Consider the following 56,316-nt stretch of genomic DNA (forward strand, 5'->3'; position numbering starts at 1 on the left):
CACTTCGATCGCTATCGCCCCGAAGTGCGCCAGCGCTGGCGCGAAGCGGGTGGCCCGGGTTCCGGCCTCTGGTTCGATCTCGGCCCTCACGTGCTGGATCAGGCATTGCAGCTGTTCGGCCAACCGGACTGGTTGCAGGCCGATCTGGCCGAGCAGCGCCCCGGCGCACTGGCGGACGACTACTTCCATGTGGTGCTGGGTTACGGTGCTCTGCGGGTTATTCTGCATGGCAGCTGTCTGGTCTCGGCCACCATGCCGCGCTTTGTCATTCACGGCAGCCAGGGTTCGTTCGTGAAATTCGGTATGGATGTGCAGGAAGATCAGCTCAAGCAGGGCTTGCGGCCACCGGCGGCGGATTGGGGCATGGATAGCGAACCCGGTCAGCTCAGCCGTATTGTCGATGGTCAGTTACAGCAGCAGAGCGTGGTGGGTGAGGCGGGGGATTATGGCGCCTACTATCGCGGTGTCTGCGCCGCCATCAAGGGGGAAGGGAGCAACCCGGTGCCAGCAAGTGAAGCGCTGGCGGTGATGGCGCTGCTGGATCTGGCCCGTCAGAGCCACCTTGAGGGAAAACGGCTGCCCTGTCAGAAGCTGTCTGACTAAGGTACGGGTCATCGGCCGCGCTTGAGCAACCTTGACCTTGTTAAACCGCCGCAAGATGACAGCAAAGTGGTGTTTTATTGTGCAATTAGCGCCATTTAACGGCATCTTGTATTGATATCAGTCGTTGCAGTGGAGCTTTTTATCCACGGCACGAAAAAATGTCATTGTGATATCCGTTTTCATCGGTAACTAATGGGGCTATATTGCGCCCGCCTGCTGCCTCCCGGCTTCTTGTTTCAATACCGGGCAACGGTGGGCGCTGTGATGGTTGCACAGACCATCTCTCCATCTTTTTTTGAGGGAATGCACATGAACAAAGTACTGGTAGCCGGTATCCTGGGTCTGATGTTGACTGCTTGCGGTCAGAAAGAAGAAAAAGCTGCCGCTCCTGCTGCTGCTCCGGCCGCCGAAGTTGCTGCCACTGTAGAAAAAGCCGCTAGCGAAGCCACCTCTACCGTAGAGAAGGCCACCTCCGAAGCGACTGCAACTGTAGAAAAAGCTGCTGACGAAGCCGCTACCAAGGTTGAAGCTGCAGTGAGCGATGCCAAGGCCAACTAAGCCTGCACCTCATTCGAAGACGGGTCCGAAGGCAACTTCGGGCCCGTTTTTTTATCTGTCGCTCAGGGGGCCGGATTAATCAGCGAGGTGAGGATGTGATCCTCCCAGCGGCCATTGATCATCAGATACGCCCGCGCGAATCCCTCACGCTCGAAGCCGAGCCGCTCCAGCAAGGCGCCACTGCGCTGATTGGCTGGCATATAGCAAGCCATGATGCGATGCAGATCGTGCTCCCGAAACAGGTAGTCGATGGCGGCTGACAGCACCTCTCCCATCACCCCCTGTCCCTGATGCTGCTGGTCGATGGCGTAGCCCAGATGACACGCCTTGAAGACCCCCATCAGGATATTGCTGAAGTTGCAGGTAGCGATCACCCGCTCGCCAGCCGGATCGAGGGCCACCAGATTGACGCCGGTGCCGTTGAAGAACTGGCTGTAGCTGTCCTGCAGCCGGGCATGCCAGTACGAGAGGGTGTAAAAGTGCTCGTCGCGCAGCGGCTCCCATGGGGTAAGGTGGTCGCGATTGCGCCGGTAGAAATCGAGCATCATGGGGGCCCGATCCGGCGACAGTATGGTCAGGTGGGTGCGGGCCGTCTTGATATGTGGCAGCGCCATCAGGACTCCCGCTGTCTTAGCCACTCATCGCGCAGCAAGCTGTAGTGGGTGTGATCCACAATCCGGTTGCCCAGCCGCTCTGCGCGCCGGGTCACCCCCTCAAGCTGCATCCCGAGCCGTTCACAGACCGCTCTGCTGGGCTCGTTATCGGTGGCGGCGCTGATCTCCACCTTCTCCATCCCCATCTCCTCGAAGGCGTGGTGGATCAGGGCCTGGCAGGCCCGGGTGATGATGCCGTTACCCTGCCAGCGCTCCGCCAGCCAGTAACCGATGACCACCTTGCCAAGGTCGTGATCGATGCTGTTGTAACCTATAACCCCCACCACCTCCCCCTGATACTCGATGGCGGTGGTGAGCCCCTCACCCCGGGCGAACTTCTCGATGGCACTGCGAATGAAGAGGGCGATGTCGACGGGGCGCTGGATCAGTGGCGGCCAGGGTAGCCACTGGGAGAGGTACTCCCGGTTGTCATTGCAGAGGGCAAACAGTTCGCTCGCCATATCGGGCTGCAAGAAGAGCAGCGCAAGCTCGTCGTCCAACTGCCATGAAAACATGGGATTCTCCTTTCAAATCAGTGATCAAATAGCGAACCAGCCACCCAATGTAGCCAATCGCCACTGGCCGCGCCAGCCACTTTTACGGCCCTCCTCCGGCAGGCTTCGCAGAGGGTGACTGCGCACGTACTCTCCTCCCTCAAAAGAGGAGGGTGGGTGTCTGAAACCGGATAATGCTCTCCACATGGCGCCGACGAATACCCACAAACGGCACTTTGGCAGATCCTGCTACCCCTTTGTGCTGCGCTGTCACTTTTGACAGGGGGCACTTTCCCCCACCGGCACTAGCTTCAAAACGCCCGACCTTCGGTCGGTTTATCAACCTCACCGATTTAAGGAAAGAAGAGATGAATAAAATTTATCTGGCCGTTGCGCTGGCCTGCTGGGGAAGCGCCGCACTGGCGGCGCAAGAGGTAGAGATCAACGTAACGGCAAACGGCATCCGGGCCATGACAGGCCTCAGTGCCGCGAGTGGTACCTTGCAGCTGGAAGATGGCGAGTTTCGTCAGGTGCGGGTGGTCAAGCTGCCCAACGGCCAGCAGCGGATCCGCTACGAGCAGGTCTGGAACGGCATCCCGGTAATGGGTCAGGTCGTCGTGGTTGACAAGAGCCTGAGCGGCCAGCTGCATCAGGCCAGCGGGCGCATGCTGCGCCAGATCGATCAGGATGTGGCAAGTCCGGTCGCCACCCTCTCGCCACAGGATGCCGCCAGCAAGGCCAAGGCGGGCAGCAAGGGGAGCAACGAGCAGGTCAAACTCTACGTGATGCAGGATGAGAACGGGCTGGCCCGGCTGGTTTATCAGGTCTCCTTCATCGCCGAAGGTGACAAGCCAAGCCGCCCCTTCGTCATTCTTGATGCCCAGAGCGGTGAGGAGCTCAAACGCTGGGAGGGGATCAACCACAAGGACGCCACTGGCCCGGGGGGCAACATCAAGACCGGCAAATACGTCTACGGCACCGACTTTGGCCCGCTCATCGTGGATGACAACTGCCGGATGACCAGCCCCAACGTCGATACCATCAACCTCAACCACGCCACCTCAGGCGGTGCCATCCACCAGTTCACCTGCCCGGAGAACCGGGTCAAGGAGATCAACGGCGCCTACTCGCCCCTCAACGACGCCCACTACTTCGGCAACGTGGTGTTCGACATGTACCGCAACTGGTACAACACGGCGCCCCTCACCTTCAAACTGAAGATGCGGGTTCACTACAGCAAGAATTACGAAAATGCCTTCTGGGATGGCAGCCAGATGACCTTCGGTGACGGCGCTACCACCTTCCACCCGCTGGTGAGCCTTGATGTGGCGGCCCACGAGGTGAGCCACGGCTTTACCGAGCAGAACTCCGGGCTGATCTATTCAGGACAATCCGGTGGCATCAACGAGGCCTTCTCCGATATGGCGGGGGAAGCGGCCGAGTTCTACATGAAAGGGAGCAACGACTGGCTGGTTGGCGCCCAGATCTTCAAGGGCAACGGCTCACTGCGCTACTTCGAGGATCCGACCCGGGATGGCAGATCCATCGGCCATGCGAGCGACTACTACGACGGCATCGACGTGCACCACAGTTCGGGGGTCTATAACCGCGCCTTCTACCTGCTCGCCACCAGCAGCGGCTGGAACACCCGCAAGGCATTTGAAGTCTTCTTGCTGGCCAACCGCCTCTACTGGGGCGCCAACCCCAACTACCAGCAAGGGGCCTGCGGCGTCATCCGGGCGACCGCCGATCTGGGTTACAGTCAGGCGGATGTAGCACGGGCCTTCCAGACCGTCGGGGTTGATGCCAGCTGCGGCACCACGCCGCCACCGAGCGATAACGTACTGCAAAACGGCGTGCCGGTAAGCAACCTCGCCGCCAGCAAGGGTGGCAAGCTCAACTACACCCTGAACGTACCGGCGGGCACCAGGTCGCTGCAGATCAGCAGCAGCGGCGGCACCGGTGATGCCGACCTCTACGTCCGCTTTGGCAGCGCCCCCACCAGCAGCAGTTACGACTGCCGTCCCTACAAGGGGGGCAATAACGAAAGCTGCTCGTTCACCAATCCCAAGGCGGGCACCTGGCATGTGCAGCTGTCAGGGTTTTCCGCGTTCAGTGGCGTAACCCTCAAGGCCAGCTACTGATCCACCCGATGCGGGCCTTGTCCCGCATCGTTCTACTCATTGCGCCACCGTTTCGCCAGCGTGCGGGCGGTGGCCAACACGGTTTCCCGGGCCGGGTTGGGCCGCTTGCCACCGCGCCACGCCATCATCACATCCCAATGTTCCTGCGGCAGATTGCGCACATCGAGCCTGACCAGCCGCCCCACCTCCAGATCCCGCTTGATGGCCAGCTCCGGCATCAGGGTGATAAACCCGTGTTCCAGCGCCAGATCCCGCGCCGCACTGGCGGGTTGCACCGCATGCAGGGGGCTGGCGGCCCGTCGCAGCCGCCGCAACTGCTGGATAAAGACGTCACACCCCGGCCCCCATACCTGAGGCGCCAGCCGCTGGTCGGCAATATCCTCCAGGGTGAGGCCGTGACAACCGGCCAGCGGATGCAATGGCGAGGCGATAGCAATAATGGGGGAGCAACAGAGCAGTTCCATCTGCAGGCCCGCAACCGGCGGGCGCTTGAGCACAAAGCCGATATCGGCCTCGCCGGTCAGCAGCGACTGCATGATCTCGCCGGAGTGATCCGTGGTGCAGCGGATCTCGAACGGCTCGTCCACCAGCTCCATCAATAGCGAGCCAAACACCACCGAAGTAAGAGATGGTAGGCTGGAGAGACGGATACAAGGCAGCGCAGGCGCCCCCTGCAGTGCCAGCCGCCCTTCGCTCAGGATCGCCAGCGCAGAGCGGGCCGATGGCAGAAACTCCTCGCAGGCACGGGTCGGCGTCACCCCGCGTCGATGACGCTGAAACAGCGGCACCCCGAGGCTCTCCTCCAGCTGGGCAATCCGCTGGCTCACCAGCGGCTGTGACCAGCCACGAATGGCCGCCGCCTGACTGAAGCTGCCCAGCTCGGCCACATCCAGCAGCAGTTGCAGATCGTCCAGATCCATAGACATAAATAATCCTGATATGAAATATAGGTAGTTGTCGTCTACCACTATATCTAAACCCTCTCCAGAATGAAGGTATCTGTGAATGAGAGGGCGTTATGGTCGATAGGGCGAGGTTTTGGGGGCGCTGGTTTCTGGCGCTGGATACCACACTGGTGATCCTGGGTTTCTTTGTGGTGATGCCGATGATCAGCCTGCGCTTCGTCGATCAACTCGGCTGGGCGGCCGGTCTGGTGGGGCTGGCGCTCGGCCTGCGCCAGCTGACCCAACAGGGGCTGGGGATCTTTGGCGGCTCCCTCGCTGACCGTTTCGGCGCCCGCCCGCTAATCGTCACCGGCATGCTGTTGCGCGCCGTCGGCTTTGCCACCCTGGCCTGGGCCGACAGTGGCGCCATGCTGATCTTCTCCTGCTTCCTCTCCGGACTGGGCGGTTGCCTGTTCGACCCGCCCCGGGCGGCACTGGTGATCAAATTTACCCGTCCCCATGAGCGGGGCCGCTTTATCTCCCTGCTGATGATGCTGGAGAGCGCAGGGGCCGTCACCGGTGCCCTGCTCGGCAGCTGGCTGCTGCGCTTTGACTTCACCTATGTCTGCCTGCTGGGCGCCGGGCTCTTCACCCTGGCGGCCCTGTGCAACTGGACCCTTCTGCCTGCCTACCGCCTCTCGGTCAAACCGACTCCGATGCGGGAAGGGTTGGGACAGGTGCTGGCGGATCGCGCCTTCTGCCGACTGGTACTGATCCTGAGCGGCTACTACATGCTGTGGGTACAGGTGATGCTGATTTTCCCTATTCTGGTCAAGCAGCTCTCCGGCACCACCACGGCAGTGGGCTGGATGTACAGCCTGGAAACGGCGCTGTCACTGGCGCTGCTCTACCCCATCGCCCGTTTCAGCGAACGGCGCTATCGGCTGGAGACCCGACTGATGGCAGGTATCCTGCTGATGACGGTGGGGATCGGGCTGGTCGCTTTCGTCAGCACCCTCTCCGGCATCTTCGTACTGCTGGCCTGCTTCTATCTGGGGATCATCATCTGCGAACCGGCCCGGGAGACCCTGATGACCCGGCTGGCCAACCCCACAGCCCGCGGCAGCTACATGGGCTTCAGCCGCCTCGGACTGGCGCTTGGAGGCATGACCGGCTATGTGGGCGGAGGCTCCCTCTATGACTTCTCGCTGCAACAGGGACAACCGGCCCTCCCTTGGCTGGTGCTGGGCACCATAGGCGTCGCCACCATGTTGCTGCTCGCCCGCTGCTTCTCCCGCCGCCCGGAGCTGGCTATCAGAGCCGCCGCCTGACGACCGCCCCACCTGCGGCAGCCCAATCAACGGGGCTGCCGCTCACCCCAAATTCTGCAAGTCATCACAGCAAAAGGTTGCGAATTACAACTTTTACGCTATTTTAGTTGTCATGCACAACTAAATAGGAAACCACGATATGGATCCCCGTCCCCTGCGCGCCCTGTCACGCGATCTGGTTCGCGAACTCGGCATGCTCTCCCAGCAGTGCGGCAATCTGGCCCTCACCCCCATCGAGGCTCACCTGCTGATCGAGCTGGAAAACGCCCCGGCCACCAACCAGCAACTGGCAGAAAAGCTGCACATCGACAAATCCAACGCCAGCCGCCCGCTGGCCCGCCTCGCCGAGCGGGAGCTCATCAGCTGGCACCCGCACCCCTCCGACGGCCGCAGCAAGGAGGCCCGCCTCACCGTCAACGGTCAGGGGATGCTGCTGGAGTTGCACCGGGAGATGGACGGGGCGATGGAAGAGATGCTGGCGCAGTTGAGCCTGCCTGAGCGGGAGCAGCTGTGGCAAGGGCTGCGGCTCTATCGCAGCGCCCTCTCCCGCGCCCGTCGCCAGCGGGGCTACCAGATCCGCCCCATCACAGCGGCAGACAATCCCCAGATCGCCTTGGTGATCCGCGCCGTCTCGGCCGAATATGGCCTCACCGCCGACAAGGGGTATGGGGTATCCGATCCCAATCTCGACACCCTCTCCCAAAGCTATCAGGGGGAAAAGAGCCGCTATTGGGTTATCAAAGGGCCGGACGGTTCCATCCTCGGCGGTGGTGGTATCGCGCCATTGGCGGGAGAAGAGGGAGTCTGCGAGCTGCAGAAGATGTACTTTATGCCCGCCCTGCGCGGACTGGGCCTTGGCAAGCGGCTGGTGTTGCAGGCACTGGACGAGGCGCGCGCACTTGGTTATCAGCGCTGCTATCTGGAAACGACCGAGGTCTTGCGCGAAGCCACCAGCCTCTATGAATCATTGGGCTTTGAACACCTGCCCGGCCCCCTTGGCTGCACCGGCCACGGGGATTGCGAGATCTGCATGGTGCTGACACTGGGGTAGCCCCCTCATCCCCAACCCTTCTACCGCAAGGGGAGAAGGGGGCAAAAACACTTCCGCGACCTTTCAGGCAGACCTCTGATGGTTCCCTCTCCCTCCGGGAGAGGGCTAGGGTGAGGGCTGCTTGCGACTGGTATATGCTGAACCATTACCCCCTGCATCCCTCCTTAAACAGGCAAACGGCACAAAACAAGAGACCCCGCCGAAGCGGGGTCTCTTTGATTATCTGCCAATAAGCAAACCAGCGGTGATCAGTGCTCGCGAGTCTGGCGGAACTCCACGTCGGGGTGGCGCTCCTGAGCCAGGCGCAGGTTGACCATGGTCGGCGCGATATAGGTGAGGTTGTCACCGCCATCGAGAGCCAGGTTGACCTCGTTCTTGCGCTTGAACTCTTCGAACTTCTTGACGTCGGTCCCTTCCACCCAGCGGGCGGTGGAGACGTTGACCGCCTCGTAGATGGCCTCGACGTTGTACTCGCTCTTGAGGCGCGAAACCACCACGTCAAACTGCAGCACACCGACCGCACCCACGATGAGATCGTTGCTGATCAGCGGACGAAACACCTGTACCGCGCCCTCTTCGGAGAGCTGGACCAGCCCCTTGAGCAGCTGCTTCTGCTTGAGCGGGTCGCGCAGGCGGATGCGGCGGAACAGTTCCGGTGCAAAGTTCGGGATACCGGTGAACTTGAGATCTTCACCCTGGGTGAAGGTGTCACCGATCTGGATGGTGCCGTGGTTGTGCAGACCGATGATGTCACCGGCGAAGGCGTCTTCCGCCTGCTCACGGTCACCGGCCATAAAGGTCACGGCGTCGGAGATGTTCACATCCTTGCCGATGCGCACATGGCGCATCTTCATGCCCTTGCTGTAAGTACCTGACACAATACGCATAAAGGCGATACGGTCGCGGTGTTTCGGATCCATGTTTGCCTGGATCTTGAACACGAAGCCGGAGAACTTCTCCTCGGTCGCTACCACTTCGCGGCTCTCGGCCTTGCGCGGCATGGGAGACGGCGCCCAGTCGGTCAGGCCATCCAGCATGTGGTCAACACCGAAGTTACCCAGTGCAGTACCGAAGAAGACCGGGGTCATCTCGCCAGCGATAAAGGCATCGTGATCGAACTCGGGGGAGGCGCCCTGCACCAGCTCCAGCTCGTCGCGCAGTTGCTGGGCCAGATCTTCGCCGACGGCGGCATCCAGATCCGGGTTGTTCAGCCCCTTGACCACCCGCTTCTCCTGGATGGTGTGGCCCTGACCGCTCTGATAGAGATAGGTCTCATCCTTGTAGAGGTGATAGACCCCCTTGAAGGATTTACCGCAGCCGATGGGCCAGGTGATGGGGGCGCACATGATCTTCAGCTCGCGCTCCACCTCATCCATCACTTCCATCGGGTCACGCACTTCACGGTCCAGCTTGTTCATGAAGGTGAGGATGGGAGTATCACGCAGGCGGGTCACTTCCATCAGCTTGCGGGTCCGGTCTTCAACACCCTTGGCGGCGTCGATGACCATCAGGCAGCAGTCGACCGCCGTCAGGGTACGGTAGGTATCTTCGGAGAAGTCCTCGTGACCCGGGGTGTCGAGCAGGTTGACCAGACAATCGGCATAGGGGAACTGCATCACCGAGGTGGTGATGGAGATACCACGCTGCTTCTCCATCTCCATCCAGTCGGATTTGGCGTGCTGACCCGAGCCACGGCCCTTGACGGTACCGGCGCGCTGAATGGCCTGTCCGAACAGCAGGACTTTTTCGGTGATGGTGGTTTTACCCGCATCCGGGTGCGAAATGATCGCAAAAGTGCGTCTCTTGGAGACTTCACTCAGAAATTCAGCTGACATAATTCAACGTTCTTCTATTGAGCGGTGGCATCAGCCACCGTGGGAATAAATCCGGAATGCCGCTCACGGCACATGTATACGCAACGAAAGCCACGCCAGCTGGCGTATTGCCAACCTGGTGGAGAGAGGGAGGAGGGTTGCGTTACATGGGTCTTCTCGCCTGAGTCAAAGCAAAATTGCGCGACATTATACCCGCGCGAGTGAAAAATACCCAGCCTGACAAGAGATGATAATTTGGCCGCTCAGCCGTTCCACAGGTTCCAACTGAACAGAAAATCAAACACTCCGAATCGGATGGCAGCATCCGGACCACGTGGACTTGGCCCCCTCCCCATGCCAGCAACAACCACTCTTGATAAATTTTCATACTTGGACTTTCCCTATCCAGCTACAAATATGTAAATCGTATCTACATAATGGAGAGGTCATTACATGAAACATTCCACCCTGCACAATCAACAGATCGTCATTATCGGTGGTACCTCGGGTCTTGGCCTGGCCACCGCCCAACAAGCGATCGAGCAAGGCGCCAAGGTCATTATCGGCGGTTCCAGCCGTGAGCAGCTTGCCACTGCGCTGGCTGAACTGGGCCCAAATGCCAGTGGCCATCAACTGGATATTCTCGACGTCGACTCCGTCAATCACTTTTTCAGCCAGCTGGATTCGCTGGATCATCTCGTCATCACCGCCGCCGTCATGCGACCAGGCAGCTTTCTCACCGCTGCCATCGAGGATTTGAAAATCAACATGGACAGCCGCTTCTGGGGAAGTGTTCATGCGATCCGCGCCGCAGCACCCAAACTGTCCGAACGCGGCTCCATCGTGCTCACGTCCGGGATGGTGACGCGCCGCCCACAACTAGGTAAGGCACTCCCTGCCGTTGCAGCTGGCGCGGTTGAAACGCTGGCTCACAGTCTGGTGACCGAGCTGACCCCCCGTCGGATCAACGTCATCAACCCGGGCCCCATGCGCACTCCCATGCTGCTTAAAGCACTGGGCAATGACCCACAAAAAGTGGCAGCCGTGGCGCAAAGCCTGCCGTTGAAGCGCTTGGGAGAGGGAGAGGATTATGCGCAGGCCGCACTATTCCTGATGAGCAATAACAACATGAATGGTGAAGTGCTTCACCTCAATGGCGGCAGCGCCTGGGCATAACGCCCTTCTAACGGTCTTCTGCGCTCGCGCTTGCCAATCTGCCATCTCAGGCAAGAACGAGCGCAGGGGACGAGCATCATCGCCGTATCTGTGTGCTCCCAATAGCGATGACACCCTGGTGAGTGACAATACCCAGCCCGTCACTCGTCTGTTTCCACCCGGTTGCGCCCCGCCTCTTTCGCACGATACAGCGCATTGTCGGCACGCTGGATCAAGGCCGCCAGATCCTGATCATCGTCTCGCAAAGAGGCACATCCGATACTGATGGTTACCGGGTACGACATGCCGGGCAGCGCCCGGTTGGCGACCGAGTGACGGATCCGCTCAGCCACCCGGCACGCCTCTTCAAGGCTGGTATCCGGCAGCAGGATCAAGAACTCCTCTCCGCCGGTACGCCCCAACTGATCCTGGTGCCGCAGCTGACGATCTGCCGCTCGAGAGACCCATTGCAGCACCCTGTCTCCTTGATGATGGCCCAGGGTATCGTTGATCCGCTTGAAGTGATCGATATCGAACACCAGCAGACAAAATGGCGAGCCCTGCCTGCGAGCCTGCGCCAACATATCGCTGCCCTGCCGCAGCACCCGACGGCGGTTGTTGATGCCGGTCAGCTCATCGGTAAAGGCCAGACGACGCATCCGACGGTTGCGATCAAGCAGCCACCCCATCGTCAGCAGCGCCAGTCCCCCGCAAAGCACCATCACCACCAGCAGCCAGAACCGACGCTCCTTGACCTGCTCCAGCTCCTGCTGCTGCAGTCGCTGCTCGACTCGCAGTCGCTCGTTCTCCCCCTCCTGACGGGCCAGCTCGAACTCGCCGCGAACCCAGGCCGTGCTCTGTTCCCGTAACAGCTGATCGAGCCGCTGCTCCTGCACCAGATGCTCCCGCAATGCAGCCAGCGCCGCCGGATAATCGCCTTGCAACTCGAGCGCCCGACTGCGTACCCAGTAGAGCTCGAGCAAAAAGCGCACGTGCCCTTCCACCTTCAAAATCGGCTCAATCTTCTCAAGCGCACGCAAGGCTGGCACTGGTTCCTGCTCTTCGACTCTCAACCTCGCCCGCACCAGCTCGAGATGCGCATGGAGGATGGGGTCAACGTCGGGAGAGAGCACCTTCGCCGCTTGTGCCAACAAGCGTCCCGCATCAGCGGGGCGATCCAGCCCGAGCAGAGCCTCGGCCTGCATCACCATGCGTTCGGCATGCTCAATCAGATATTGAGGCTGATTATAAAAGGCCGCACTGCGTTCAAGCTCGCCCAGCGCATCCTGATAACGCCCGGTCTGCAGATAGATCATCGCCAGTTGATCACTTAACCTTGCCGAGCCAAATCCATCGTGGCTCCTGGCAAAGTGTTCGCTCAACCGGTTGAGGGTGGCGAGCGCTTCGGCGTAGAGGCCCATACGACGAAATGTGGCTGCAATCTCGAGCTGCGCCTGGTGATACCAGGTGGGCAACCCCAGCTGTTCGTAGATATTATGCGCCTTGGTGAGATCCATCAGCCCCTGGCCTGAGACCCCCTGAAAAGACAGCATGGCCCCCCGGCGGGCCAGCGCCAGCGCCTCCAGCTTTGGCACGGCGGCCTCTCTTGCCAGCCGCAGCCCCTCATCGTAATCGTGACGAGCCTTCACTACCTCGCCGAGCAGCTGATTGAACCAGCCGCGGCAAATCGTCAGCTCCGCCACGGCGGCGTCATTACCCTGTTCGCGCGCAATGGCCAGCATCCGCTCCGCATTGGCGATGGCGGTACGGGACTCCTGCATGTCATCGGCCGATTGGGCCCAGCAAGCCAGACGACTGATCCGCATCTGCTGCGACGGCGGATAGGCGTTGCCGTCCCGCTGCAAACGGGCAACGCGCTCCCGCAGCAACTCGATCGGCTGGTAGACCCGCTCCATCCCTCCCAGTTCATTTTCCAACTGCTCGGGGGACAAGGGTTTGGCTGCCAGCCCGAACGCCGCCAGCAACAGCAGCAAGGCAAGTCGGCTCATACACACTCCGGATCAATGGGAAAGATCATCGGGCAAGCCGATGCCGGAAAATCACCATCTTTCCCCTGTAACAATGGTTGTAAAGGCTATCACCCGGACAGAGAGCCCGAATGGCAGGCTAGTCACATTTTACTGCGATATCATCGCGTTGGAATAAAAGCGGGGACGCACAGCGAAAAAGAGGGGGCGGGATAACAACTCAAGAGGGGTTGCCCCCTCCCGGTCACTAGTGATGCTGCCAGCGCCGCAGCAGCCGGCCGCGCAGGCCACAATCGAGCAGCCAGCTGTTGTCAAAGACCCGCAGCAGCGCCTGCTTGGCGTGGCGGGACATGGCGACGGCGTGAAAACGGGTCTGGCGCTGGCGATAGCGGTTCATCTGATCGAGCAGGGGATGGGGCAGACTCTGGGCGATAAAGTCGGAGATGACCAGCACATCCGCCTTGGCAAAAGCGGGATCATCGAGCTTGGCCAGCGCTTTTTCCAGACAAGGCACCAGATCGGTACCGCCGTGAAAACTCATGGAGAGGAAGCGTTCCGCCTTGTCCAGCCCGGTATCGGCGGTGATCTCGAGGGTCGCCACCTCGGTGGAGAAGAGCATCAGGTAGCAGCCGCGCTTCTCATCCATCGCCACCTTGAGCAACGCCAGAAAGAGTGCCTTGGCACACTCCTCGGGATAACCGCCCATGGAGCCCGAAGTATCGACACAGACGATAAAGGGGCCTCGCTGCTGCAACTGCTGCCCCCCCTGCTCCGGAGTACGCAACATGATGCGCTGGCGCGGCAAGGTGCCACGTGACTGATAGCTGAGCAGACGCCGCTCCAGATAGCGGCGGTAGAACTCCAGCTCCAGCTCGGGCAGGCCCAGCATCACCGCCTCGCTTGGCAGCAGCCGCATCAGATCGCTCGCCTGATGGATGCCCACCAGATCGTCCGGCACATCGTCGCTGGGAGCGGGCTCCAGCTCCAGCACCTGAACCGGCGGCACAGGTTGCTCCTGCGCCCGCCGATCCCGCTCGCTGCGCCCGAGCAGACCGGCAATCTCCGCCAGCAAAGGCTCGCGCTGCAACATGCGGGCGTATTGCTTGACCAGCACTAGACTGCGCTTGTGCCAGTGCCCCTGCGCCAGATCCCACAAACCACCAGCGGAGATCTGGTTGGGGTCGAGGGCATCGGCCAGGGTGCGGCTCGCCAGCAGCTGATCTTCAATCTCCTGACGCTGCTTCTCCCGCTCCGCTTCGGCGATCTGCTGCTGCAACTGCAACAGGCTCCCCACCAGACTGGCGCGCCACTTGTCGATAAAGAGCTGGCGCAGCCCCTCGGTGGGGTGGGCCGTCAGCTGACGCACCAAGGATCGTGCCTCCCCAGCGAAGGGGCTGTACTGCTCCAGCGACTCCAGTAGGCCGGGCAGGCGACCAATCAGCTCGGTCATCGGCAGTTGCCGGTGTGCCTGATAGAGCAGGTACTCCTGCTCCAGCGCCACCGGCACCGGCTTGTGACGGATCTCCTCACCAAGCTGCTCGCCCCAACTCTGCAGGCGCTTTTTCAGCAGCTTGCCCTGTAGCGGGGAGCGTTTGATAAATTCGGAAATCTTGGGTGAGGCCGCCAGCAGCGCCACCACCTCTCCCGCCAGCTCACCCTCTCCCATGAGAAGGCCCAGATCCAGCATGCCGATCTCAAGCATGAGCGCTCCTTACTCGTCCAGCCTTGGCAACCGCTCGCGCCACTGGGTCAGCTCGCTGCGCAGCAGTTCGAGATCCCGGTTCAGCACAAAGAAGCTGTCTTCCACCTGCTGCAGCCAGCGCTGGGCGATAAAGAGGTGTTGCTGGTGACGCTCGAACAGGCTGCGCTGCTGTTTGAGCTCCTGCATCACCTTGCCGACCTGAACCAGCAGCTCGTCGAGCGACTGCAACCAGGGCGCCAGCACCACCTCGGGGATGGCGTTGCGCTCCATCAAAACCAGCGGGATCTGCTGGCGCTGGATATCGAGCACCTGCAGCCGCAGCTCATCGTCCAGTACCAGCTCGTAATGGCCCTCTTTCGGGTTGCCAAACTCATAACCCACCAGCGCCTCACCGGTGGGGCGCCAGTGGGAGAGCAAGGTGCGATCGAACACCAGGGTGCGGGTGAGCCGTTCAGGATCGCCGCCATCCAGCGGCGCCGGGGTGAGCAGATGGAAGTGCACCTGCTTGCCAAAGGGTCTGGCATTGGCAAGCGGGATCTCGATCCCCCTCGCCCGCCGGCCAAACCACTGCTTGCGTTGCCGGGCCTTTGTGCACAGGCGCTGGGCCACGCTCTGTTTGAGCTGTTTGAACTGATCCCGCAGCGCCAGCAACTGACGGGTCATCGCCAGTTGCTGATAGCCGTAAAGGCGGGAAAACTCGGTCATCATCTCCAGCAGGGCGGTGCGGGACTCCTCGTCATGCCAGAGACAATCCTTGAACAGCAGCAGATCTACCGGTGCGACCTCATCGCGGCCATTGAAGAAAGCGCTCGCCTTGATAAGCCGTACCGCCTTCTTCCAGCGACGATCCGACACATAGCAACGATGGGCCAGCTGGCTGTCGAGCTGCTGGCGCAGCTGATAGATAAGCTCGAAACAGGCATCCGGCAGGCGCACCTGTTCAATCTGGCTCTGCCACAGCTCGTACTCATCCCCCCGGATCTGCAGGGATTCCGGCAGATTCTGGTGGGCGTGGCCATCGCTGGCCAGCATGGATTGAAAGTTGGCTTTCTCCTGCACCCGGTCCATCCAGATCCGCACCAGCATCCGGTCGTAGAGCGCTTCCAGCCCGCTGTCCGGCGCCGGCAGCTCGTTGGACGCGGTCACCAGCAAGCGCATCGGGATGGGGTGCTGGCTGTCGCCGTTGCGAAACTGCCGCTCGTTGATGGCGGTGAGCAGGGTGTTGAGGATGGCGGGGCCTGCCTTCCAGATCTCGTCGAGGAACACCACTTCGGCCTCAGGCAGATAACCAGTGGTGAGGCGCAGGTATTTGCCATCCTCTTTCAGCGCCTGAATGGAGAGGGGGCCAAACACCTCCTCCGGCGTACTGAAACGGGTCATCAGGTATTCAAAGTGGCGAGCGTCGTGAAAAGCCAGCTTGAGGCGGCGGGCAATCAGGCTCTTGGCGATACCGGGTGGCCCCAGCAAGAAGACACTCTCACCGCTTAGGGCAGCCAGCAGACCGAGGCGCAGGGCATCCTGCCGTTCGTAGAGTCCCTCACCGAGGGCGGCCAGCAGCCGGGGCAAGCGCTCCTGGATGGGAATAAGACGCGCAGGATTCTGGGCTTGAGCTAAAGACGACATAGAGAGTGTTCCGAAGCTGGGATGATGTTAGCCCCAAGGCGCGATATCCATTTGCTCGACCTTGGGTTTTGTCTTGTTATGATGTTTATTGTGGTGTCTCTTGCCGCACAATACCCGCCTCTGGCAGGAAAAAACGCAAGGGCCGTGCGATACCGTATCGGCAACGTGCTGCGCCCATGCATAGCCAGTGTCGTGATGAGCACCATGCCCGCATGCGCCAGATGATGCGTTGCAAAGGGTGCAGCAAAAGCGGTTCGAGTGTACCCTGCGCAACACAATTTTCCCCAATGCAGATCAAGAGTGAGTCGCCTCAAATGCAAGATCCCGTTCGTCAGAGCATGTTGGCCCGCATGGGCATTCAAAGCTGGCAACTGCGTCGTCCGGCATTGCTGGGGGCAGATCTCGCGCCCGAGCTTGCGCAAGATGCCGCACAACCCGGCCAGACGGCACCGGCCACCAGTGCTCCGCTGCCCAGCTGCAAACTCTGGTTGCTGGCGCCTCAGCTGCCTGCCTCCACGCTGCTGGCGGATATCTGCCAGTTGCTCGGCATGACCCCCGACGAGGTCTCACTGCTCAGCGAGCTGCCATCTGCCGACCTGCAAACGGCGGATGCCTCCCCCCTGCTCTGGCTGACGGAGGCCAACCCCGCGCGGCCAAATGCGCTGATCTGCCCGCTCACCCCCAGCGCCGCGCAAAAGCGCGCCCTGTGGCAACAGCTGCGCCAACACCTTGCGGCCAACGCGGCGTGATCCTGCATCATGCCGCCAAGACCCACTGTGATGCTGCTCTTTTTACCTGATTTTACAAATGCCGCCTCTGCAACCTCTGCCAACCCCAGTGCCCAATATCTTGCCATCCGGAGCCCCCATGCCTGAGTTTCGTCCCCTGCTCGAGAGCGATTTCGACCTTGTCTACCCCATCGAACAAGCCGCTCACAAGGAGCCATGGAGTGAGGCCAACCTGCTCTCCTGCTTCGGTCCTCGCTATCTCAATGGCTTGATGCTGGTCGATGGTTCCCCGGCGGGCTTCTATATCTCGGATCTGGTGGCCGGTGACAGCTCGCTGATGAACATCTGCGTGCATCCGGCGTTTCAGGGCAAGGGGTTGGGACGGGCGCTGTTGCAGGCCTATCTGGCGCGCAGCAAGCAAGCCGGGGCAGAGGCCTGGTTTCTCGAGGTGCGGGCCGGTAACCAGACCGCCATCAACCTCTACGAGAGCGCCGGTTTTGCCGAATATTGCCGCCGCGCCGACTACTACGGCACCGGCAACGACAGGGAAGATGCGGTGCTGATGTCGCGACTGTTCGATTTCGGCTGATCCAGCCTGTTCGTCGCGCCCAAGCCTTTTGTCCCCCTCAATCGAGGGGGGCGTTGTCCAGCGCGGGATCCTGCAAGGCCAGAGTGGTATGCACTACCGCCTCGAATCCGGCACCGGAGAGCGGCATATAGAAGCCACGCAGCCAGGTTTTCCCCGGCATCCAGATCTGGTCGATATCCACCACTATCTTGATGGGTCTGAGGGGCTGGCCCGGCTGTTGAATATAGATGCCTGGCGGCGTGGCGACTTTGGGAAAGCGGCGCAGGATCTGCTCGCTGCCATCCCCCTTGCCCGGGCTGAGCCGCACCTTCACCAGCCGGGCAAGCGGGCCAGCCATCTCCTTGCTCTGCCAGAATTTCTTCTCCAGATCGCCGCAGCGGCGGCACTTGGGGGTCTCCAGCACATAGAGCAGCGGATAGCCCAACGCCAGCGCCTGTTGCTGCGCCTGCTGATACCCCTCGGCCCCCTGATACCAGGGATTGGCGGGCCCCTGTGATGACGTTCCGGCAAAGAACCAAAACGCAGCGCCCCCCACCACCATCAGCCCGACCGCGGCCAACGCCCCTTTCACCCACAGATTCATATCGTTAACCCTCTCTCTGCCTCCTAGCAGTATCGGCCAGTCTGCGCAAAGGGAGAGCTATTTGCGCTCTTTGTGATCCAAGACAAACAGCGAACACTTGTAAGCCGTAATGTTGGAGTTTAAACTCTAGCCCGATTTTTAGTGCCCTCGCGGGCGTACAACTGTAATTAAAGGATGTTTAACTGATGCCGAAGCTTCATCTGGTTCGACTGATGCGTGAACGTATTGCCCAGCTTGGCAACAAGGCTGCCCTGCGGGTTCAGCAAGATGGCCAGTGGCGCGCCATCGGCTGGCGTACTCTGGGCCAGGCCATGGACTACTGCGCACAGGCGCTGATCCGTGCCGGCCACCAGCCAACCGAAATGGTCGGCATCTATGCCCGCAACATGCCGGAGTGGACCCAGGCCGATCTCGGCATCCTTGCCGCCCGCGGTGTCAGCGTCCCTATCTACCCTACCAGCACGCTCGATCAGCTGCGCTACATCGTCAAAGATGCCGGCATCAAGGTGCTGTTCGTTGGCGAACAACCCCAGTTCGATCAGGCGCTGCAACTGATTGAAAGCGGCGAGATCCGCCAGCTCATCGCCCTCGACGGCAGCGTCAACCTGCGCGGCTGCGAGCAGGCGAGCCACTTCCAGACATTTCTGGTCTCCGGCAACCATCAGCCCAGCGAGCAAGAGCTGCGAGTACGGGAAAGCCAGTACCGGATGGATGATCTGCTGACCCTGATCTACACCTCCGGCACCACAGGCGAGCCCAAGGGGGTCATGCTCGACTTCAGCAACATCGCCGCCTGTTTCGAGATGCACAACAGCCGCCTCGATCTGAACGAGCAGGATGTGTCGCTCTGCATGCTGCCGCTCAGCCACGTGTTCGAGCGGGCCTGGAGCTACTACGTGCTCTATTGCGGCGCCGAGAACGTCTATATCCGCGATCCGCAGAAGGTGATGGATGTGATTGGCGAGGTGCAGCCGACCGTGATGTGCGCTGTGCCGCGCCTCTACGAGAAGGCCTACGCCATGATCCAGGCCAAAGTCGCTCAGGCTCCGGCTCTGCGCCGTGCCCTGTTTGGCTGGGCGACCCGGGTCGGAAAACAGATGGTTGCCACCCGTCAGGCGGGCAAGTCCGCTTCCCCGCTGCTCTACGGCCAGCTCTGGCTTGCCGAGCGACTGGTGTTTCGCAAGCTGCGCGCCCGCTTTGGCGGCCGCACCCGCTTCCTGCCGGTGGCGGGCGCCCGTCTGGCCGACGATGTGAACCTCTTCTTCCAGGCGATGGGGCTCAACCTCAAGTACGGCTACGGCATGACCGAGACCACCGCCACCGTCTGCTGCTACGAAGACAGCCAGTTCAAGCTCGGCTCCATCGGCACGGCACTGAACGGCATCGAGGTGAAGCTGGGTGAGAACAACGAGCTGCTGGTGCGCTCCCCCACCGTAATGCGCGGCTACTACAACAAGCCGGACGCGACCGCCGAAGTGATGACCGAGGAAGGATTCCTGCGTACCGGCGATGCCGGTGAGCTCGACAGCCAAGGCAATATCTACTTCACCGAGCGCCTCAAGGAGCTGATGAAGACCTCCAACGGCAAGTACGTGGCTCCGCAACTGGTGGAAGGGACCATCGGCAAGGATCGCTTTATCGAGCAGATCGCCATCGTCGCCGATGCCCGCCACTTCGTCTCGGCGCTGATCGTCCCCTGCTTCGAGTCGCTGGAGGAGTACGCCCGCTCCATCAACCTGCAGTACCAGTGCAAGACCGAGCTGCTGCGCCACTCCCGGGTAATGGAGTTCTTCGAAGCCCGCATCGCCGACTTGCAAAAAGAGCTGGCCAAGTTCGAGCAGGTGAAGAAGTTTACCCTGCTGCCGAGCGCCTTCTCCATGGAGCTGGGTGAGCTGACCCCCACCATGAAGCTGCGCCGCAAGATCATCGAGGCCAAGTACCAGAGCGAAATCGAGGCGATGTATAACCACGTCTGATATCGCTCAGGTTCAGAGAAATGAAAAAGCCGCTCACTCGAGCGGCTTTTTGTTGGCACTTTGGTTGGTACGAACCCGCCTTCAGGCCGTGGTGGTACTGGTCCCGAAGTAGTCGGCCAGGAAGTCATCGAATGACAGGCTATCGCTGCGCTCGCGTTCACGCTGCTTGGCCAGCGAATCCTTCGCCTCACCGGCAAAGTAGGCCTCATCCCAGTACTGCAGCTCCCCTGCCAGCAGCTCCTCGCGATAGCGGGTCGCCAGCTTGTCGCCATAGCAGCCGTTGTCCTTGCCGCTCTCCAGCAGCTCCTTGAGCATGCGGGCGGAGTAGGTGAGCTCGGGGTTGAGCAGCTTCTCGCGGTGCATCGCCAGCGTCTCGCGATAGCGGTTGCGGCCGCAGCAGCGATCCAGCAGATCGGCCACCTGAGCCAGCTCGTCAAACAGTTTGAGGCCGTACTCTTTGAGACCAATGGCATTGCCCTGCTCATCTTCCAGCGTCAGGCCGGGACGACGCCCTTCCAGCACCACCTTGTTCTGGTTGCGGCGGTTGCGGGCAATCTCCTCGTCACTCAGCACCGGAGAGGGGCGCAGCAGGCACCAGACCAGGAACAGATCGAAGAAGCGGATCTGGTCGGCATCGATGCCGAGCGGAGTGAAGGGGTTGACGTCTACGGTGCGCAGCTCGATGTATTCGATGCCGCGCTGATCCAGTGCATCCGAGGGCTTCTCGCCGCTGCGCGGGGTGCGCTTGGGGCGGATCGGGGCGTAGAGCTCGTTCTCCAGCTGCAGCACGTTGTCGTTGAGCTGGCGATACTCCCCATCCACCTTGACCCCGATCTTGGCAAAGTCGGGATTATGGGTGTTGATGGCGCGGCGCAGGCTGCTGACATAGGCCGGCAGATTGTCGTGGCTGATCTTGAGCCCCGCCTGGGCGCTGTTGGTGTAACCGAGATCGGAAAGACGCAGCGCGGTGGCGTAAGGCAGATAGAGGGTACCCTTGCCGGTCTTCTCGAACGGCAGGTTGCTCTTGCGCCCTTTGAGGAAGGATTCGCAGATGGCCGGGGAAGCGCCAAACAGATAGGGCACCAGCCAGCCGAAGCGGTAGACGTTGCGAATAAGCCCCATGTACTTGTCGGAGATAAAGCGCTGGCTGCAGCACCCTTCGCACACCAGATCCTGCCACTCGCTCCAGAAGCTGTCGGGCATGGAGAAGTTGAAGTGCACCCCGGCGATCACCTGCATCAGGCTGCCGTAGCGGTTCTTCAAACCCTGACGGTAGAGGGTCTTCATCTTGCCGATGTTGGAGCTGCCGTACTGGGCCAGCCGGATGCTCTCTTCCCCGCCGACGAAACAGGGCATGGAGAGCGGCCAAATCCGCTCGTCACCCAGATGCTGAATCACATGGTGATGGATGTCGCCGAGCTGCTCCATCAGGCTGTCGATGGAGTCGGTGGCCGGGGTGATGAACTCCAGCAGGCTCTCCGAGTAGTCGGTGGTGATATTGGGATGGGTCAGGGCCGAGCCCAGCACCCGGGGATGGTCACTCTGTGCGAGTCGGCCATCCGGCGTGATGCGCAGGCATTCACGTTCGATCCCGCGCCGGATCCCCTTGAGCGCGGTGAGGCGCTCCGGTGATCCCAACGCATTCAGCAACTCGGTGAGCGACAAGCTTGTTGTAGTCATATTCACGGCTCATGTGAGGCCGCCCCATCCGGGGCGGCTCTTGATTTTTATAAAGCGTCAGTTACGGCAACTGCAGCGGATAGATGGGAAGATGAAGCTCCTTCAGGGGTTTTTCAAGCTTTTGCTTGTCTCCCACCACCACGATCACCATGTCGGCCGGATTGAGCCAACGGGCGGCACTGGCCTTCAGCGCCTCGGGCGACACCGTTTTGATCAGGTTGTTCTGGGCCTGCACATAGTCCGGCTTCAGGTCATACATCACCATCTGCAGCAGGAAGCCCGCCTTCTGGCCGAGGGTCTCGTAGGAGAGGGCATCCTGCTGGGAGACCGCGCTGCGCATATAGGCCAGCTCGACCGGGGTCGGGCCGCTCTTGCGGTAGTTGTCCATCTCCTTGAGGAACTGGCGGATGGCATCCACAGTCGCATCGGCCCGCACATTGGCGCCGGTGGCGAAGGTGCCCACCTCGCGGTTGGCGGAGAAGCCGGAGCTGGCGCCGTAGGTGTAACCCTTGTCTTCCCGCAGGTTGAGGTTGATGCGGCTGTTGAAGTTGCCACCCAGATTGAAGTTCATCAGCCCGGCGGTGAAGTAATCCCCCGTGGTATCGAACGGCATGGCGCGACGACCGATGCGGATCACCGACTGGGGCGCCCCCGGTTTGTCGACCAGATAGATACCCGGCTTGGCCTGCTCACCCTTGAGCTTGAGATCCCCCAGAGTCGGCGTGGCCCCCTTCCACTCGGTCAGGAAGCCAAGTTGCTCCTCGATCTGCTTCTGCTCCACATCACCGACCACCACCACTTTGGCGTTGGTGGGGTTGTAGTAGGCCTGATAGAAGTGCTTCACGTCCGCCAGGGTCAGCTTGGCCACATCGGCCGCTACCCCGTCGGTAGGTTGACCGAGGCGGTTCTGCTTGCCGTAGACCAGCTCGCGGAACGCCTGCCCGGCCAGCCACTCGGGCTGTTGCTGGGCCTGTTGCATCCCCTGCAGCAGCTGTGCCTTGACCCGCTCGAAGTCTGCCTCCCGCATGCCCGGGCGCTCCAGCACCTCGCGCACCAGCGCCAGCGTCTGGGGCAACTTGTCCGCCAGCGAGCTGACGGTGATGAGGTTGTTGTACTGGGCGCTGGAGACATCGATGGAAGATCCCAGCTTTTGCAGCTCGTCGCTCAGCTGAGCCTCGGTCAGGCGCACCGTGCCCTGCCCCATCATGGCAGCGGTCAGATTGGCCAGCCCCAGTTGCCCCTTATCTTCGGCACGAATGCCGCCCGGCAGGGCAATCATGATGGAGACGGCCGGGATCTCGTCACTCTTGGTGCCGATGATCTCGATGTTCTTGTCGAGCTTGCCGTGCCAGATGGCAGGCACCTTGACGCTCACCGCCTCGCTCGCCTTGGGCTGCACGCTGCGATCGAAATTGTCTTTTACCGGTCGTTCGGCCAGCGCTTCGTCATGCTTGCTGTAATCCGGCAGCTCGCGCTTGGCGGGGGTAAAGTTCGGGGTGGCAACCTGCCACTCGGTCTTGCCCTTGGGCACCACGCTCAGCACCACCGCCGGCTTGCCGGCGATGAACTTTTCATAAGCCGCTTTGACCTGCTCCGGGGTTACCTTGCCGATGGCATCCAGCGTCTTGAACACATAGTTGGGATCCTGGGCAAACACCTGACCCATGGCGAGCTGGCTCACCTTGCCGGAGACGCTGTCCAGACCCCAGATGGCGGAAGCGCGGTACTTGGCGATCGCCTTCTCCAGATCTTCCGGCTTGAGGCCACGCTGGGCGAACTCGCCGATCACCTTGTCCACCTCCCCCTTGAGGGTCTTGAGGCTGCCATCCTGCGACGGATTGGGGTAGGCGTAGACGGTCAGGGTACAGGCCAGCTCTTCGCAGTAGTGGGACGCCCCCACATCGATCGCCTTGCCGGTTTTCACCAGCGACTGGTAGAGCATGGAGCTGGCGGAACCGCCCAGCACGTCGGCAAACATGTCGAGTGCCGGCTCCTGCGGGTCACCAAGGGAGACGGTGGGGTAGCTGATATAGAGCAGCGGCAGGTGTACCTTGTCCTGCAGCGTCACGTAACGGGTCTCGGGCAGGGTCACCGGCTTTGGCGTCGGCTCGGCCACGTCCGGGCCGCGCGGGATGGAGCCGAAGTACTTCTCGATCCACTCGAGGGCCTGCTTGCTGTCAAAGTCGCCGCCCAGGGTCAGGGTGGCGTTGTTGGGACCATACCAGCGCAGGAAGAACTGCTTGAGGTCGTTTACATCGACCCGGTCGAGATCTTCCACGTAACCGATGGGCTGCCAGGAGTAGGGGTGAGTACGCGGATAGAGCGCCTCCCCCACCTTCTCGCTCACCAGCCCGTACGGCTGGTTATCGACCCGCTGGGCCCGCTCGTTCTTGACGGTGGCGCGCTGGATCTCGAACTTCTTCTGGCTCACCGCATCGAGCAGGAAGCCCATCCGATCTGCCTCCAGCCAGAGCACTTTTTCCAGCTGGTTGGCCGGCACAGTCTCGTAGTAGTTGGTGCGGTCCTTGTTGGTGGTGCCGTTCATGTCGCCACCGGCCTCGTTGATGATCCGCATATGCTCCTGATCACCGACGTGTTTCGAGCCCTGGAACATCATGTGCTCGAAGAAGTGGGCGAAACCGGACTTGCCGACCGTCTCGCGGGATGAGCCGACGTGATAGGTCACATCGAGGTGCACCAGCGGATCGGAGCGGTCGGGGGCCAGGATCACGGTCAGGCCGTTGTCCAGCTTGTACATCTGGTAGGGGATGGCGAGCTTGCCCTCCTCCTTGCCCTGTTCGGCAATCAGGGTCGGTGCCGCCAGCACCGGCAGGGTGAAGCCCAGCAGAATCGTTAAAGGTATGACTTTGTTCACGGTAACCTCGTGAGTGACAAAAACAGGCTAGAAAATGTGACTGGCCAGCAGAAAAACCAGGGCATAACGGAACAATTTGCCGAGCCCGATCAGAATGAGAGAGCGCCAGAAGGAGAGGCGCAGCCAACCGGCCAACAGACAGAGACCATCACCGACCACCGGCGTCCAGGCAAGCAGCAGACACCAGTGACCATGTTGTTTGAGCCAGCCTAAGGCTTTTTGTTCCCCACGGCCTTGAAAATCTTCCGGTTTTTTCTTGAAGGTGGCGAGCCAGCCGAGCCACCAGGTAGTCATGGAACCGAGGGTATTGCCCAGCGTCGCCCACAGCAGCAGGCTCGCCATGCTCCACTCCCCCTTGGCCGCCATGGCCCCCAGCAGCACTTCGGAGCTACCGGGCAGCAGAGTGGCTGAGGTAAATGCGCTTAAAAAGAGCCACCCCAGCCCCATCTCGGTAATGCCATTCATCCGGGCAGGCCATCAGCCGCAGGCATCCGCAGCAGCAGCTTGCCGCGTACATGGCCCCCTTCGATGGCCTGATGGGCCAGCGCCCCCTCAGCCAGAGCGAACTCACCGGCGAGGGTGACCTTCACCTCCCCCTGACGCAGCAGCATCAACATCTGACCCAGCTGCTTCTGGTCGGGGTGAACCAGCATGCCGACCACCTCGATACCCGCCGCAGCCCCAGCATCCTTGATCAACTGGGCAGTGATGGTGGGTACCGTCACCAAGCGGCCACCCGGCTTGACACAGGCCAACGCCGCCTTGCCGCTCTCGCCGCCTACCAGATCCAGCACCAGATCGACCTGGCCGGCCTCTGCCACCACCCGTGCTGGCCAGTTCGCGTCGTGGTAATCCACCATCCAGCGCGCCCCCAGAGCGTGCAGGAAGCCATGGTTATCGGGGCTGGCGGTGGCCACCACCTCGGCGCCATAAGCGCTGGCAAACTGCACCGCCAGATGGCCGACGCCACCGGCACCGGCGAGGATCAAGACCCGCTGACCGCTCTGGAGGCCGCCGTGCTCAAGCAGCCCCTGCCAGGCGGTGAGACCGGCCAGTGGCAGCGCCGCCCCCTGCTGCAGGCTCACTCCGTCGAGCTTGACCAGCTCGCCTTCGCTTGCCACCACAGACTCCCCGTAGCCACCGGCGGTAAGGGGAAACCCAACCATACCGCACACCCGATCCCCCTCGACCAGCGAGGTCACGCCGGGGCCCACCTTCTCCACCACGCCGGAGATGTCATAACCCGGTGTCCAGGGCAGCTTGTCCTTGTTCTGGGCCGCCGCCCAGCCAAGACCGGCACGGGTTTTGGCATCGATGGGGTTCACCCCCGCAAAGCAGATGCGCACCCGCACTTCGCCATCGGCAGGCACCTTATCGAGGGAAGGGTTGAGCTTGAGTACCGAGGGGTCACCGAATACGGTAATCTGTAGTTGCGTCATTGCACAATCCATCCTGTTGATTGATCAAGGGTCAACAGAATAACAGCGAGGACACCATGGCTCGAATGTTTCTTATTCCTCTGTTGCTGGCACTGGGGTGGTGGGCATTTCTGCTCTACTTCCGCATCCCGCTCAAACAGGGGGCCAAGGGGTTTTACTGGATCATCGGCATCGGTGGCGGACTGGCCGCCTTCCTCAGCCTGATGATGGTGCTGACTCACTGAGTGCCACAGCCACTCGATAACGAAAAAGGCCACCGAGTTCCGGTGGCCTTCTCACTATCCGGGTTGCTGCTCCAGCGCCGGATTGAGGTAGTAGTGACGATTGCTCCCCTGCCCCAGCACCCCTTGCGACAGCAGATGGTGGAACACCCGATCCACCTCCTCCAGCGAGAGTGACAGCGCCTGCGCCACCGAGCGCTTGCTGCACTTTAGCTCACCGCTCACCAGCGCACCGCGCACCTGTGCCAGCACTTCGGGGGCTGGCTCGGGGGGCATCATGGGCTCGGGCTGGGCAGCCATCGCCAACACTGCCTGCGCCTCTCTGCGAGCTTGATCCTGCTGCCAGCGCCACATCCGGCGAAAGCGGTTCTCCTCGCCGATCAGGCTGACGAAGAAGGCACCGAACACGTCGAGCAGCACCGAGAGGAAGCAGACCAGCAGGAACTGCACCTGACTGATGCTCATCCCTACCCCGTCCGCCAGACTGCTCATCAGCCCCAGCATGGAGGATTGTTCGTTGACCGGCCTGGCATCGCGCTGCTGACGCAGCTCATCCTGCTGCAAACGCAGCTTGGTGTTGGCATGCTGCAACGAGGAGACGCCGCTAGAGATACGCTCCAGCTCGATGTATTTGCGGGCTGCCTCCTCGTTGAGCTGGATCTGCCGCTCGATGCTGGCGATCTGCTCGTCGAAACGGGCCAGCTCCCGCTCGTGGCGCGCCTGCTGGCTCAGCACCGTGTTGGTGGCGCTGTTGATGCCACCGATACTGCCGCCGATGGAGATGGCCGCCAGCACGCTGTAGAACAGCAGCGACCAGAAAGCACCACTCAAATCCCGCCGCGCCTTGCGCTCGCCGTACTCGTACCAGACGTAAAACTTGCCCAGCTCGAAGATGATGGCCAAGCCGCCGAACAGCCACTTCATCAGCGGGTTGTCATCGATGGAGAGGAACAGCAGCAGGGAGAAGATAATGGAAGCCAGAATGGCCAACCCGGTGAAACTGTATACCGTCGTCAGAGCGAACCAGCCCTTGGGGTAGCGCTGTGTGGAGGAGTCCTGTGTGGTCATGATGAAGGGGTGTGCTGTGCAGGAAAAGTTGGCTGCCGATTATAGTCGCCAGACTCGCACAGAGAAGGGCAAATGACTGAATTCCTTCAGATTGGCAACCAGCTGCCCAGAGTGCGACCAAAACGGACAAATCGGCAGCAGAAAAGCGATACAATTCCTCCCTGACTTGATCATCTGGTGAGATGAGGTGCGATTCCGCCCGGGTTCAGCCCAGATCCGTACACTCATCCACCGTTGCAATTATCCGAGGCCATCATGAACAGTACGACCACCTTGCTACTCTCCCTTCTTCTGGTTACCGGCGGCGCCGCTGCGACACAGCAATATCCAGAGAGCGGTGGCACCGAATTTTCCGTCGATGAGCTTAAATTCAATCTGGACTGGGATGACAAACAGTTCGGCTGGACCCAGAACGACTGCCTCACTCTGGATATCGGGGAGACCTCCTCCGTCGACTGCAAGGCGGTCAAATTCAATCTGGAAGATGAAGAGAATCGCAACCAGCCACCGAAAACCAACCAGGTCCCAGCCAACTCGCAGAGCGACCAGTAACAACAGGAGTACCCTTGCGATGACCCAAGCTAAACACAACCCCGTTATCCGGCGCGGCGCCCTGCTGCTTTCCCTGCTCATGGCGCACGGCATCGCGGTTGCGGCACCGCCAAGCAAAAATAGCGATGGCATCAAGATCTCCGGTGATGACATCAAGATCAATCTCGACTGGGATGACAAGGAGTACGACTGGTGGCAGGACAACTGTCTGGATCTTGGCATTGGCGACAGCCGGATCAAACTCAACTGCGACAAGATGGATGGCAAGTACCGGGATCACTACAACCGCAGCATCCACAGCGGCAATAACCCGGGACAAGGTCACGACAAACAGAAGGATAAAAACAAGGGTAACGGCAAGAAAAACTGACTGCCGCCTTTGCTTATGCAGCAGGGGCCTTGCGCCCCTGTGCTGATTGTTTTACCAATAATTCTCCGCACTGATATTGCCAGGCGCCCGCCGCAGATTCTTGGCTAACCCCTGCGCCAGCAAGGTCTGCTGGGTCTCTTTCACCATATCCGGATTGCCGCAGATCAGCACCTGACTCAGCTCGGGTGAGAACTCCAACCCCACTCGATCCTGCAGCTGACCATTGGCAATCGCCGCCGGGATCCGCCCTGCCATTGCATCGGGCCAGGGCTCGCGACTGACAAAGGGGACATAGCGGAAGCGCTCGCCATATTGCTCGGCAAAGCTCGCAATCAAATCCTGATAACTCAGCTCCTCGCCTTTACGTACCCCGTGCACCAGCACCAGATTGTCGAAGCGGTTGAAGGCTTCCCCATCGGCCAGCATGGAGAGGAAGGGGCCGATAGCAGTACCGGTCGAGAGCAGCCAGAGATCGCGCCCGGCGGGCACCTCATCCAGCGTCAGAAAGCCGGTGGCCTGGGATTGCACCAGCAAGGTATCGCCCGCTTGCAGCGAGCCGAGCGAGGGAGTCAGCTCACCGCTCGGGATCTCGACCAGATAGAACTCGTGGTATGGCGCAGAGGGGGGATTGACGAAGGAGTAGGCGCGCTGAATGCGGCGATCGCCCTGCTCGAGGGCCAGCTTGGTGAATTGGCCTGCCTTGTAAGGGGCCAGCTCGGCCGCTACCCGCAGGGAGAACAGGGTGGGTGTCCATTCGATGCGTTCGATGACGCGACCTTCTACCCAAGCCATAGGAATCTCCTCCAGTGGAACAGCGCTTCACTCTACCCCCGGGCCGGAAAATAAAAAACCCGCGCAAGTGCGCGGGTTTTCTCTGCAAAAGCGAATCGCTATTACAGGGCAACAACCTGGATCTGTACGGTTGCTTTAACGTCAGCGTGCAGCTGAACAGCAACTTCGTAGTCACCGGTGTTACGCAGAACGTTGCCCATGCGGACTTCGCTCTTGGCAACGGCTACGCCGGCAGCAGTGATGGCTTCAGCCACGTCACGGGTACCGATGGAACCGAACAGCTTGCCTTCGTCGCCAGACTTGGAAGCGATAACCACGGTAGCCAGTTCGGCCAGCTTGGCAGCACGCTCTTCAGCAGCAGCTTTGTTGGCAGCCAGTTTGGCTTCCAGCTCAGCGCGACGAGCACCGAAAGCTTCGATGTTGGCCTTGGTGGCCATAACAGCTTTGCCTTGCGGGATCAGGTAGTTACGGGCATAACCAGATTTCACGGAAACTTGGTCACCCAGACCGCCCAGTTTGGCGATTTTGTCGAGCAGGATAACTTGCATTACCTTTCCTCTATAAATTTCGTTGAGTTAGGCTTAAGTGCCGGGCCGATTCTTACTTGTTGTGCAGATCGGTGTACGGCAGCAGAGCCAGGTAACGAGCACGCTTGATGGCGCGTGCCAGCTGACGCTGATACTTGGCGCGGGTACCGGTGATACGGCTCGGTACGATCTTGCCAGATTCAGTGATGTAGTTTTTCAGAGTAACGATATCTTTGTAGTCGATCTCGGTAACGTTCTCGGCGGTGAAGCGGCAGAACTTACGACGACGGAAATAACGTGCCATGGCCTTTATCCTCTAGTCAGTGATCCAGAATTACTCTTCGGAAGCAGCTTCAGTAGCTTCTTCGCGGCGCTCGTCGTCACGACGGGTGAAGCGCTCTTCTTTGGCCTTGGCCATCGGAGAAACTTCAGTCACGGCGTGCTTGGTGCGCATGATCATGTTGCGGATAACGGCATCGTTGAAGCGGAAGTTGGTTTCCAGCTCATCGATAACGGCTTGCTCTGCTTCTACGTTCATCAGAACGTAGTGGGCTTTGTGCAGTTTGTCGATCGGGTAAGCCAGCTGACGGCGGCCCCAATCTTCCAGGCGATGAATGGTACCACCGGAGGTGGTGATGGCGCCGGTGTAACGCTCGATCATGCCGGGAACTTGCTCGCTCTGGTCCGGATGAACCATGAAGACGATTTCGTAATGACGCATTTTAGCTCCTTACGGATTAATTCAGCCTCCGCCCAGGTGCAGCCAGACCTCGGAGGCAAGGAACATAAAGGTGTTTAGTCGCTGCTTTTCTAGGGCGGCGTATTGTACGAAATCACATCCCTCACTGCAACTGACTGCCTTAAATGTTTTTCCCGATGGAAATCATCAGAAACAACAATTGATAATGATTATCACTTAGATCTATTCTCTCTCCATATCCTTATGGAGGGTGATGCCATGCAACCCGCACTGACGACTACAATTCCACCCCGCAAATTCAAACTGACCCTGCTCGGGCCTGCCTTTATCGCCGCCATCGGCTATATCGACCCGGGCAACTTCGCCACCAATATTCAGGCGGGCTCTACCTTTGGCTACCAACTGCTCTGGGTAGTGGTATGGGCCAACCTGATGGCCATGCTGGTGCAAACCCTCTCGGCCAAACTCGGTATCGTCACCGGCAAGAATCTGGCGGAGCACATCCGCGACCGACTGCCAAAACCGGCGGTCTGGGCCTACTGGGTGCAGGCAGAGATCATCGCCATGGCCACCGATCTCGCCGAATTTATCGGCGCCGCAGTCGGCTTCAAGCTACTGCTTGGCGTGACCTTGCTTGAAGGAGCCTGTATCACCGCCGTGGTGACCTGGGGGATCCTGATGCTGCAGTCCCGTGGTCAGAAACCACTGGAGTTCGTGGTCGGTGGCCTGCTGCTGTTTGTCGCGGCGGCCTACATCGTCGAGCTGATCTTCTCCCGCCCCCATCTGCCCAGCCTGCTGGAGGGGGCCCTCTTCCCCGGTCTGCCCAATAGCGATGCAGTCTATCTGGCCGCCGGTGTGCTCGGTGCCACCGTGATGCCCCATGTTATCTATCTGCACTCGGCACTGACCCAGCACACGCAGGATCAAGGCTCGGTCAGCCAGCGGCTGCACACCACCCGGGTCGATGTGGCGATTGCCATGACTATCGCCGGCTTCGTCAATCTGACGATGATGGCGATGGCGGCCGCCGCGTTCCACAGCTCGGGCCACCAGCAGGTGGCGGAGCTGGAATCCGCCTATCAGACCCTCACTCCGCTGCTGGGTCAGGCTGCGGCCACCCTGTTTGGCCTCTCGCTGGTCGCCTCCGGCATCAGCTCTACCGTGGTGGGCACGTTGGCCGGGCAAGTGGTGATGCAGGGCTTTGTCCGCTTTACCATCCCGCTCTGGTTGCGTCGCGCCATCACCATGGCTCCCGCCTTCGTGGTGATCGCCATGGGGCTCAACACCACCGAAATTCTGGTACTGAGTCAGGTGATACTGAGTTTTGGCATCGCGCTGGCCCTGATCCCGCTGTTGATGCTGACCGGCGATCGGGCGCTGATGGGGCAACATCGCAACCACCCCGTCACCCAGGCGGTAGGCCGCCTTATCGTTGCGCTGGTGATTGGCCTCAACGCCTATCTGCTGGTCGCCATGATCTAGCGAACCGTAAAACCGAGAAGAGAGGCTCATTAACTCTGGTTAATGAGCCTCTTCGCACTTTGGCGTATGCTGCCGCTTTCTCTTCTCATTTATCGTTGCGGGAGCCTTGCCATGGAACACACCCGAGCCAGCTTCGTGCTGGGCCATCATCAGGAGCAGGCCAGCGTGGTCTGCTGCCAGCGTGGCGACACCACACTGCTGGTCACCGACCTCACCCCCTTTCATCCCCAGAGCCACCTCTGGCCCGATCAGCCGGGGGATGTGGGCCATGTTCGCTGGGAAGGGGGCGAAGCAACCATTGGCCCTTGCCGAATGGGGGCCATCAGCCCGGATGGCGAGCTGTTCGTCGATACTGCCATTCCGGTCAAGCGGGGCGCAGAGGGGTGGAGTTTCGTGGTGGTCCACCCGCTGACCGGTGACCATGAGCTGGCCGTTGGCAGCCAGGTCGAATTACAAGTAGATAGCGCTGCCCGCCACGCCCTGAGTCTGGGCCATAGCGGCTGCCATCTGGCGGCACTAGCCCTCAACCGGGTACTCATCCCCTACTGGCGCAAGGAGGTAAGCGAGCGCGATGCACTGGACCAGCCCGACTTCGATCGTCTGGCTATTCAAAGCTCGCGGGTCGAGCCTTGCGGATCACGGGAGCAGTACCGCATCGGCAAGAGCCTGCGCAAGAAGGGGGTCAACAGCGAGGCGCTGCTAGCAGATCTGGCGTTGATTGAAGAGAAGGTCAACCAGCAACTGGCCGACTGGATCGCAGCCGGAGGCGAGATCCGCCGTAGCCGCGCTGGCGAGGCGATCATCGATTCCCGTTACTGGCACTGCATGCTGGAAGGCCAGGAGGTGACCATTCCCTGTGGTGGCACTCATGTTGCCTCGCTCGCCGAGTTGGGGGAGGTCAAGGTAGAGCTCACCCAAGTGGAAGAGGGCTTTGCCATGCTGACACGGGTCACGCCAACCGGCGCCTGAGTCGCAGACTTGACCACTCAGGGCTAACGCCCAAATTGGCAATAGAGAAGTATCGCAAAGAGGGGCATCATCATGCCCCTCAACGCCAGTCACGACGGGCCGATGCTTCTCTTTTAACCACTCCCTGATTAGAATGCGCCTCCCACAGGAGGCATATCCCCATGAGTAGTACTCAACTTCGCACCACCCCTGATCGACTTCGTTATCTGGTTCTCTACGAAGGCATCGGGCTGGCACTGGTCGCACCGCTGATCAGCCAGCTGTTCGGTCAGGGCGTCGCCGAGGTCGGTTCGCTGGCCATCTTCTTCTCCATCGTCGCCACTGCCTGGACCTACGGCTGGAACCTGTTCTTCGACAAGGGGTTGCTCAAACTGTGCGGGCGCACCAACAAACGACCACTGGACCGCTTCCTGCACGCGTTTGGCTATGAGGCGAGCTTTATGATGCTCTCCCTCCCCTGCGTCATGTTCTGGCTCGATTTGGGAGTGTGGGACGCCCTGATGCTGGATCTCGGCTTCGTCGCCTTCTACCTCGTCTACATCATGGTCTTTACCTGGGCCTATGAGCGGATCTGGCCGCTGCCATCCAACCCGCAAACGGCATAAGGCCTCAGCCGCAACGAGGCTGACAGAAGGAAAAGTCAGGAAGGACTAATAGGAAGGATGGGAGAATCTCATACAAACAATGCCAGTCAGCAAGCTGACTGGCATTGGACAAAACAGACTTTCGGACTTACTTGACGGCGTCTTTCAGAGCCTTGCCAGCCACGAATGAAGGCACGTTGGCAGCAGCAATCTGGATCTCTTTACCAGTTTGCGGGTTACGACCGGTGCGGCCTGCGCGGTGGGTGACCTTGAAGGTGCCAAAACCGACCAGTTGCACAGCATCGCCTTCTTTCAAGCTCTGGGTAATACCATTGATGATCTCTTCCAGAGCCACTTTGGCCTGAGCTTTGCTCAGATCTGCTTTGGCGGCAATCGCATCGACAAGTTGAGCTTTGTTCATAACATTTCCTTTATGATCGGGCATTTAGCGCTGGGTCACTCTATGCAAAAAAAAACGCACAGGCAAAGCCTTTATCGAGCCGAACGCGTCAAACGCTGGGGTTTTCATCAAGATCTGCGGAAATAGTCACATTCCACACGCGAAAAACCGTGAGCAGGCCTGAAACCTGCTAGCACGCAGACACAATCCACTGACTATTTCTTCGCCACTTAACATTATCCCCCCATGGCTATTGACGCTTGCCCAGATTTTCCCTAGTTATAGGTTGTGTCACTGCTCAAACGGCTCGGAATACCGAACAATCGGCCAGCCTTTGCCCCACGGAGGGATAGGGATTATGTTGACGAAACTGGAACAGACCAAGCAGGCGCTGGCAGGCAAGCATAAGGCTATCGACGACTGGCTGGATGCAAGGCAAGCGTTGCTGGTTGGATACATGCAGCTGGCAGGCCTTACTCCGGCGCGGACCAAGCAACGCAGCCTGCCCAAAACAGAAGAGCTGCATCAGTTTTGCGACCGCCTGGTCGACTATGTCAGTGCAGGCCATTTCGAAATCTACCACCACGTCGTCACCGCCTTCGAGCAAGCCAGCGGCGAAACACTGGAGCTGGCCAAGCGCATCTATCCCCATATTCGTAACAGCACTGAATTCGCCCTCGAGTTCAACGACAAATACAGTGATGCCGACGAGGCCCAATTGCTGCTACTGGATGATGATCTCAACGAGTTAGGTCCGGTTCTGGAAGAGCGGTTCAAACAGGAGGACCGCCTGGTCAAGGCGCTTCATGTGGTGGAATCCTTGAGTACCCAGCAAGCCTGAATGCCATTTTCGGAGCAAGTTCAAGATACTGGCAACCAAGGTGGATTACACTCAGAGCAATGACCCTAGCGTCCACACTTATTGCATACAGGAGATGAGCATGTCTGAGCGCCGCCGTTTTGCACGGATCCTCTACTTGACCATGGCAGAACTCACCCAGGGGGAACAGAAGTGGCAGACCCAGCTTGTCGACGTCTCCTTGCAGGGAGCCCTGCTGATCCGCCCCGACGACTGGGAGAGTCGTGACAACAAGGAGTACCAGCTCAGCTTTATCCTGAGCGGTAGCGATATCGAGATCAAAATGCAGGTCGAGCTGACCCACGAAGCCAGCAAGAAACTGGGTTTCTACTGCCACCACATCGATATCGACAGTGCCACCCATCTCAAGCGGATGATCGAGCTTAACGTCGGCGACGAAGAGCTGCTCCACCGCGAGCTGGAACAACTGCTGAGCGAGCATCTGGAACACAGCCAGCCCTGATGGCAGGTTCCAGCCCATAAAAAAGAGCGCCGAGGCGCTCTTTTTTCGTTGTGCGGTTGTCTCGATTGCAATGCTGAGGGATTACAGCGCCTCGAGTGCCTCTGACAGCTTCTTGACCGGCACCACTTCCATCCCTTCGATGGGATGCTTGGGGGCATTGGCGTGCGGCACGATGGCACGACGAAAACCGTGTTTGGCCGCCTCCTGCAACCGCTCCTGGCCAGACGGCACAGGGCGAATTTCACCGGAAAGGCCCACTTCGCCGAACACCACCAGATCCTTGGGCAGCGCCTGATCCCGGAAGCTGGAGACCATCGCCAGCAGCAGCGCCAAGTCCGCACTGGTCTCCTCGACCTTGACCCCGCCGACCACGTTGATGAAGACATCCTGATCCGCCATCTGCAACCCGCCGTGACGGTGCAGCACCGCCAGCAACATGGCGAGCCGGTTGTGATCCATCCCCACCGCCACCCGCCGCGGGTTGGAGAGCTGGGAGTAGTCCACCAGCGCCTGCAACTCCACCAGCAGCGGCCGGGTGCCCTCCCAGATCACCATGACGATGGAACCGGGCGCCTGCTCCTGCCCCCGGCTGAGGAAGATGGCGGAGGGGTTGCTCACCTCGCGCATCCCCTGTTCGGTCATGGCAAAGACCCCCAGCTCGTTGACCGCACCGAAGCGGTTCTTGTGGGAGCGCAGAGTCCGAAAACGGGAGTCATGACCGCCATCGAGCAGCACAGAGCAGTCGATGCAGTGCTCCAGCACCTTGGGACCCGCCAGACTGCCATCCTTGGTCACATGGCCCACCATGAAGATGGCCACATGATTCTGTTTGGCATAGCGGGTCAGCAGCGCCGCCGCTTCACGCACCTGAGAGACAGAACCGGGGGACGATTGCACATCCGCCACATGCATCACCTGAATGGAGTCAATCACCATGATCTGCGGCTGCTCCTGCTGGGCAATCAGGCAGATCTGCTCGACGCTGGTCTCGGAGAGCATCCGCAGCTTGTCGGTGGGCAGCCCAAGGCGGTTGGCCCGCATCGCCACCTGCTGCAGCGACTCCTCACCAGTGACATAGAGGGTTTTCATCCGTTCAGCGAGACCACACATGGTTTGCAGCAGCAAGGTCGACTTGCCCGCCCCCGGGTTGCCGCCGATAAGGATGGCAGAGCCGGGCACCACACCGCCACCAAGTACCCGATCCAGCTCCTTGAAACCTGAGGTAAAACGGGGAATTTCGGTGGTGGCGATCTCTGCCAGTGTCTGTACCTGACTGCCGACCGCGCCGGCATAACCGGTGTAACGGGCACTCTTGCCAGCGGGACTCACCGAACCGAGGCGCACCTCGGTAATGGTATTCCACTCCTTGCACTCGCTGCATTGACCTTGCCAGCGTGTGAAGTCGGCACCACATTCGGAACAAACATAAGCAGTTTTATTTTTGGCCATTGATAACTCGGGGACAGGATGAATTCCTGCTTGATATACTTGTTTGCGACCGACAGATCAAACCCAGAATCGGAAAAGTGACTTTCCGTGGCAGGAACAAATGGATTCAGAACACCAGCAACATCTGATTGAACAACTCGTCCCCTTGCTGCGGGAGAAAGATTTCGAGGAGATCTTCAACCGTATGACACAGGAGGAAAACAGCAACAGCCGTTTTCTGATCAAGATGGAGCTCAAGCGCAAGTGCTCCCCCTGCCGCAGGGTCATCGACATGCGCGATGAGCTGGAGGATGAGTGCCTGGTACATGAGTTCGACGGCATCACTCACTTCATGCCCGCCGATGCGATTGCCCTGTTCCAGTCCCAGTGCTATCTCTACCGCGATATCTATACCCTCGGTGTCTACGAGGCGCTGCAACAGTGGCAAAAACAGCACCACAACGCCCGCGTGGATGGTCAGCTGTCTCCGCCGGCCAGCCCCTTCCGGCAATATGATGTCAACACCATTGCCTTTGCCAGCTACTACGGCCGCCGTCAGGAGCGGATGCACTTCAGCTCGCCAGTGCTGATCAAGTTCCAGGATGGTGAGAAGCTGTTCGCCAAGAGTTCCGATCTCTCGCTGGGTGGCATGCGGGTCTCGGTTCCCTATCTGCCGAACTATCACACCGGCGCCCAGGTGGAGGTCTTCTTTACCGGACTGGAGCGGGACACCCCTAATCCGGTGCTGCACCAGCCGGTCGGCTATCAGATCCTTGGCGAAGAGAGCAAAGAGGGGAAATACTGGCTGCGACTGGTGCGCTCCGGCGAACAGCCCGCCTTCGATGCCTTCCTCAGCGACTTTATCGATGCCAACAAGATCCGCTATCGGGTCAGCGTCGACTATCTGCTCTCCGCCGCCATCATCAAGGGGTATGAGCAGTTCTACCTGCCGCGGATGACCGGCATGCCGCTCTTCTTCGGCACCGGCGACAGCCCCAATCTCGAGATTGCCCTGCGTACCGAGAACAACCAGCACCTGCTGGAGTATTGGCGCGATGAGAAAAACCGCGATGCCCTCGCGGGGCTTTTTAGCGCAGAGCGGATGAAACGGCTCTGCCCGACCCCCGGCACCACCACCGAGACCATCATCTACTGCTTTACCCACACGGTGCGCAGCCACATCTACTTCTTCTCCGCCACCGCCGAGGAGCTGCGCCAGAGTGGCCTCACCGCCCTCTTCTTCCAGGTAGGCTCGCGCCGCCCCAGCTGGCGAGTCTACAAGTTCACGCTGGAGGCGTGCGATCTGGTCGAGGCGGATGTGGGGCAACTGCAGGGGCAGGACAACCCGCAGTTGCAAGACATCCTGCTGCTCGAGCGGCTCAAGCAGGTCGGCTACTGCGGCCTGCTGCAGGAGATTGGCCTGGAGTCACAGCGAGAAGAGTTCCATCAGGAAGGGGTCAGCAACAACGCCAACGAGCTGCAACGCTTTGGTCACGAGCAGGGGGTTGCCCCGTTCGAGATCGAGACCCTGCACTATGTTCAGCTGCGCAAGGAGTCGCGCTACATCCACAAGACCGCGGTCGCCATCCATCACAACGGCAAATCCTGGATCGGCTGGACCCGCGACATCTCGACTCACGGCCTGCAAATCGAGCTGGAAGATGCCTTTATCGGCGAGAAGAACGATGTGGTGACCATCGCCCTGCCCCGCTTGCAGGAGCTCTCCAAGAGCATGGATCTGCAGCGCCTCTCCTACCGGCTGGTCAGTCTCAACATGACCCGCACCGTGCTGCACCTCTGCATCGAAGGGGATTCGGATCGCCATACCGGCCGCCAATTCTTCAGCCTGCTGATCGAGAGCAACCAGAACAAGCTCAAGGCGGCGCAGGAGCAGCGCCGCTATCGCGGGCTGGCGCGGGCCCTGCGCAACATCTATACCCACCACCTGTTCAACTCACCGGTCTACGTCAACAAGCTGAAAGGCGCGCCCAAACCGGCATCCATCGGCAAATCCCTGCAACCGCGCAGTCTGCAGCGGCTGCTGCAAGCCTGTGCTGAGCTGCCGGAGCAGGAGAACCTCTACCCGCTGTTTCAGGGGGAGTTGCTCAAGGAGCTACTGATGAACCCGCTGCGTGCCATCGAGCGGGAGGACAAACCGAGAGAAGACGAGGTCTATATCGCCAGCATCCAGACCAAGGCCGGCCTGCCCATCTTCAGCAGCCGACTGGCCAGCAGCTTTGCCAACGTCAAAGAGAAGCGTCAGTTCATCGAGCTAGCGCAGCAACAGGGGGAGTTCTACTCGGTGCTGGTCGGCATCTCCCGGACCGGACGGCCCGACACCAACTTCATCGCCAACGAGTTGGACTACATCGCCAAGTTCGCCATCCACAAGGCGCGCAAGCTGGAAGAGGAGCTGTGGAGCGTGGTGGGGGTAGGAGAACTGACCGATACCACCCAGGCCACCCTGTTCCGCTTTGGCATCACGCCGCCACTGAACTGATGATCCGGAAACAGACAGAAATGAAACAGGGCGCTCGAGGCGCCCTGTTTTTTTGTCATGCCGCCTGTGGGTTGAGCAGCCAGTCGAGGATCTGGGGAAAGTGATCCTCCTGCGCCTGCGGGGCGGTCAGCATATTGATGTGGTCATAATCGAGGCGGTTGCCGTTATCCCGCCCTAATCGGGTGTGACGCGTGGCCGATCCCATCTCGTCGCTGAAACGGCGCACATCGGTCGGGTGACCCAGCACCTTGTCCGCTTTGGCCGAGATCATCCAGAGCGGTGGCCAGTTGACCCGTGCCGCCGCCTCGTCATAGGCAAAACCGTCGTGAGGATCCTGCCAGGGGCCGCACTTGACCCAGGGGATGGTCTCCTGCAGATAGCGCAGCGGCTCGTCGTCAGCACCGATCTTCAGAGTGCGAGCCGCCAGAAAACCACGGCGGCGGGCCAGCCAGGGGGCCAGCCGATTCCAGATCAGATCCACCTTCAGCCAGCGCTCGGGATTGTGCACCGACACACCGCGCTTGGTGCCAAAAAACAGCAGGCTGGCCACCTGATCCGCCAGCTCGGGGAAGCGCACCAGGGTCGAGGCCATGATGACACCGCCCCAGGAGTGGGCCACCCAGTGCACCTTGAAGCCATGATGGCGCTCTGCAATCCAGCGCTGCAGGGCGGGCAGATCCTCGGTGATCAGCTCATGCTGGCCGTGCTCTGCCTGCTCGGCGATGGCAGGAGTGCTGAGCCCCCGCCCCCGCAAATCAGCCACATAAACCTGATAGCCGTGGCGGGCCAGAAAGCAGGCCAGCCCCTTGCCCGATTCGGTATAGAAGATCCGCCCGTTCTCGATGGCGCCGTGCACCATCAGGATCGGCTCGCCATGCACGGCGACCCGGGGTTTGATGTGGCGAACATGCAATTGATGGCCACCACAGGGGATAAACAGAGACTGCTGCAACAATTCCATTTTTATTGGTTTCCTCCTTGAAACACTGTCAGCGCTTGTCCCAACGCTGCTCGCTGCAGGCCCGCGCCGCCAGCAGGCAGATCACCCCCTCCAGATCGTGATGATTGAGGGTGGCCGCCGCCTGCGCCCGCACCAGCGGCTTGGCGTGAATGGCGATGCCAAGACCCGCGACCCCCATCATTTTGAGATCGTTGGCACCATCGCCGATGGCCACGGTCTGGTCGGCAGCAATGCCGTACTCCTGAGCAAGCTGCTGCAACACCTCGGCCTTGACGCTGGCATCGACGATGCGCCCACTCACCTTGCCGGTCAGCTGGCCCCCCTCCACCGCCAGCTCGTTGGCGAAGATGGCATCGAGCCCCAGCTCGCGCTGCAACTGGCCAGCAAAACGGGTAAAACCACCGGAGGCGATGGCCACCTTCCAACCCGCCCCTTTGAGGGTATCGACCATCAGCTGCAAGCCCGGCATCCAGGGCATCCATGCCGCCACCTCGTCGAGGATGGCGACCGGCGCCCCCTCAAGCAGCGCGACCCGATTACGCAGACTGTCGGCAAACTCCAGCTTGCCCTGCATCGCCGCGGCCGTCACTGCCGCTACCTGCTCGCCAACCCCGGCAAGCCGGGCAATCTCGTCGATGCACTCGATGCGGATCGCGGTGGAGTCCATGTCCATCACCAGCAGGCCGGGCTCGTTCAGGGTCGGTAGCGCGGGCAGATGGCAGAGATCGATCTCCCACTCACCGCTCTTGAGCTCGGCCACCAACTCGGAAGAGAAGCGATCGCAGCCAAGCAGCAGCAACGGCACGCCCGCCACCTCGGTGGGAGGATAGAGGGTGGCCGCCAACCCCTGTGCAGCCAACAAAGGTGACAGACACGCCAGATGGGAGGCGCCCAGCCCCTTGCCAAATAGCACCAACCAGCCGCCCGTCTGCGGAGTCTCTGTCGGTTGCAACGCATCTGCGCTGAGCTGCCAACAGGGTGAGCCGGACAACAACGCGGGCCAATCGGATAACAGAGGGGGGAGCCGGGACAACAACATAAGGGATACGCCTTCCTTGGTGATCAGGGGGTTAACAATGCTGGCCCAGAGTAGCGTATTGCTTTTTGTACAGGCAAGCGCCAAGATCCCGCCACTCCTTGTTACCATGAGGTCTCGCGCTTGCAGCGTCATCTTCCCATCAAACGTGTTCTCAGCCTGGGTGCCGGTATCCTGCTCGGATGCTGGGTGCTCGGTGTGCTTATTCATATGCAGGGTGAAAGCCAGGCCTCACTGCACAGCGAAGCGCGCAACCGGGCGCAGGCGCTGGTCGCCTATGCCGCCCGAGACATGAAACGCTGGATCAAGGAGGAGAAGAGCAGCGAGCTGGAGCGGCTGGCGCGGGATCTGGCGGCGGAGCCGGAGATCCTCGATGCCACCCTCTACGACGGACGCGGCATTCCCCTCGCCCAGTCTGAGCAGGCTGTGCCGCTGGAGAGCTTGCTGCCCATCGGCAGCGATAACAAGTCACTGCCGGAGCAGGGCAAGGGGCGGATCCAGTTCGTGCAGGAGATCCGGGATGGCGAGCAGACCATCGGCTTCCTGCGCATCACCCTGGAAGAGCAGCAGATGCTGGCAGACAAGGACACCCGGCTCAAGGTGGTGCAGGAGAAACAGCGCCTGATGCTGCTGGTCGCCCTGCTGGCCGGGGTGCTCATCTCCTACGGCGTGCGCCGTAACTACATGCGGGTGCGCAAGCACAAGAAAAAGAGTACGCCCCCCTCGCCACCTCCGGAAAACTGATGGCACAACCAGAGAGCAGATACAAAAACGGCGGCCAGAAGGCCGCCGTTTCTTATTCGCGGAGGAATTACTTGTCGCCCAGCAGGACGGAATCCAGTGCGATTTCGATCATGTCGTTGAAGGTCAGCTGACGCTCTTCAGAGGTGGTCTGCTCACCGGTACGGATATGGTCGGAGACGGTGCAGATGGTCAGTGCCTTGGCACCGTACTCTGCAGCTACGCCGTAAATACCGGCGGCTTCCATCTCGACACCCAGGATGCCGTATTTTTCCATGACGTCGAACATGGAGGGGTCCGGAGTGTAGAACAGGTCGGCAGAGAAGATGTTACCGACGCGCACGGCAACGCCCTTGTTCTTGGCGGCCTGCACGGCATTGGCAACCAGGTCGAAGTCGGCGATGGCAGCGAAGTCGTGATCCTTGAAGCGCAGACGGTTTACTTTGGAATCGGTGCAGGCACCCATACCAATCACCACGTCACGCAGTTTCACGTCTTCACGCACGGCGCCACAGGAGCCCACGCGGATCAGGGTCTTCACACCGTAATCGGTGATCAGCTCTTTTGCGTAGATGGAGCAGGAGGGGATACCCATGCCGTGACCCATGACGGAGATACGACGGCCCTTGTAGGTACCGGTGAAACCGAACATGTTGCGCACGTCGCAGATCTGCTCAACGTTCTCCAGGAAAGTTTCAGCGATGTACTTGGCGCGCAGGGGGTCGCCCGGCATCAGCACGGTATCAGCAAAGGCGCCATCTTTCGCATTGATATGAGGAGTTGCCATTCTCTTGATTCCTTCACACTAGGTTGAGTTTTATTGTTTTATAAATTGCTCGCCGCCGAAGTGGCGGGCGGGTAAATTACAGGAAGCTGGTACCGTACGCCAGTTTCGGCAGACCGTGGTAAGCCGCGATGCTCTGGCCGATATCGGCAAAGGTCTCGCGACGACCGACGGAGCCAGCCTTGACCGGCTTGCCGAAGAACAGCACCGGAATGTATTCGCGGGTGTGGTCGGTACCACCCCAGGTCGGGTCGCAGCCGTGATCGGCAGTCAGCACCACCACGTCGCCATCTTGCAGCAGCTCAAACAGCTCCGGCAGGCGGGAATCGAAATACTCCAGCGCACCGGCATAACCGGCAACATCACGGCGGTGGCCGTAGGAGGAGTCGAAGTCCACAAAGTTGGTGAAGACGATGGTGTTGTCACCGGCCGCTTTCACCTCTTCCAGCGTGCGATCCCACAGCTCGGTCAGGCCGGTCCCTTTCACCTGCTTGGTGATGCCCTGCTGGGCATAGATGTCGGCAATCTTGCCGATGGAGACCACCTGACCGCCCGCATCTTTCATGTAATCCAGCACGGTCGGCGCCGGCGGCAGCACGGAGTAGTCGTGACGGTTGCCGGTACGCTTGAAGTTACCCTTGCCAGTGCCCACGAACGGACGCGCAATCACGCGGCCGATGTTGTAGGGCTCCAGCAGCTCGCGCACGATGTGGCACAGCTCATAGAGCTTCTCGAGGCCGTAGGTCTCTTCGTGGCAGGCAATCTGGAACACGGAGTCGGCAGAGGTGTAGAGGATCGGCTTGCCGGTCTTCATGTGCTCTTCGCCCAGATCATCCAGCACCTGGGTACCGGAGGCGTGGCAGTTGCCGAGATACCCTGGCAGACCAGCCTTCTCGACGATGGCGTCCAGCAGCTCCTGCGGGAAGCTGTTGTGGTGATCCTTGAAGTAGCCCCACTCGAACAGCACGGGCACGCCGGCGATCTCCCAGTGACCGGACGGGGTGTCCTTGCCGGAGGAGAGCTCCTGAGCAAAACCGTAGGCACCGACGACCTCGATATCTTTCTTCAGCCCTTCCGGGAAGTAGCCGGAAGCCTGCTCGCAGGCGTGGCCCAGACCCAGCTTGTTGAGGTTGGGCAGATTGAGGGCACCACGGCCTTCAATTTCACCTGCCGCACACGCCTTGGCGATATGGCCAAGGGTGTTGGCGCCCACATCTCCGAACTTGTCGGCGTCGGCAGCTGCGCCAATACCGAAAGAGTCCATCATCAGAATAAAGGTACGTTTCATGGGTCTTCCCCTTGTTACAAATCGGCCAGGGTGATACGGCGGTACACTTCAGGCAGTGCCTCCGGCCGCTCGCCACCAATCCGGACAGCCGCCTGCACCATGCTGGCAGCCTGAGCATATTGCTCTTCAGTCTGAGCGTGGATCATCGCGATCGGCTTGTCAGCATCAACACTTTGACCCAGGCGGATAAAGTCGGTCAGACCGACCGCATAATCAAGTTTGTCACCGGCAGCGCGGCGACCACCGCCCATGGCGACCACGGCCAGACCCAGCTCGCGGGTATCCATGGCGGTCACGAAACCGCTGTTGGCCGCGAAGACCGGGCGCACGATGGCGGCTTTGGGCAGGTAAGCGTCGTAACGCTCCATAAAATCGGCCGGGCCACCGAGACCAGTCACCATGCGACCGAAGATCTCGGCCGCCTTGCCATTATCCAGCACCGCCTGCAGCTTGGTGCGGGCATCGCGCTCGTCGCTGGCAAGACCGGCGGAGATCAGCATCTCGGCGCACAGTGCCATGGTCACTTCGTGGATGCGCGGGTTACGGTATTCACCTGTCAGGTAACGCACCGCTTCACGTACTTCCACCGCGTTACCGGCGCTGGAGGCCAGCACCTGGTTCATATCGGTCAAAAGCGCAGAGGTGCGGCAACCGGCACCGTTGGCCACGGCCACAATGCTCTTGGCCAGCTCTTCGGAGGCTTCGAAGGTTGGCATAAAGGCGCCGGAGCCCACTTTCACATCCATCACCAGCGCTTCGAGCCCGGAGGCGAGCTTCTTGGAGAGGATGGAGCCGGTGATCATGGCGATGGATTCGACGGTTGCAGTAATGTCACGTACTGCATAGATACGCTTGTCAGCGGGGGCAAGATCGCCGGTCTGGCCGATGATGGCGACACCCGCCTCTTTCACCACTTTCAGGAAACGGTCGTTGTCGACCGAGGTCTGGTAGCCGGGAATAGCATCCAGTTTATCGAGGGTACCGCCGGTGTGGCCCAAGCCACGGCCGGAGATCATCGGCACGAAACCGCCGCAGGCGGCGACCATCGGGCCAAGCATCAGGGAGACAACGTCACCCACACCGCCGGTGGAGTGCTTGTCGACAATCGGGCCACCCAGATTGAGGTGATCCCAGGTCAGCACCATGCCGGAGTCGCGCATGGCGCAGGTCAGGGCAACCCGCTCATCCATGGTCATGTCTTTGAAGTAGACCGCCATCGCCAGGGCGGCAATCTGCCCCTCACCGATGGTGTTGTTGGTAATGCCCTGAACGAAGAATTGAATTTCTTGGGTACTGAGCGCTTCACCGTTGCGCTTCTTGCGAATAATTTCTTGAGGCAAAAACATCTTTCATTCCCTCCGCCATTGCTGGCGTTACACAAGCCTGAATCCTTGCCCGCACACCGCATGGTGGGGGCTAACAGGGCGGACAGCCGTCCGCCCTCTCATCAACCTATTAGTAACCGCTGGTGTTGGCTGGCTTGTCGCCATGCCCCAGAGTGGCCAGCAGACTGGCCAGCAGGCTGGATGCACCAAAGCGGAAGGTACGGGCAGATACCCAGTCGTTGCCGAGGATCTCTTCGGCCATGGCCAGGTACTGACCGGCAACGGCGGCATCTTTCACGCCACCAGCAGGCTTGAAGCCGACTTTCGGATTCTTGGCCTTGATCACTTCCATCATGATGCGTGCCGCTTCTGGGGTCGCATTGACCGGCACCTTGCCGGTGGAGGTCTTGATGAAGTCGGCACCGGCATCGATACAGATTTCGGAAGCGCGACGGATCAGCCCCTCTTCTTTCAGCTCGCCGGTTTCGATGATCACTTTCAGCAGCACGTTGGCACCGCAGGCCTCTTTACAGGCTTTGACCAGATCAAAACCGATCTGTTCATTACCAGCCATGAAGGCGCGATACGGGAACACCACGTCCACTTCGTCAGCACCGTAGGCGACTGCGGCACGGGTTTCGGCCACGGCGATCTCGATGTCGTCGTTGCCGTGCGGGAAGTTGGTCACGGTCGCAATGCGTACGTCGGCAGCGCCGATCTCACGCAGGGTCTTGCGAGCGATAGGGATAAAACGGGGGTAGATGCAGACGGCGGCGGTCAGGCCAGCCGGTGACTTGGCCTTGTGGCACAGGTCGATCACCTTCTGATCGGTGTCGTCATCGTTCAGGGTGGTCAGGTCCATCAGGTTCAGGGCGCGCTGAGCGGCCACTTTCAGATCAGTCATTCTGTTCTCCAAAGTCTCGATTTAATCCAGATAACCGGGCACCACCATACCATCCAGCGATGGATGCACAGGCAGTAATCCCCCAGCTATACGGGAATGGAATTACAGTGCGAAGGCACCGGCACTATCGGGATGCTATTCAAAACACCCTGCAGGCACTGCGACTGTAAATAAGGCAAGAGCCCTGTCACTTTCTTACAAAAGTGCGGACTTGGTTCCATGAAGACTTGAGAAAGGCCGACAACATCTGACCCGACTTCCCAATCAATTCCATTTGACCGCCAACACCCGATTTCATCGAGTATTAGTCATTGCCAGCACCCTGCTGGCAACGCCTATTTCAGCCGAGATACCCCCTGTTTGCAAGCCGGATTTGCCAATTTCAGAGGTACCTCACATCTGGCAAATCCAGGTCTAAAAAAGCCTTACGAAAAGAAACGGGTCAGGATCCAGGAGTAGGCCAATCCCCCCAGATAGACCCCGACGATCCCCATTACCCCGGACAAAACGGGAGGCGCCGGGATCGGCAATTTGAGGAAAGAAAACAACAAACCAACTATAAAGCCGGCCACCATCGCCAGTAGCACTTCATTCATATAACCTCCGATTTGACTCATTTTATTATTAGTTTAGATAGGAAAACGGTTGTCACCGCTCCATACGCGAACGCCACGGCAGATGCCGTGGCGTTCGTGTTTATACCCTGTCAGTCAGGCGGCGATTACATGCCGGACAGTGCCAGGAAGAAGCCTGCGATAGTGGCAGACATCAGGTTGGACAGAGAGCCAGCCAGTACGGCTTTCAGACCAAAGCGTGCAATGGTGCCGCGGCGGTTCGGCGCCATGGACCCCAGACCACCCAGCAGGATGGCAACAGAGGAGAGGTTGGCAAAACCACACAGCGCGAAGGAGATGATCGCCTTGGTGTGATCGGACATGGCCACACCGTTGATCAGCACTTCGTCTTTCAGGTACGGAGCGAAGTTCAGGTAAGCCACGAACTCGTTCACTACCAGCTTCTGACCGATGAAGGAACCGGCAACCACTGCTTCATTCCAGGGCACACCGATCAGGAAGGCCAGCGGGGAGAAGATCCAGCCCAGCAGCAGTTCCAGAGAGAGTTGCGGATAACCGAACCAGCCACCCACACCGGAGAAGATGCCGTTGATCATGGCGATCAGACCGATGAAGGCCAGCAGCATGGCGCCAACGTTCAGGGCCAGTTGCATACCGGCAGAAGCGCCAGCAGCAGCAGCGTCAATGACGTTGGCAGGCTTGTCATCCAGCTCGGCATCGGCAGAGCTTTCGTCGTAGTTCGGGGTCTCTGTCTCGGGAACCAGCAGCTTGGCGAACAGCAGACCACCCGGTGCAGCCATGAAGGAGGCAGCAATCAGGTACTCCATCTTCACGCCCATGGAGGCGTAACCGGCCAGTACGGAACCGGCAACGGAAGCCAGACCACCACACATGACGGCGAACAGCTCGGAGTCAGTCATCTTGGCGATGTAAGGACGAACCACCAGCGGCGCTTCGGTCTGACCGACGAAGATGTTGGCGGTTGCAGAGAGGGATTCGGTGCGGGAAGTACCCAATACTTTCTGCAGACCGCCGCCCAGCAACTTGATGACCATCTGCATGATGCCCAGGTAGTAGAGCACTGCTATCAGGGAAGAGAAGAAGATGATGACCGGCAGAACACGGAAGGCAAAGACAAAGCCGCCGCCACCGAACACTTCAAACATCTTGTTGCTGACCAGACCGCCAAACAGGAAGTCGATCCCGTTCTGGCCGTAGCTGATCACGCTGGATACCGCGTCGGACACGCCGACCAGGATATCGCGACCAACCGGAACATAGAGTACAAACGCCCCCAGACCGGCTTGAATTGCGAACGCACCGACAACGGTACGCACGTTGATTGCCTTGCGATTGCTGGAGAACAGCACCGCGATAAGGACGAGCGTCGCCATCCCTACCAGACCCATGAACAAATTCATTATTATCTTCCTCTAGTAGCACCTGGCTTGTTAGCGAGTTGTTATTAAACCCAACTAATCAAGGGGAGCGCATTATACTAATTAAAGTCCGATAAAATAGAATGCTGGTCACATTTTATCGTTATCAAAATGTCCAAGTGTCACAAAATTAGACAGCAAACGATTTTTACGCTCATTTTTTTTCCTGACAACTAAATCGGGTGTTGCGAATTTGTTTCATGGCTATTGGTCATGATGGAAAATATGCCGGGCAGTTTCAAATAACACCTTGGCAACATCTGCCGATAATTCCTCCCGCAAGGTCATCAATATTTCCGCTATTTTCGGCAGCGCTTCCGGGGTATTCCGGGTGCCGTGCTCACCTTGTAAGGGCATATCGGGCGAATCAGTTTCCAGCACCAGGGCCTCGAGCGGCATGGCCCGAAATACCTCTCGCGTCTTGTTCGCCCGCTCAAAACTGATTACCCCGCCCACCCCGAGTCGAAAGCCTAGTTGCCAGAAAGCCTCCGCCTGCTGCAACGAACCGCTGAAAGCATGGATCACCCCGCCACGAGGCGGCTTGAAACGGCGCAACAGCTTGGCCACAGTGTCATTGGCACGCACCGAGTGGATCATCAGGGGAAGCCCGACATCGGCAGCCAGCCGGATCTGTGCCTCAAACAGCGCAAGCTGCCCCTCCTGAGGCACGTGAGAACGGAGGTCCAGCCCACACTCGCCTATGGCCACCAGCCCGACAGGCTGGCTCATCACCAGCGTTCGCAGCCGCTCCATCACCCCCTCACGCTGTTCACCGGCATACCAGGGATGAACGCCCAGACCATAAAAGAGGCCGTCATGTTGCTCTGCCAGTGCCATCACACGAGTCCAGTTATCTTCTGCGATGGCAGGAATGATATACTCCGTCACCCCCAATGCCCGACAACGGGCCAGCAGTGCCTCCCTGTCCTGGTCAAACACCGGAAAGTCGAGATGGCAATGGGTATCTATCAGCTGCATATCACTCACACCTGTTTGCGGTATTTAATGGGTCATTGAACATGATGAACAACAAAAACAACGGCTTTACCCTGATTGAACTGGTGTTGGTGATCATAGTGCTGGGGATCCTGGCCGTCACCGCCCTGCCCCGCTTTATCAATATCAAGGATGATGCCCTGAAAAGCACGGTCTCGGCGACCGCAGGCAGCTTTGCCAGCGCAGTTCAGCTGGCTCATGCTGGGTGGGCGGTGAAAATGCAGGGACAAGCAATCGCGCTCTACAATCTGAGCAGCTTTGGTAAAGGCAAATTGGATATCAATCGCTATGGTTGGCCGGTGGGTTCCGAAGAAGATTACAACAAACCGGTAGACACCCCTTATCAGCCTGGCTCTGGTAACCATATATCGGTTAGCAACCCGTCAGACTGTAAACTGCTCTTGACCGATCTGCTTGATGGCGGCCAAACCGCTGCCCGCATAGACCCTACTGACGTTGTTATTCCAGACGGTGTTGATTACCTATCCACCATAATTACGACAGGCTATGCAGACGAAGATGAGCCCAATATAAATCACAACAACTGCCGCTATATCCTGCTCGACTCAATTGGTCGCTTCCAGACCAGCTCGGATTATCGAAATGGCCTCGGCTTCGAGTACAACAGCGTTACCGGTGCCGTGACCCGCAATTTTGATTGAGCTCAGCCTCTTCTGCGCAAGCTCGCTCTTTGCTTGAATCATCATCATAACGAACCGGCGTGCAGCAGCGCCGGTTCTCCTGAGTGAGCCCCCACTCCTCGCACCACGCGTCGTAACGGGCCAGCCAGTGCAGCAGTATCCCTTTCATCGTCACACCTCTGCCAACAGGTTCAGGTAAAAAACCATCCTAATCAGAGTCGGCAAGGTGAGCAAGCCATCCCCACTATTGCGGTCGGGCGAGATAAAAAAGAGCCGGTCAGCATGGCTGACCGGCTCTTTTAACATTCCCTGAAGAGGTTATCCGATGAGCGACTGCTCATCCGCCTCACAGACTCTTCAGCTTCTCTTCCGGCAGGGCCAGCTCGTCGTTGTGGTTAACGCCGATACCGCGCTCCAGCACATGACGGGCGATGGCGTGGGCCTCTTCCAGCGAGTGCATGCTGTAGGTGCCACACTGATACTCGTTCAGTTCGGGGATCTTGGCCTGATCCTGCACGGTCAGCACGTCGCTCATGGCAGCTTGCCAGGCGGCGCCAACCCGAGCTTCGTCCGGCGCACCGATCAGGCTCATGTAGAAGCCGGTACGGCAACCCATGGGGGAGATATCGATGATCTCCACGCCGTTGCCGTTCAGGTGATCACGCATAAAACCGGCGAACAGGTGCTCCAGCGTATGGATACCGCGCTCGGAGAGGATCTCCTGATTCGGCACACAGAAACGCAGGTCGAACACGGTAATAGTGTCCTTGTTCGGGGTCTGCATGGTCTTGGCCACACGCACCGCTGGCGCTTCCATACGGGTGTGGTCAACGGTAAAACTGTCCAATAACGGCATTTCTGACTCCTGATTTGGTTACCAGAACCAGCCCCCACGGGAGAGCTGATCCTTGCATTGACGGTACTGGGCGCCGTAGCGCTGGGCGCGAGCCTCTACCTTGCGAGAGGTCTTCATCAACCACCCCTTGCTGCGATAGCTGCCACGCCGGTAGCCACCCCACCCTTCGTGATAGTTGAGGTACTGGCCATAGGCATCCCACTTGGAGGTGCCATTGAGCCGCTGGGCTTTGTTAGTGTACCAACCCATAAAATCGATGGCGTCGGCAAAATCATCGCGGTCACTCCAGCTGTTGCCGGTTTCTCGCTGGTAATCGGCCCAGGTTTCATCTTTGACCTGAGCATAACCGTAAGCCGAACTGGCCCGCCCGGTCGGGATGAAGAGGAAATACTGCATCGGCGGCTGGGCATCATGTACGTAAGAGGACTCCTGATACATCATGGCCATCACCACATGGATCGGCGTCCCCCACTTCTCGTTCATCTTGAGCGCGGCCTTGTGCCAGTCCGGCTTCTCGCGAAAGATCTGGCACAGATTCTCCGGCTGGGCCGGTGGACGGGTACTGCAAGCAGTCAGGCCCGCCAACAGGCTGGCGACCACCACCAAGCGCATCAACCCCATCAAATGAGGCCACACTTCACGCCTCTGGTCAGGTAAAGAGATAGCCAAGGTCAGATCGCGTCTTCGTTCTCTTCGCCGGTACGGATACGAATGACACGCTCCACCTCGCAGACGAAGATCTTGCCATCACCAATCTTGCCGGTGCGGGCTGTGTTCTGGATCGCTTCCAGACAGGCATCGAGATCCTCGTCCTGCACCACCAGCTCCACCTTCACTTTCGGCAGGAAGTCGACCATATATTCGGCGCCGCGATAGAGCTCGGTATGGCCCTTCTGGCGGCCGAAGCCTTTGACTTCGGATACGGTCATGCCGTTGATGCCGATCTCGGCCAAGGCCTCGCGCACATCGTCCAGCTTGAACGGTTTGATGATGGCTTCAATCTTCTTCATGGTGACTCCTTACCAGTTCTGTTTGCCGAACCCGGATGTAATGGGGTAACGGCGATCCTTACCAAAGTTGCGAGCCGTGATGCGGGGCCCGACCGCCGCCTGACGGCGCTTGTATTCGTTGAGATCCACCAGGCGGATCACCTTGCGCACCACCGCTTCCTCGAACCCTTCGGCCACCATGTCGGCGACTGAGGCATCCTCTTCCACGTAACGCTTGAGGATGGCATCCAGGATGTCGTATGGCGGCAGGCTGTCCTGATCCACCTGATCCGGCGCCAGCTCCGCTGAAGGAGGACGGTCGATAACCCGCTGCGGGATCACATAGTCGACCGAGTTGCGATATTCGCACAACTTGAATACCAGCGTCTTTGGCACATCTTTCAGCACGTCGAAGCCACCGGCCATGTCACCGTACAGCGTGGCATAGCCGACCGCCATCTCGCTCTTGTTACCGGTGGTCAGCACGATACGACGACGCTTGTTAGAGAGCGCCATCAGCAGCACGCCGCGGCAGCGGGCCTGCAAGTTCTCTTCGGTGGTATCGCGGGCGGTGCCTTCAAAAAGCGGCGCCAGCTGGGTCACAAACCCTTCGAACATCGGCTCGATGGAGATGATGTTGAACTCCACCCCCATTCGCTCGGCCTGCTCCTTGGCATCCTCCACGCTCATCTGGGCGGTGTAGCGGAACGGCATCATCACAGCCTGCACCTTGTCGGCACCGATGGCATCGGCCGCAATGGCCAGCGTCAGCGCCGAGTCGATGCCGCCGGATAGACCCAGCACAGCACCGTGGAAACCGTTCTTGGTAACATAGTCGCGCACTGCCAGCACCAGCGCCTGATAGGTCTCGGCCAACGGCTCCAGCGGCGCAGCGGGCTCCCGCTCCTTCACTGGCTGGCCATCAGCAAAACGTACCAGCATCAGCTCTTCGGCAAACGGAGCCAGCTTGTGGGTCAACTCACCCTGGCTGCTGAACACCTTGGAGCAGCCGTCGAAAATCAGCTCGTCCTGACCGCAGACCTGATTGAGGTAGACCAGCGGCAGACCGGTTTGATCGCAGCGCTCGGCCATCAGTTCGCGGCGGATCCAGGGTTTATCCTGATCGTATGGCGACGCATTGATGGTGAGCAGCAGCTCGGCCCCCGCCGCCTTGGCGGCCAGCGCCGGACCCGGCTGCCACAAATCTTCGCAGATGAGCAGGCCCAGCTGGTGACCACGAAACGGCACCACGCAGGTCTCGGTCGCCGCAGTGAAGTAGCGCTTCTCATCAAACACGCCGTAGTTGGGCAAGTCCTGCTTGAAGTAACGAGCAATCAGCCTGCCCTGCTCATAGAGGGAGGCGGCGTTATAGAGTGCCTCCCCTTCACGCCAGGGATGCCCCACCAAAATGGCACAGTTGCCCTGCCATTCGGCAACACGAGCCAACGCGGCTTCGACCCGCATCATCAGGTCGGCACGCAGCAACAGATCTTCCGGTGGATAACCGGTGAGGGCCAGCTCGGAGCAGACCAGCAGATCGGCACCTTGCTGTTCGGCTTGAGCTGCCGCAGCGAGCACTTTGTCAGTGTTATCTTCGATGGCGCCTACCGTCAGATTCAACTGGGCAAGCATCAGAGAGAGGGCTTTTGCCATGGCGATGCATCTTGAATTCGAAAATGATGGGGAATGATAAAGAAAAGGCGCTGGCTGTGCCAGCGCCCAAGGCTTAACGGGTGCAAGTCAGACTGGTTGCATTGGTCACCCCGTTGTCCACCAGCAGCGAGCAAGGGCCACTCAGCACTTGGTTGTTGGACTGAGGGGTCATCTGTACGCTGAAAGAAGATGGCTGCAACATAAAGGTGGTGCTGCCCTGGTTGGTGTATGAGAGATTGATAACCAACGTTGAATTCTCAGGCGCTTCACACAGATATGCTGCCGGTTGATTATTCGCCTGTGGGTAATCAATACGGCAAGTCGCACCAGAGTTTGGTGTGCTGATGCTCAAATTGCTGAAAGAATTTTTGCCACATGCCTCGGGGGGAGGATTATTGTTCCCCTTGCCACGTTCCAAACATTGAATTCGCCCACTCACCTTGATGGTTGGCACGGTCTGCTGCGCCGCATCGACCTTGACCAGCATATCTGCCGTCAATGCCAGTGACTGGTCTCTGGCGGAGATCAAGGATGCGGTGATCCCCGAATTCCCCTGATATGCAGTGACTCGCACGGTCACGTCGCGCAGAACCTGATTGCTATCTTTGGTCGACTTCTTCGCCGTCATATAGCCTCGGCTATAACTACCGAAGTAGTAGTTATTGAGATCAACCACGGTTTTGACCGCTTCATTGGTCACAGCAACATAATCCGTGGCATTACCTGTGAGTTGAGTCAACGGTCCCATTGACCACTCCGCCAGCATGGTCAGGTTGATATCCTGAAAGGGTACTTTGGTTAGGTAATCGACTGAACTGGTATCAATATTGGCTAAATAGACGGGGTCAAGCACATCCACATAGATGCCTCGAGCAATAAGCTGCGCCGTCCCGGTACTCACTGTGATCCCGGTCGTAGTATTCCCTCCAGCTTCTGCATTGGTAGCCAGCCAGGTTGAAAAATCGGTGATGGTCGGCAAGGTGGCAGAGGCCCCTTTCACCCACCTCAGCGTCGATTTTTGCCAATCAATATAGGTCTTGACCACATATTTGATGTATTTCTGATAACTGGCCTGATTTGCTGGCTTGGCCAAAAAATCAGCGGTAGTTACGACTACTTTGACCAGATTCCAGTCCGGCAATGGACGGTAATAACCATCCAACCGGACAAAGCGGCACGCATCCACATATTTACCATTGGTCACCGCATTCAGAGAGCTGTTGTAACGAACTCTTGATGTATTCAATGGTGCATAGAAATTACTAAAACTCGACCCGCTGCCATCGAAATGGTCCTTACAGCAGCTAGAGCATAGGGCCGGCTGGCCATTGATACTGTTATCCAGAGACCCCGTGGGTTTACTCTGCATCGCACCTGCCTTCCAATAGAGTTGGTTGCTCGCCGAGTTGTAGATCTGGCCAGGCAGATAAGAGCTCAGGTTGTCATCGAAGCTACAGGAACAAGAGACGGATGCCATATCTTGCAAGACTTGCTGGGTACTGCCACCGGCTTCAGGTTTGTATGTAACGGTTTCAAATTGCACCAATTTTCCAACCTGACCATCTTTGGAGGTGACGGTAGGTAAGGGCTTGCTGGTCTCCTGCTTGTTGCCATCTCCCAATTCGACAGAGATAACATCTGGCGCCACGCCAGGGGTGTAATTAACTTTTGGCCCCTGTCGGGTTGTATCCAATCCACCATCAAGCTGCGCCGAGCTTAGAGACTCTATTGGTGAAACATTGCCTGCCAGTTGTAATGTTTGGGCCTGTCCTTCGCTATCGGTCCAGCCAACGCTGACGATAATTGCCTTGCGTCCCGGATAGCTGAGACGATAACCAACTGGCGCTGTATTTTGCCAGTTAGAGCCATTCAAATACTGGTTGGTCACCGTCCAGGTCAGGGAGTAAGGATCCCCCGACATGGTCACTGCAGCACTTGCCGATGAGATTTGGTTGTAAGCCGTCAGTGGTGCTGTTGCGGTAACCACACTATTAAAATTGCGAAACTCATCAAGCTTGGACTCTGCCAGACGCATAGCAGTCTCATAACGGCGACCATCTTGCGACATGATCAACCCTGACTTAGACATTGCAACCAGTCCAACTATCCCCACCCCCAGCACAACCAGAGTAATGAGGATCTCAAGCAGGCCAAATCCTTTTTGCCTATTCATCGCCATCTCCCTCTACCAATCCCGCCAGCTACCAGGCACCTGATTAACGACCTGAAAAGAGGCGCCATTCGATATATTGCTCAAAACACCGGCATCGTACTTGGCATCATAGGTACCATTGGCATTACCCAGTTGATAGTTGGCAACCATAGCGCCGTTTACGATGGCGCCACCCGTCAACTTCACATCCGTTGCTGCAGAAGCTGGATTTGATGAGTAAGCGAACACGAGGCCATACAGAACGGTATTACCGTTCACTGCCAGATTGCCATTACGCACGATCAGAATGACTGGTGCGGTCACAGAGCCAACATTCGCAGAAGGCTTGCAATCACCATCCACTATGACAAGACCCGTTGACGTCGGGCCAAGGCTGCTGCAATCGGTCAACTTTTGGGTCGCTCTAGCCTCCAGATTTGACCAACCTGTCGCATCATCCTTTTCATTAAATAGATACCAGACCAAATCGGTCGGGAAAGCCGTATCGTTGTCCTTGATATCTGACTGTTTATCCCCTTTCTGGCTGATATTGGCAGAGCACCCCCCGTTATAATCCCCCTGATGACAGGTTTGCCCCGTACCAGTTATGAGGTCGACATTACCATTGGTCCAGACCGACAGAGGAACGCCAAGACCGCCACCATTTGGGTTGGCCACAATGGTAAAATTACCCCCCACTGCCATACCACCAGCAACAGTCAAGGGAGCCGCAGGAGTGCCGGCCAACACACTGAACCGAACGACTTTGGTTTCTACTACCGCTTGGGCCTGATCATTGCTTAACGTCGCCTGGGAACGCACTATGACGGGGGTCACCGCCACAGATCCCACCGTAATAGCGGCATCGTCAACAGATGACAATGTGTAGCTCCCAGTCGTTAAAGTGGTTGTTGCCCCGCTGGTACGCCAAGTGGGATCAAGAGCCAGCCGCCCAAGTCCATCAGCCAGGCCCACCTCAGCCATCGCCATCGCTTGTCGATAGAGCACCTCATTGAGCGTTACCCGCCGATCTGCAACCAGCATCTTGCCAACCAGCAGCGAGATACCGAGCAGGATCAACACCAGCAATAGAGTGATGGTAAAGGTTGTAAAACCGGACTGTCGCTTCATCTCAGTACCCGTCGTTACGCAATTTGATATCGCGCTGCAGAGTCAAGGTCAGCGCAGGCG

The 56,316-nt window shown here is 59.3% G+C and carries 55 protein-coding genes (1 of these 55 running past the window's edge); 20 read left to right on the forward strand and 35 right to left on the reverse strand.

The window, feature by feature from the left end; translation table 11 throughout:
* Both AB5Y90_RS18430 and AB5Y90_RS18435 read left to right on the forward strand, forming a co-directional pair.
* On the forward strand, positions 1-603 hold a 603-nt coding region (locus tag AB5Y90_RS18430), incomplete at its 5' end, for a Gfo/Idh/MocA family oxidoreductase (RefSeq protein ID WP_368167516.1).
* Between the two features lie 309 nt (positions 604-912).
* Positions 913-1,161 (forward strand): hypothetical protein, encoded by a 249-nt coding sequence (locus AB5Y90_RS18435; protein ID WP_042030661.1) that lies wholly within the window; start codon positions 913-915, stop codon positions 1,159-1,161.
* Positions 1,162-1,223: 62 nt separating this feature from the next.
* On the opposite strand, the gene rimJ is transcribed toward AB5Y90_RS18435, so the two are convergent.
* Both rimJ and AB5Y90_RS18445 read right to left on the reverse strand, forming a co-directional pair.
* A complete protein-coding gene (gene rimJ, locus AB5Y90_RS18440; RefSeq protein WP_368167518.1) occupies positions 1,224-1,775 on the reverse strand; it encodes a ribosomal protein S5-alanine N-acetyltransferase in 552 nt (183 codons plus the stop codon).
* A complete protein-coding gene (locus tag AB5Y90_RS18445) occupies positions 1,775-2,329 on the reverse strand; it encodes a GNAT family N-acetyltransferase (protein WP_368167520.1) in 555 nt (184 codons plus the stop codon). Before AB5Y90_RS18445 ends, rimJ begins: the two co-directional genes overlap by 1 nt.
* 347 nt (positions 2,330-2,676) lie before the next feature.
* Between AB5Y90_RS18445 and AB5Y90_RS18450 the strand changes: the two genes are divergently transcribed.
* Positions 2,677-4,452 carry a M4 family metallopeptidase gene (locus tag AB5Y90_RS18450; protein ID WP_368167522.1) on the forward strand — a complete coding sequence of 592 codons (1,776 nt, stop codon included), beginning with the start codon at positions 2,677-2,679 and terminating at the stop codon, positions 4,450-4,452.
* Between the two features lie 32 nt (positions 4,453-4,484).
* On the opposite strand, the gene AB5Y90_RS18455 is transcribed toward AB5Y90_RS18450, so the two are convergent.
* Positions 4,485-5,378 (reverse strand): LysR family transcriptional regulator, encoded by an 894-nt coding sequence (locus AB5Y90_RS18455; RefSeq protein WP_005358091.1) that lies wholly within the window; start codon positions 5,376-5,378, stop codon positions 4,485-4,487.
* Between the two features lie 92 nt (positions 5,379-5,470).
* On the opposite strand from AB5Y90_RS18455, the gene mdtH reads away from it, so the two are divergent.
* Positions 5,471-6,667, forward strand: a complete 1,197-nt coding sequence (gene mdtH, locus AB5Y90_RS18460; protein WP_368167524.1) for a multidrug efflux MFS transporter MdtH — start codon at positions 5,471-5,473, stop codon at positions 6,665-6,667.
* A gap of 139 nt (positions 6,668-6,806) precedes the next feature.
* On the forward strand, positions 6,807-7,718 hold the full coding sequence (locus AB5Y90_RS18465; protein ID WP_368167526.1) for a GNAT family N-acetyltransferase: 912 nt from the start codon (positions 6,807-6,809) through the stop codon (positions 7,716-7,718).
* A 248-nt stretch (positions 7,719-7,966) separates the two neighbouring features.
* Here the strand turns inward: AB5Y90_RS18465 and prfC are convergent, their stop codons facing one another.
* Positions 7,967-9,556: a peptide chain release factor 3 gene (gene prfC / locus AB5Y90_RS18470; RefSeq protein WP_085942998.1), complete on the reverse strand. Its 1,590-nt coding sequence runs from the start codon at positions 9,554-9,556 to the stop codon at positions 7,967-7,969.
* A 429-nt stretch (positions 9,557-9,985) separates the two neighbouring features.
* Here prfC and AB5Y90_RS18475 point away from each other — a divergent pair, with 429 nt between their 5' ends.
* The gene (locus AB5Y90_RS18475) at positions 9,986-10,708 is read left to right on the forward strand and encodes an SDR family oxidoreductase (RefSeq protein ID WP_139402495.1); all 723 of its coding nucleotides are present in this window, start codon (positions 9,986-9,988) and stop codon (positions 10,706-10,708) included.
* A gap of 140 nt (positions 10,709-10,848) precedes the next feature.
* Here the strand turns inward: AB5Y90_RS18475 and AB5Y90_RS18480 are convergent, their stop codons facing one another.
* From AB5Y90_RS18480 to AB5Y90_RS18490, 3 genes are all read right to left on the reverse strand, one after another.
* Entirely contained in the window at positions 10,849-12,696 is a 1,848-nt protein-coding gene (locus tag AB5Y90_RS18480; protein WP_368167527.1) for a diguanylate cyclase, read from the reverse strand.
* A gap of 226 nt (positions 12,697-12,922) precedes the next feature.
* Positions 12,923-14,377 carry an ATPase RavA stimulator ViaA gene (gene viaA / locus AB5Y90_RS18485; RefSeq protein WP_139473182.1) on the reverse strand — a complete coding sequence of 485 codons (1,455 nt, stop codon included), beginning with the start codon at positions 14,375-14,377 and terminating at the stop codon, positions 12,923-12,925.
* Between the two features lie 9 nt (positions 14,378-14,386).
* Positions 14,387-16,000 (reverse strand): ATPase RavA domain-containing protein, encoded by a 1,614-nt coding sequence (locus tag AB5Y90_RS18490; protein ID WP_368167529.1) that lies wholly within the window; start codon positions 15,998-16,000, stop codon positions 14,387-14,389.
* A gap of 314 nt (positions 16,001-16,314) precedes the next feature.
* On the opposite strand from AB5Y90_RS18490, the gene AB5Y90_RS18495 reads away from it, so the two are divergent.
* Both AB5Y90_RS18495 and rimI read left to right on the forward strand, forming a co-directional pair.
* Positions 16,315-16,749: a DNA polymerase III subunit psi gene (locus AB5Y90_RS18495; protein ID WP_368167531.1), complete on the forward strand. Its 435-nt coding sequence runs from the start codon at positions 16,315-16,317 to the stop codon at positions 16,747-16,749.
* 118 nt (positions 16,750-16,867) lie between these two features.
* Complete coding sequence (gene rimI, locus AB5Y90_RS18500; RefSeq protein ID WP_005349003.1) at positions 16,868-17,317, forward strand: ribosomal protein S18-alanine N-acetyltransferase; 450 nt, start codon at positions 16,868-16,870, stop codon at positions 17,315-17,317.
* 37 nt (positions 17,318-17,354) lie between these two features.
* Here rimI and AB5Y90_RS18505 read toward each other — a convergent pair whose 3' ends face one another.
* Positions 17,355-17,900 carry a hypothetical protein gene (locus tag AB5Y90_RS18505; protein WP_368167533.1) on the reverse strand — a complete coding sequence of 182 codons (546 nt, stop codon included), beginning with the start codon at positions 17,898-17,900 and terminating at the stop codon, positions 17,355-17,357.
* A gap of 185 nt (positions 17,901-18,085) precedes the next feature.
* On the opposite strand from AB5Y90_RS18505, the gene AB5Y90_RS18510 reads away from it, so the two are divergent.
* Positions 18,086-19,876 carry a long-chain fatty acid--CoA ligase gene (locus AB5Y90_RS18510; protein ID WP_368167535.1) on the forward strand — a complete coding sequence of 597 codons (1,791 nt, stop codon included), beginning with the start codon at positions 18,086-18,088 and terminating at the stop codon, positions 19,874-19,876.
* Positions 19,877-19,957: 81 nt separating this feature from the next.
* Here the strand turns inward: AB5Y90_RS18510 and gshA are convergent, their stop codons facing one another.
* From gshA to AB5Y90_RS18530, 4 genes are all read right to left on the reverse strand, one after another.
* On the reverse strand, positions 19,958-21,556 hold the full coding sequence (gene gshA / locus AB5Y90_RS18515) for a glutamate--cysteine ligase (protein WP_088870144.1): 1,599 nt from the start codon (positions 21,554-21,556) through the stop codon (positions 19,958-19,960).
* 61 nt (positions 21,557-21,617) lie between these two features.
* Positions 21,618-24,431 carry a M16 family metallopeptidase gene (locus AB5Y90_RS18520; protein ID WP_368167537.1) on the reverse strand — a complete coding sequence of 938 codons (2,814 nt, stop codon included), beginning with the start codon at positions 24,429-24,431 and terminating at the stop codon, positions 21,618-21,620.
* A gap of 27 nt (positions 24,432-24,458) precedes the next feature.
* Positions 24,459-24,896: a YqaA family protein gene (locus AB5Y90_RS18525; RefSeq protein ID WP_005340498.1), complete on the reverse strand. Its 438-nt coding sequence runs from the start codon at positions 24,894-24,896 to the stop codon at positions 24,459-24,461.
* Positions 24,893-25,870, reverse strand: coding sequence for an NADP-dependent oxidoreductase (locus tag AB5Y90_RS18530; protein ID WP_368167539.1), 978 nt, complete (start codon positions 25,868-25,870; stop codon positions 24,893-24,895). The genes AB5Y90_RS18525 and AB5Y90_RS18530 overlap by 4 nt, the downstream gene beginning before the upstream one ends.
* A gap of 56 nt (positions 25,871-25,926) precedes the next feature.
* On the opposite strand from AB5Y90_RS18530, the gene AB5Y90_RS18535 reads away from it, so the two are divergent.
* Positions 25,927-26,094, forward strand: coding sequence for a hypothetical protein (locus tag AB5Y90_RS18535; RefSeq protein WP_005308905.1), 168 nt, complete (start codon positions 25,927-25,929; stop codon positions 26,092-26,094).
* A gap of 54 nt (positions 26,095-26,148) precedes the next feature.
* Here AB5Y90_RS18535 and AB5Y90_RS18540 read toward each other — a convergent pair whose 3' ends face one another.
* Positions 26,149-27,159: a Preprotein translocase subunit SecY gene (locus AB5Y90_RS18540; RefSeq protein ID WP_368167541.1), complete on the reverse strand. Its 1,011-nt coding sequence runs from the start codon at positions 27,157-27,159 to the stop codon at positions 26,149-26,151.
* 255 nt (positions 27,160-27,414) lie between these two features.
* On the opposite strand from AB5Y90_RS18540, the gene AB5Y90_RS18545 reads away from it, so the two are divergent.
* Positions 27,415-27,711, forward strand: a complete 297-nt coding sequence (locus AB5Y90_RS18545; protein WP_040067567.1) for a hypothetical protein — start codon at positions 27,415-27,417, stop codon at positions 27,709-27,711.
* 19 nt (positions 27,712-27,730) lie between these two features.
* Positions 27,731-28,081, forward strand: coding sequence for a hypothetical protein (locus AB5Y90_RS18550; protein WP_042053367.1), 351 nt, complete (start codon positions 27,731-27,733; stop codon positions 28,079-28,081).
* Between the two features lie 51 nt (positions 28,082-28,132).
* On the opposite strand, the gene AB5Y90_RS18555 is transcribed toward AB5Y90_RS18550, so the two are convergent.
* The 4 genes from AB5Y90_RS18555 to rpsF form a co-directional block, all read right to left on the reverse strand.
* The gene (locus AB5Y90_RS18555) at positions 28,133-28,873 is read right to left on the reverse strand and encodes a ferredoxin--NADP reductase (RefSeq protein WP_368167543.1); all 741 of its coding nucleotides are present in this window, start codon (positions 28,871-28,873) and stop codon (positions 28,133-28,135) included.
* Between the two features lie 101 nt (positions 28,874-28,974).
* Positions 28,975-29,421, reverse strand: coding sequence for a 50S ribosomal protein L9 (gene rplI / locus AB5Y90_RS18560; protein WP_005340490.1), 447 nt, complete (start codon positions 29,419-29,421; stop codon positions 28,975-28,977).
* Positions 29,422-29,473: 52 nt separating this feature from the next.
* Complete coding sequence (gene rpsR, locus AB5Y90_RS18565) at positions 29,474-29,704, reverse strand: 30S ribosomal protein S18 (protein ID WP_005308890.1); 231 nt, start codon at positions 29,702-29,704, stop codon at positions 29,474-29,476.
* A gap of 30 nt (positions 29,705-29,734) precedes the next feature.
* The gene (gene rpsF, locus AB5Y90_RS18570) at positions 29,735-30,121 is read right to left on the reverse strand and encodes a 30S ribosomal protein S6 (protein WP_005308887.1); all 387 of its coding nucleotides are present in this window, start codon (positions 30,119-30,121) and stop codon (positions 29,735-29,737) included.
* A 237-nt stretch (positions 30,122-30,358) separates the two neighbouring features.
* Here rpsF and AB5Y90_RS18575 point away from each other — a divergent pair, with 237 nt between their 5' ends.
* From AB5Y90_RS18575 to AB5Y90_RS18585, 3 genes are all read left to right on the forward strand, one after another.
* Positions 30,359-31,582, forward strand: coding sequence for an Nramp family divalent metal transporter (locus tag AB5Y90_RS18575; protein ID WP_368167545.1), 1,224 nt, complete (start codon positions 30,359-30,361; stop codon positions 31,580-31,582).
* A gap of 111 nt (positions 31,583-31,693) precedes the next feature.
* Complete coding sequence (locus AB5Y90_RS18580) at positions 31,694-32,551, forward strand: hypothetical protein (RefSeq protein WP_368167547.1); 858 nt, start codon at positions 31,694-31,696, stop codon at positions 32,549-32,551.
* Between the two features lie 161 nt (positions 32,552-32,712).
* Entirely contained in the window at positions 32,713-33,156 is a 444-nt protein-coding gene (locus tag AB5Y90_RS18585; protein ID WP_368167549.1) for a PACE efflux transporter, read from the forward strand.
* Between the two features lie 127 nt (positions 33,157-33,283).
* Here AB5Y90_RS18585 and hupA read toward each other — a convergent pair whose 3' ends face one another.
* A complete protein-coding gene (gene hupA, locus AB5Y90_RS18590; RefSeq protein WP_005340484.1) occupies positions 33,284-33,556 on the reverse strand; it encodes a nucleoid-associated protein HU-alpha in 273 nt (90 codons plus the stop codon).
* 337 nt (positions 33,557-33,893) lie between these two features.
* On the opposite strand from hupA, the gene AB5Y90_RS18595 reads away from it, so the two are divergent.
* A complete protein-coding gene (locus tag AB5Y90_RS18595; RefSeq protein ID WP_005348975.1) occupies positions 33,894-34,376 on the forward strand; it encodes an Rsd/AlgQ family anti-sigma factor in 483 nt (160 codons plus the stop codon).
* 100 nt (positions 34,377-34,476) lie between these two features.
* The gene (locus AB5Y90_RS18600) at positions 34,477-34,857 is read left to right on the forward strand and encodes a PilZ domain-containing protein (RefSeq protein WP_005340482.1); all 381 of its coding nucleotides are present in this window, start codon (positions 34,477-34,479) and stop codon (positions 34,855-34,857) included.
* An 81-nt stretch (positions 34,858-34,938) separates the two neighbouring features.
* Here the strand turns inward: AB5Y90_RS18600 and radA are convergent, their stop codons facing one another.
* Entirely contained in the window at positions 34,939-36,306 is a 1,368-nt protein-coding gene (gene radA / locus AB5Y90_RS18605; RefSeq protein ID WP_005340481.1) for a DNA repair protein RadA, read from the reverse strand.
* Positions 36,307-36,406: 100 nt separating this feature from the next.
* On the opposite strand from radA, the gene AB5Y90_RS18610 reads away from it, so the two are divergent.
* Positions 36,407-38,785: a PilZ domain-containing protein gene (locus AB5Y90_RS18610; RefSeq protein WP_368167550.1), complete on the forward strand. Its 2,379-nt coding sequence runs from the start codon at positions 36,407-36,409 to the stop codon at positions 38,783-38,785.
* Positions 38,786-38,840: 55 nt separating this feature from the next.
* On the opposite strand, the gene AB5Y90_RS18615 is transcribed toward AB5Y90_RS18610, so the two are convergent.
* Together AB5Y90_RS18615 and serB are read right to left on the reverse strand one after the other, a co-directional pair.
* Positions 38,841-39,746, reverse strand: a complete 906-nt coding sequence (locus AB5Y90_RS18615) for an alpha/beta fold hydrolase (protein ID WP_021230983.1) — start codon at positions 39,744-39,746, stop codon at positions 38,841-38,843.
* A 28-nt stretch (positions 39,747-39,774) separates the two neighbouring features.
* Positions 39,775-40,785 carry a phosphoserine phosphatase SerB gene (gene serB / locus AB5Y90_RS18620; RefSeq protein ID WP_368167552.1) on the reverse strand — a complete coding sequence of 337 codons (1,011 nt, stop codon included), beginning with the start codon at positions 40,783-40,785 and terminating at the stop codon, positions 39,775-39,777.
* 120 nt (positions 40,786-40,905) lie between these two features.
* Here serB and AB5Y90_RS18625 point away from each other — a divergent pair, with 120 nt between their 5' ends.
* Positions 40,906-41,526: an AhpA/YtjB family protein gene (locus tag AB5Y90_RS18625; RefSeq protein WP_005340472.1), complete on the forward strand. Its 621-nt coding sequence runs from the start codon at positions 40,906-40,908 to the stop codon at positions 41,524-41,526.
* A 67-nt stretch (positions 41,527-41,593) separates the two neighbouring features.
* On the opposite strand, the gene deoD is transcribed toward AB5Y90_RS18625, so the two are convergent.
* From deoD to AB5Y90_RS18660, 7 genes are all read right to left on the reverse strand, one after another.
* Positions 41,594-42,310, reverse strand: a complete 717-nt coding sequence (gene deoD / locus AB5Y90_RS18630) for a purine-nucleoside phosphorylase (RefSeq protein ID WP_005340471.1) — start codon at positions 42,308-42,310, stop codon at positions 41,594-41,596.
* 76 nt (positions 42,311-42,386) lie between these two features.
* Entirely contained in the window at positions 42,387-43,595 is a 1,209-nt protein-coding gene (locus AB5Y90_RS18635; RefSeq protein WP_021230981.1) for a phosphopentomutase, read from the reverse strand.
* Positions 43,596-43,609: 14 nt separating this feature from the next.
* On the reverse strand, positions 43,610-44,941 hold the full coding sequence (deoA, locus tag AB5Y90_RS18640; RefSeq protein WP_005358033.1) for a thymidine phosphorylase: 1,332 nt from the start codon (positions 44,939-44,941) through the stop codon (positions 43,610-43,612).
* A gap of 109 nt (positions 44,942-45,050) precedes the next feature.
* The gene (deoC, locus tag AB5Y90_RS18645; protein ID WP_368167554.1) at positions 45,051-45,824 is read right to left on the reverse strand and encodes a deoxyribose-phosphate aldolase; all 774 of its coding nucleotides are present in this window, start codon (positions 45,822-45,824) and stop codon (positions 45,051-45,053) included.
* A 425-nt stretch (positions 45,825-46,249) separates the two neighbouring features.
* Positions 46,250-46,420 carry a XapX domain-containing protein gene (locus AB5Y90_RS18650; RefSeq protein WP_005340467.1) on the reverse strand — a complete coding sequence of 57 codons (171 nt, stop codon included), beginning with the start codon at positions 46,418-46,420 and terminating at the stop codon, positions 46,250-46,252.
* Positions 46,421-46,545: 125 nt separating this feature from the next.
* Positions 46,546-47,820, reverse strand: a complete 1,275-nt coding sequence (locus AB5Y90_RS18655; RefSeq protein ID WP_005340466.1) for a NupC/NupG family nucleoside CNT transporter — start codon at positions 47,818-47,820, stop codon at positions 46,546-46,548.
* A 222-nt stretch (positions 47,821-48,042) separates the two neighbouring features.
* Positions 48,043-48,816 (reverse strand): TatD family hydrolase, encoded by a 774-nt coding sequence (locus AB5Y90_RS18660; RefSeq protein WP_368167556.1) that lies wholly within the window; start codon positions 48,814-48,816, stop codon positions 48,043-48,045.
* 41 nt (positions 48,817-48,857) lie between these two features.
* Here AB5Y90_RS18660 and AB5Y90_RS18665 point away from each other — a divergent pair, with 41 nt between their 5' ends.
* Positions 48,858-49,496, forward strand: a complete 639-nt coding sequence (locus AB5Y90_RS18665; RefSeq protein WP_368167558.1) for a type II secretion system protein — start codon at positions 48,858-48,860, stop codon at positions 49,494-49,496.
* Positions 49,497-49,821: 325 nt separating this feature from the next.
* Here AB5Y90_RS18665 and luxS read toward each other — a convergent pair whose 3' ends face one another.
* The 7 genes from luxS to AB5Y90_RS18700 all read right to left on the reverse strand — a co-directional run.
* Complete coding sequence (gene luxS, locus AB5Y90_RS18670; protein WP_005340462.1) at positions 49,822-50,331, reverse strand: S-ribosylhomocysteine lyase; 510 nt, start codon at positions 50,329-50,331, stop codon at positions 49,822-49,824.
* 18 nt (positions 50,332-50,349) lie between these two features.
* Complete coding sequence (locus tag AB5Y90_RS18675) at positions 50,350-50,943, reverse strand: hypothetical protein (RefSeq protein ID WP_021230975.1); 594 nt, start codon at positions 50,941-50,943, stop codon at positions 50,350-50,352.
* A gap of 59 nt (positions 50,944-51,002) precedes the next feature.
* A complete protein-coding gene (glnB, locus tag AB5Y90_RS18680) occupies positions 51,003-51,341 on the reverse strand; it encodes a nitrogen regulatory protein P-II (protein WP_005308848.1) in 339 nt (112 codons plus the stop codon).
* A gap of 9 nt (positions 51,342-51,350) precedes the next feature.
* Complete coding sequence (locus AB5Y90_RS18685) at positions 51,351-52,973, reverse strand: NAD+ synthase (protein WP_368167559.1); 1,623 nt, start codon at positions 52,971-52,973, stop codon at positions 51,351-51,353.
* 73 nt (positions 52,974-53,046) lie between these two features.
* Positions 53,047-55,146 carry a prepilin-type N-terminal cleavage/methylation domain-containing protein gene (locus tag AB5Y90_RS18690; RefSeq protein WP_100646784.1) on the reverse strand — a complete coding sequence of 700 codons (2,100 nt, stop codon included), beginning with the start codon at positions 55,144-55,146 and terminating at the stop codon, positions 53,047-53,049.
* 12 nt (positions 55,147-55,158) lie between these two features.
* The gene (locus AB5Y90_RS18695) at positions 55,159-56,256 is read right to left on the reverse strand and encodes a PilX N-terminal domain-containing pilus assembly protein (protein WP_100654563.1); all 1,098 of its coding nucleotides are present in this window, start codon (positions 56,254-56,256) and stop codon (positions 55,159-55,161) included.
* Position 56,257: 1 nt separating this feature from the next.
* Positions 56,258-56,316: the 3' portion of a PilW family protein gene (locus AB5Y90_RS18700; protein ID WP_123173786.1), read on the reverse strand. The gene runs 565 nt beyond the window's last position; the window shows 59 of its 624 coding nt (coding positions 566-624); its start codon lies off the right edge, out of view; its stop codon occupies positions 56,258-56,260.

The sequence above is a fragment of the Aeromonas sp. R4-1 genome, from assembly GCF_040908325.1.
GTDB classification, from domain to species: Bacteria; Pseudomonadota; Gammaproteobacteria; order Enterobacterales; family Aeromonadaceae; genus Aeromonas; species Aeromonas veronii.

Coding starts and splice junctions, on each gene's coding strand:
- AB5Y90_RS18435 (WP_042030661.1), top strand. CDS start 913: ATGAACAAAGTACTGGTAGCCGGTATCCTGGGTCTGATGTTGACTGCT.
- rimJ (WP_368167518.1), bottom strand. CDS start 1,775: ATGGCGCTGCCACATATCAAGACGGCCCGCACCCACCTGACCATACTG.
- AB5Y90_RS18445 (WP_368167520.1), bottom strand. CDS start 2,329: ATGTTTTCATGGCAGTTGGACGACGAGCTTGCGCTGCTCTTCTTGCAG.
- AB5Y90_RS18450 (WP_368167522.1), top strand. CDS start 2,677: ATGAATAAAATTTATCTGGCCGTTGCGCTGGCCTGCTGGGGAAGCGCC.
- AB5Y90_RS18455 (WP_005358091.1), bottom strand. CDS start 5,378: ATGTCTATGGATCTGGACGATCTGCAACTGCTGCTGGATGTGGCCGAG.
- mdtH (WP_368167524.1), top strand. CDS start 5,471: ATGGTCGATAGGGCGAGGTTTTGGGGGCGCTGGTTTCTGGCGCTGGAT.
- AB5Y90_RS18465 (WP_368167526.1), top strand. CDS start 6,807: ATGGATCCCCGTCCCCTGCGCGCCCTGTCACGCGATCTGGTTCGCGAA.
- AB5Y90_RS18475 (WP_139402495.1), top strand. CDS start 9,986: ATGAAACATTCCACCCTGCACAATCAACAGATCGTCATTATCGGTGGT.
- AB5Y90_RS18480 (WP_368167527.1), bottom strand. CDS start 12,696: ATGAGCCGACTTGCCTTGCTGCTGTTGCTGGCGGCGTTCGGGCTGGCA.
- viaA (WP_139473182.1), bottom strand. CDS start 14,377: ATGCTTGAGATCGGCATGCTGGATCTGGGCCTTCTCATGGGAGAGGGT.
- AB5Y90_RS18490 (WP_368167529.1), bottom strand. CDS start 16,000: ATGTCGTCTTTAGCTCAAGCCCAGAATCCTGCGCGTCTTATTCCCATC.
- AB5Y90_RS18495 (WP_368167531.1), top strand. CDS start 16,315: ATGCAAGATCCCGTTCGTCAGAGCATGTTGGCCCGCATGGGCATTCAA.
- rimI (WP_005349003.1), top strand. CDS start 16,868: ATGCCTGAGTTTCGTCCCCTGCTCGAGAGCGATTTCGACCTTGTCTAC.
- AB5Y90_RS18505 (WP_368167533.1), bottom strand. CDS start 17,900: ATGAATCTGTGGGTGAAAGGGGCGTTGGCCGCGGTCGGGCTGATGGTG.
- AB5Y90_RS18510 (WP_368167535.1), top strand. CDS start 18,086: ATGCCGAAGCTTCATCTGGTTCGACTGATGCGTGAACGTATTGCCCAG.
- gshA (WP_088870144.1), bottom strand. CDS start 21,556: ATGACTACAACAAGCTTGTCGCTCACCGAGTTGCTGAATGCGTTGGGA.
- AB5Y90_RS18525 (WP_005340498.1), bottom strand. CDS start 24,896: ATGAATGGCATTACCGAGATGGGGCTGGGGTGGCTCTTTTTAAGCGCA.
- AB5Y90_RS18530 (WP_368167539.1), bottom strand. CDS start 25,870: ATGACGCAACTACAGATTACCGTATTCGGTGACCCCTCGGTACTCAAG.
- AB5Y90_RS18535 (WP_005308905.1), top strand. CDS start 25,927: ATGGCTCGAATGTTTCTTATTCCTCTGTTGCTGGCACTGGGGTGGTGG.
- AB5Y90_RS18540 (WP_368167541.1), bottom strand. CDS start 27,159: ATGACCACACAGGACTCCTCCACACAGCGCTACCCCAAGGGCTGGTTC.
- AB5Y90_RS18545 (WP_040067567.1), top strand. CDS start 27,415: ATGAACAGTACGACCACCTTGCTACTCTCCCTTCTTCTGGTTACCGGC.
- AB5Y90_RS18550 (WP_042053367.1), top strand. CDS start 27,731: ATGACCCAAGCTAAACACAACCCCGTTATCCGGCGCGGCGCCCTGCTG.
- AB5Y90_RS18555 (WP_368167543.1), bottom strand. CDS start 28,873: ATGGCTTGGGTAGAAGGTCGCGTCATCGAACGCATCGAATGGACACCC.
- rplI (WP_005340490.1), bottom strand. CDS start 29,421: ATGCAAGTTATCCTGCTCGACAAAATCGCCAAACTGGGCGGTCTGGGT.
- rpsR (WP_005308890.1), bottom strand. CDS start 29,704: ATGGCACGTTATTTCCGTCGTCGTAAGTTCTGCCGCTTCACCGCCGAG.
- rpsF (WP_005308887.1), bottom strand. CDS start 30,121: ATGCGTCATTACGAAATCGTCTTCATGGTTCATCCGGACCAGAGCGAG.
- AB5Y90_RS18575 (WP_368167545.1), top strand. CDS start 30,359: ATGCAACCCGCACTGACGACTACAATTCCACCCCGCAAATTCAAACTG.
- AB5Y90_RS18580 (WP_368167547.1), top strand. CDS start 31,694: ATGGAACACACCCGAGCCAGCTTCGTGCTGGGCCATCATCAGGAGCAG.
- AB5Y90_RS18585 (WP_368167549.1), top strand. CDS start 32,713: ATGAGTAGTACTCAACTTCGCACCACCCCTGATCGACTTCGTTATCTG.
- hupA (WP_005340484.1), bottom strand. CDS start 33,556: ATGAACAAAGCTCAACTTGTCGATGCGATTGCCGCCAAAGCAGATCTG.
- AB5Y90_RS18595 (WP_005348975.1), top strand. CDS start 33,894: ATGTTGACGAAACTGGAACAGACCAAGCAGGCGCTGGCAGGCAAGCAT.
- AB5Y90_RS18600 (WP_005340482.1), top strand. CDS start 34,477: ATGTCTGAGCGCCGCCGTTTTGCACGGATCCTCTACTTGACCATGGCA.
- radA (WP_005340481.1), bottom strand. CDS start 36,306: ATGGCCAAAAATAAAACTGCTTATGTTTGTTCCGAATGTGGTGCCGAC.
- AB5Y90_RS18610 (WP_368167550.1), top strand. CDS start 36,407: ATGGATTCAGAACACCAGCAACATCTGATTGAACAACTCGTCCCCTTG.
- AB5Y90_RS18615 (WP_021230983.1), bottom strand. CDS start 39,746: ATGGAATTGTTGCAGCAGTCTCTGTTTATCCCCTGTGGTGGCCATCAA.
- serB (WP_368167552.1), bottom strand. CDS start 40,785: ATGTTGTTGTCCCGGCTCCCCCCTCTGTTATCCGATTGGCCCGCGTTG.
- deoD (WP_005340471.1), bottom strand. CDS start 42,310: ATGGCAACTCCTCATATCAATGCGAAAGATGGCGCCTTTGCTGATACC.
- AB5Y90_RS18635 (WP_021230981.1), bottom strand. CDS start 43,595: ATGAAACGTACCTTTATTCTGATGATGGACTCTTTCGGTATTGGCGCA.
- deoA (WP_005358033.1), bottom strand. CDS start 44,941: ATGTTTTTGCCTCAAGAAATTATTCGCAAGAAGCGCAACGGTGAAGCG.
- deoC (WP_368167554.1), bottom strand. CDS start 45,824: ATGACTGATCTGAAAGTGGCCGCTCAGCGCGCCCTGAACCTGATGGAC.
- AB5Y90_RS18650 (WP_005340467.1), bottom strand. CDS start 46,420: ATGAATGAAGTGCTACTGGCGATGGTGGCCGGCTTTATAGTTGGTTTG.
- AB5Y90_RS18655 (WP_005340466.1), bottom strand. CDS start 47,820: ATGAATTTGTTCATGGGTCTGGTAGGGATGGCGACGCTCGTCCTTATC.
- AB5Y90_RS18660 (WP_368167556.1), bottom strand. CDS start 48,816: ATGCAGCTGATAGATACCCATTGCCATCTCGACTTTCCGGTGTTTGAC.
- AB5Y90_RS18665 (WP_368167558.1), top strand. CDS start 48,858: ATGATGAACAACAAAAACAACGGCTTTACCCTGATTGAACTGGTGTTG.
- luxS (WP_005340462.1), bottom strand. CDS start 50,331: ATGCCGTTATTGGACAGTTTTACCGTTGACCACACCCGTATGGAAGCG.
- AB5Y90_RS18675 (WP_021230975.1), bottom strand. CDS start 50,943: ATGCGCTTGGTGGTGGTCGCCAGCCTGTTGGCGGGCCTGACTGCTTGC.
- glnB (WP_005308848.1), bottom strand. CDS start 51,341: ATGAAGAAGATTGAAGCCATCATCAAACCGTTCAAGCTGGACGATGTG.
- AB5Y90_RS18685 (WP_368167559.1), bottom strand. CDS start 52,973: ATGGCAAAAGCCCTCTCTCTGATGCTTGCCCAGTTGAATCTGACGGTA.
- AB5Y90_RS18690 (WP_100646784.1), bottom strand. CDS start 55,146: ATGAATAGGCAAAAAGGATTTGGCCTGCTTGAGATCCTCATTACTCTG.
- AB5Y90_RS18695 (WP_100654563.1), bottom strand. CDS start 56,256: ATGAAGCGACAGTCCGGTTTTACAACCTTTACCATCACTCTATTGCTG.